Raw genomic sequence first — 57,671 nt, 5'->3', positions numbered from 1 at the left:
ATTGGAATTCGTCTCCAGCCGACACTTCCCGGATGAAGTTCAGGGAGACATGCTGATCGCCAATACCATTGGGTTTTTGGGAATGAAGCAGCACCAGGTTTTGGAAGAAGGGACTGGTTTTATCACCAAATTCAGACAGGATATTGTCAAAGGATCTGACCGTAATTTCCGTCCCGTGGACATGGAGTTCGCACCTGATGGGTCCCTCTATTTTATCGATTGGCACAATGTCCTGATCGGACACATGCAGCACAATGCCCGTGACCCACTCCGTGACCACGTGCATGGCAGGGTTTATAGGGTTACGTATCCATCGCGTCCTTTGGTCACTCCGGCGAAAGTCTATGGGGCTTCCATTCCGGAGTTGCTTGATAATCTGAAATTACCAGAGTTCAGGTCTCGATACCGCACCCGCCGTGAACTTAGAGGAAGGGACCCAAAAGAGGTGCTTCCTGCAGTGGAATATTGGGTTTCTAAACTCGACAAGAAAGATCCGAATTATGAACACTACCTTTTGGAAGGGCTTTGGGTTACTTGGGGACTGAATAAGGTTGATCAAAATTTACTTAAGAAATTGCTTCAGGCTAAAGATTTCCGGGCAAGGGCAGCTGCTGTTAGGGTACTTCGCTACTCCGGACATCAGGTAAATGAGCAGGCTAATTTGCTCATGCAGGCTGTAAAAGATGAAAATGGAAGGGTTCGTCTTGAGGCGATCGTGGCAGCATCTTGGTTGGCACGGGAAAAGGGTTTACCGATTTTGGCTGAAGCTGAAAAAATGCCTTTGGACAAATGGTCAGTTCATGCCCATGAAGCTGCCGTTGCCCATATTAATGATCTTTCGGTCCGGGAGAAAAAAGAAGAAACCATCAAGTCCAAGTTGACCGGAAGTGACCTTGAACTTTATAACATGGGCAAAGAAATCTATGCGAGAGATGGGTTTTGCAGTACCTGTCACCAAAATGATGGACGTGGACTTTCCGCTTCTTTGTTTCCGCCAATCGTAGGCACGCCTTGGGTTTTGGGAAGTGAGGAGCGCTTGATCAAGCTTGTGTTGAAAGGATTGATGGGTCCGATCACTGTATTGGGAAGAGAATATCCCGGACAGGTTCCGATGACTCCTTATGAAGGCATGCTCAATGACAATGAAATCGCCGCAGTATTGACCTATGTTAGAAACTCATTTGGCAATGAAGCTTCGCCGATTCGTCCGGAACAAGTGAAAGAAGTCAGGGCCAAGGTTGCTGACAAAAAGGGATTCTATTCTCCTGCCGAATTGCTTAAAGAGCATCCAATGGAGAAATGATGGATGTTAGGTGAGAAGTGAAAGGTAAGAGGAAAAGGAACCAAGTACGATGTACCAAGTACCAAGTTTCTTAGTGTGGAATTAGAGTAAAAGGCAAGAAGTCAGAAGCAAACTACTACGATTTAGAGGAACTATCCAAATTCAAAAAATGGTATGCTCCGGAATTCAGTTAACCAAATAACCAGTTAAGCCTTAAACCAAAGAATAGGGGATTTACTCGCAAAAAGGTTGGCTCTAAAATCAATTAACCAAATAACCCATTAACCCAAAAACCATTTAATAATCCAACTTCAATACTTTTCCATTTGGTTTTGATATAGAATATTATCAGCGGCACAAAATGAATAGACCCAAAATTTTCCTTCAATTCTTGATCCTTTCTCTATGCGTTGTTGGTTGCAAACAGGGAAAAGAGGATCAAAATACTGAATCTAATGTGAATCAGGGATTTGTTCTTTTGGAATCCGATCTTCCCGACTTTGAAAAGGACATTGACCATAAGGGGCTCCTAACCGCATTGGGTGACAGGCATGACGAATCCATAAGAACCGGGGAGCATATTTACAATAATACCTGTTTCAATTGCCATGGAAATCCGGAACAGGTAGGATCGATTCCTACGGCATTCAAATTTTGGGAAGATACCTTCAAAGTGGGGAAAGATCCCTATTCGATATATCAGACCCTTACCCGAGGATATGGGTCCATGCCTCCCCAAGTCAATTTGACTCCGGTAGAAAAGTATGATATCATCAATTACCTGAGAGAAACTTTTTTGCAAAAAGAAAACCCCGATCAATTCTTCGAAATCGATTCAGCATTTTTAGCCAGTTTGCCAACCGGGACCAACACAGGTCCTGCGCCTAAAGAATTCAAGCCTTGGGCAGAAATGGACTATGGGAATTTTTTGATCAATACCTATGAATTGGTCGGACGGAATGCCCCGGAAAGAGAACGGTCCTCAGGTCCATCACCTCTTCCGGATGAAAACCTTGTCAAAGCCAATTTTGCCTATAAAGGAATTGCCATAAGATTGGATCAGGGAAAAGGTGGAGTGGCAGCCGGCAATGCCTGGATGATGTTTGACCATGACCTGATGCGGGTTGCCGGGGCTTGGACTGGAGAAGGTTTCATAGATTGGCAGGCGATTCTACTTAATGGAAGTCACAATATCTCACCGCGAACGGTAGGCGACCTGCATTTTGAAAACCCCGTTTCTCCCGGTTGGGCTAATCCAAATACAGGAACTTTTGACGACCCAAGATTTACAGCGAGAGACAAAAGGAAGTTTGGACCATTGCCACGGGAGTGGACGCATTACAAAGGGCTTTATCAGTATCAAGATCGGGTGATTGTCTCTTACACCGTTGGCGAAGCAAAAGTTTTGGAAACATTTGGATTGGAAACATTGGAGGACCAACCTGTTTTCACCCGGACTTTAAATATTTCCCCATCTGAAAAACCTTTGAAAATGAGAATTGCCCCTAGCGGGACATCTGTTGCACTTGTGGGTGAAGGTGCTGTTTTGAAGAGTCAAGGGGGCTTTACTGTCATGGAACTAGCTCCTTCACAATCCGTGAAGGTTAAAATCCTGATCGGCAAATCCGGGATGAAAGGACTTCAGCAGTATTCAAAAACTTCGGCCCCACCGGAGGACTTAAATCCACTGATCAAAGGAGGTTCTGCCCGTTATCCCCAAAAATTGACCACAGAAATCCTCCAAGGAGAGCAGGAAGGTCCCTTTCAAGTGGACATTATGAATCCGCCTTTTGACAGTCTATGGAAGAATCAATTCAGGTTGAGCGGACTGGACTTTTTCAAAGACTCTAACAAAGGGGTGATTTGTTCTACCGACGGAGATGTTTGGCTAGTAGAGGGTTTTACCAAAAATTCCGGAAAACTTACCTGGCAGCGGATCGCTTCAGGCATGTTTCAGCCTTTGGGGATAAAAGTAATCAACGAGGAAATTTTCATTACCTGCAGGGATCAGATTGTCCGTCTGCATGATTTCAACGGAGACAGGGAAACCGACTTTTATGAAAGTTTCAACAATGACCATATGGTCACGGACCATTTCCATGAATTTGCCATGGGACTTCAGGCGGATAAAGTAGGGAACCTTTATTATGCAAAAAGTGCCCGGCATGCCAGGGAAGCCTTGGTGCCTCAGCACGGAACTTTGATCAAAGTAAGTGCAGACGGACTCCGGACCGAGATCATTGCTACCGGTTTTAGGGCGGCAAACGGAGTTTGTCTCAATCCTGACGGCAGCTTCATAGTGACTGACCAGGAAGGCCATTGGAATCCCATGAACCGGATCAATTGGGTGAAAAAAGGTGGGTTTTATGGAAATATGTTTGGCTTTAATCCACCTGCTGACAGCACTGAAAACGGAATGGAATTGCCATTGGTCTGGGTAGACAGAGAAAGGGACCAATCACCGTCCGAGCTTTTGTGGGTAAATAGCAAAAAGTGGGGAGCACTGAACGGGAAGCTGCTCAACTTCTCCTATGGCTATGGAAAAGTCTTTGTCGTCCCCTATGAAACATTGGGAGAGCAAGTTCAGGGAGGTATCTATGAACTGCCGATACCGAGGTTTTCTACGGGAGTAATGCGTGGGCGATTCAATCCGGGCGATGAGCAACTGTACCTCTGTGGCTTGTCGGCATGGGGTTCCACCCAACCGCAGTTGGGAGGGCTTTACCGCATCAGAAAAGTAGATCAGCCATTGGTAATTCCTGTTGGAATCAAAGCTACTACCAAAGGGATTGAGCTAAGCTTTACAGATGAATTGGATATCCGAAGTGTCGCCGATACCGCCCACTACACGGTGAAAACCTGGGATCTGTTGCGGTCCAGAAAATATGGATCAAAACACTACAATGAACAAACATTGTCAGTCACAAAAGCAGAATTGGGAAAAGATAAAAAATCCATCAAGCTTATCATACCCAAGATCAAGCCCACTTGGGGAATGGAGATTCAATATCGGATCAAGGATGACGATGGTAAAGACTTGGAAGGATTGATTCAGAATACAATCCACCAGTTGGGGGGAAATTAACATCAATTATAAAAATGCGTCAGTCTATCCTTGTTTTTTCAAAACTATTTCTTGATTGGAATTACCTGTTTTTTATTAACTGAAGCTCTAATTCCATTTTTTAATCAACGTATTGAGGCTTGAGCGCAAAAAAACTTTCTATAAAAATAGTAAGTCAATTGTAATTCATTTAAATTACCTTAAAAATAAGGAATCAGATATTGTTATTAACATATAGATTATGATCAAAGTAACTTTCATTTTTTCTCTCATCTTCATGTTATCCTTAAATCTTCAGGCTCAAGATAATGGCAGGGAGTTTTTGATAAAAGAATACTTAAAACAAAGTGAAAAGCAAAAAAAGACCGGAATTACATTTTTGCTAGTTGGATCAGGTATGATGGCGGTGGGGATTATTGCAACAGGTATTAGTATCAATTCTTCTGATTCAGGTGACGGAATTGGACCCTATCTAATATTTGTTGGGATTCCAATTACTCTTATTGGAGTTCCAATTATTATAAGCTCCGCCTCAAAAGCGAGAAAAGCTGCCCAATTGAGTTTGGGTTCCCAAACTGTCCGTGGTCTCACCCTTCCGCAAACACAAAAAGTATATCCTGCACTTACCTTTACTATTAACCTTAATTCTTCGAACTGATGAAAAGATATTTTCTGGCAGTAATTTTATTGGGAATATCTTTTTATTCTCCTGCCCAATCTAATTCCGTGCTGACAACACCCCAAGAACTATTGGAATTAAGCAATCAGCAATATAAGGCAGGTTTGATTTTAGTAGGAGGTGGTACAACTTTCGTAGTTACTTCTTTAATAATTCCAAGAAAATTTGACGATTCTGATGGATCAAGCAATGAGAGACTGAAATCATTCTTTTTGGTTACAGGATTATTATCAATAATGACAAGCGTACCATTATTTCTAAGTTCAGGCTCAAATGCCAGGATGGCAGCACAACTATCTCTACAAAATCAGACAGTTTATCAACCGATTTTCCTTCCTGGACAACCAAGAGAGATTCCGGCATTGACACTGAGAATACCATTATAAATATTCGATTGGAAAATCAGTTGGAGATTTACTTCCATTCTAAAGAAAAGATGATCAGCGATATCCTGATATACCAAAACCCGGACGGCAATATCAAAATAAATGGTCGCTTGGAGGAAGAAACCGTTTGGCTTAAATAAGCACTAACAGCATTGTTGTTTGGGAAAGCCTTAACTGCTATACAGAGCATTTTCAATATGTTTATAAAGAAGGTGATATGGATGAAAATTCAGGATGTCGGAATTAGAATGAAAGAACCATCGAGTTTTTCAAAATCGTACAAAAAGATATCTTAAGAAACTTTGATCACAAAAACCGGTATTAACTGATGGATAAAGAATATAAAGCATTTCTTTCCTTGGTAAAAGAGCAAATCAGTACTGCTCAAGTCCGCACGGCCATTGCTGCTAATAAGGAGATGCTCTTTCTTTATTGGAAGCTCGGACAGTTAATATTAGTACATCAATCCAATAAAGGTTGGGGAGCAAAAGTGATCGATCTGCTGAGTAGTGATTTGAAAAAAGAACTTCCACTGCAAAAAGGTTTTTCTGTCAGAAACCTTAAATATATGCGAAAATTTGCACTGGAATATTCAATTCCGGTGATTGAAAAGCTGAATGAGGCATCTGATAAATTAAGATCTCTTGAACATGCTCAGTCAAAGGTTCAAAGCATCATTTCTGATTTTGTGCAACAAGCGGTTGCACAAATAGAAAGTAATTATCCACGATTATTCTGATAACAAAAAAGGATTTATAATATGGAAATCTGTCTTAGAGGAGATAGCCTCTTAATATATCTTTCACCTCAACAATTCTTATAAAAATACTTCTGCGTCAATCTCGCCTCGATTTCCTTGGCTGTCTTGGTAATGGACAATCCTCCGAGATTGGTACATCTCAGGGTGTTTGGGATACTTTTTCCCACTTCATACATGGTCTCAATGACTTCATCCAAAGGGATTAAATGGTCATAATCTGCCAAGGCCATATTTGCACATGAAAGCGCATTGGAGGCCGCCATCACATTTCTGTTGAGGCAGGGAGCTTCTACCCTGTTCCCAATCGGGTCACAAATCATACCCAAAGAACTCTGTAAAGCCATCGAAGCAGCAGAAATGCTTTGATTGATATTGCCTCCGGCCAAATGGACAATCGCAGCAGCTGCCATCGTCGCACCGGAACCACATTCGGCCTGACAGCCTCCCACTTCCGCCGCAAAGGTGGAATGTGCCGCTATAAAAACCCCGATCAGACCTGCGATCATCAAGGCTTTGACTGTCTCCTCATCAGAAAGTCCCAATGAATCTGACACGCCCAATACCGCTCCTGGCATAGCCCCACATGATCCTGCGGTAGGGGCGGCCACGATTACTCCCATGGAGCTCTTGACCTCCATGATAGCGGACACATACATGATAATCCGGTTCAAAACATCCCCGCTGATCAGTTTTCTGTCTTCCATCATGGATTTGAATTTTACCGATTGGGGACCCAAGATTCTATCCTCAAAGGAAGTTCCTTTGAGTCCGGTTTCTACTGCATTTTTGAGAATGATCCGGATTTGCTCCATTTTGGCAAGCACTTCCACGGAGGTGATATTGCCTCGGATACTTTCATACCGCACAGCCAATTCCCATAAACTCAAATTCTTGTCCTGATTGTAGGCCAACATTTCATCACAGGTAATGAAAGGGACTGTTTGGTTGTTCCGGGTTAGGACAGGCAAAACAGGCTTTATCTGTTTGACTTGAGAAACTTCTTCAATGGTGTTTATTTCTTCAATCAGCGTTTCATCCAAAAATCTTTGGGATTTTAAGGCTAAAAAATCCCCTTCTTCCGTGTGAATTTCTACTTCTCCGAGGATGTCGGATTGCTGGAGGTAGCTTTTCAGCTTTTGTTTGTCTTTGGAATAGAACATGGTAACGAAGCAATCACCTGCCAAGGAAACTTTCACACCATCAATTTCGATGACTTCAATCATCCCTCCGCCAGTAGAAATGGCAATGACCTGATGGGTCTCCCAAGGATTGCTCAAGGTGATTTTATAGGTATTTGGATGCTCCGCTTGTATGTCTTTGATGTCTATTTTTACTTTGATCCCTGCAGCACCGATGTGTATTTCGGAATTGACCAACCGCTCGTCATAGGCTTCCCAACCCAAAAATCCTCCGAATAAGCCCATATCCGAACCTTGTTCTTTATGCGTGGTAGCCAAAGAACCGTTAGGGTCAAAATCAATCTGGATTTCTGAAATCCTGCCATCCATCAGGTCATGGCAAATCCTCCCGATTCTGAGGGAAGCAGCACAATGGGAACTAGATGGACCTCTCATCACCGGGCCGATGACATCATTAAATATGCTGGGATAGTTCATGTTACTTTCTGTTTTCTACTTAAATATAAAACTTAAACCTTTGAAAATTGTCTTTCCCCAAATTCTTTAACCAATTTATTGTATTTGGTAAAATTAAATTCCTTGAAATGAAAAACCTTTGGGTTTTAATCCGGTCGGGTGGCGGTTTTTTGACATTGCAGGTTTGTGGATCAAACCAAGGCGTTGATCTGAAGAAAAGATTGTCTGTTGACCATTCATGGAGTAGGTGGAGGGATTTTATCATTGGTTTTTGAATTGCTAAAATGTAATTTCTATCTTGGATGGGAACTGATTTTGGGTCAAAGAAATAAGTATGCAAACCACCTTTTCGAAAGAAACATATAAAGAAAGAAGAAACCTGTTAAAGAAAAAAATAGGCTCCGGAGTCCTCCTTTTTTTGGGAAATGAAGAAAGCAGTATCAACTTCAAAGACAACTGGTATCCTTTCAGACAGGACAGTACTTTCTTTTATTTTTTTGGATTGGAAATGCCGGGTCTCACTGCTGTCATTGATATCAATCAGGATATTGAAATCCTCTTTGGTGATAATTTGACTGTTGAAGAAACGGTTTGGCAAGGTTCCCATCCACCTTTGTCAGAGTTGGCAAGCGAAGTTGGAATGAGTTACACCAAATCAAAAAGTGAGATAGGTAGTTTTTTGACATCTGTCAGAAATCAGCGAATTCATTTCCTACCTCCTTATCGCCCCGAAAATTTTCAAAAACTTGCCGGATGGCTTGGTAAATCCCTTAAAGAGATTCATTCCCTTGTCTCAGTGGAGTTTATCAAATCGGTGGTCTCCCTGAGATCAATAAAGTCTGATGAGGAAATCCGGGAGTTGACCAAAGCGGTGAACATCAGCGTAAAAATGCACCAAAAATTAATGTCAGCTGCCAAACCCGGAATGAAGGAATATGAACTCCTGGGCTTGGTGACCGGTGAAGCGATTTACTCAGGGGGAAGTTTGTCTTTTCCTCCCATCATTACCATTGACGGACAGATTCTTCACAACCACAATTATTCCAATACCTTGACCAAGGGAAAAATGCTCTTGGGGGATTTCGGTGCAGAATCAGCTTCACATTATGCAGGCGACATTACGCGGACCATTCCTGTGGGATCAAGATTTTCTGATGGCCAAAGAGAAATCTATCAGATTGTTCTGAATGCCTATCATGCCGCTGTCGCTGCCTTAAAACCGGGCGTAAAGTTCAAGGAAATTCACCTTTTGGCCTGTAAAAAACTCGCGGAAGGGCTGAAAGAACTTGGGATCATGAAGGGAGATTTGGACGAAGCAGTGAGTATGGGAGCCCATGCCTTGTTTTTCCAATGTGGTTTGGGACATATGTTGGGTATGGATGTGCACGATATGGAGGACTTGGGTGAGGAATATGTGGGATATACAGATGAACTGAAAAAGAGCAGTCAATTTGGCCTGAGGTCTCTCCGCTTGGGCAAGGAACTGGAAAAGGGTTATTGTGTCACGATCGAACCCGGAATCTATTTTATCCCAAAACTGATCGATCAATGGCATGCAGAAAATCTGCACAGCAGTTTTATTGATTATGGAAAACTTGCACAATACAGGGATTTTGGCGGAATCAGAGTCGAAGATGGATTTGTGATTACAGATACCGGCGCAATGCTATTGGGCGAACCTTTACCACTAGAAATCATGGATGTTGAAAATATCAGAGGAAAAGCAATCCAATAACCCTCCCGAGCTATCGGGACCAATAACCAAATAGCCAATTTCCAAACCATGAAAAGAACTATCCTAACCTCCTTTGTCTTTTGCCTCTTAATATTATCATCAGTTGCCCAAACCCAAGATCATCAAAAACTTATCGACCTAGACCTTGGATGGGAAAAAGCCCTTTTGGAATCTGATGTTGATTTTTTGTCCAACCTGCTAGCAGTTGATTTTGTGTGGGTTCACAACCATGCGAGTCTGATTGATGGAAAAGAAGCGGTCGTGGCCAAGGCAAAGCGGATTCAAGCCGGTCAGCCGAACGATACAAGAGGAAGGGTTTCACGTGACCAAAAGGTGGTGATTTTGGGAAATACCGCTGTGGTGAGTGGCTACACAGTGGTGGATAGGGGAAAAAGTCCGGTTACCTACCACTTTATGCGGACCTATGTCAAAGAAAAGGGAAAGTATAAGCTTTTGGCCAACCATACCATGGCAATTCCTGATGAGGAATTGAAGGGAAAGTGATGATTTAAGGTTTATAATTAGATTAAAAGATTGCCTATGACTTTGGTGACGCTTACATATAAATTAGTATAGTTTTAACGGTTAGGTCAAAAAGATTATGATTGTCTGCCAGTTAAAAAAAATGAAAAATTCGATTTGGGGAAAATTTAAAGCAATCTTATAATGAATTTCAATTATTTAGTTACCACCATTGAGCAAACCCATTCCCACTTTCAGCAGCAAGCTACCAAAGCAGTTAATGTGTCGTTAACTTTTAGAAATTGGCTGATTGGATATTATATTGTAGAGTTCGAGCAAAAGGGAGAAGAAAGAGCTAAATACGGTAAAAAATTATTGGCTAATCTTGCGAAAAGTTGTTCTTCGATAAAAGGATTAGACGAACGTACTTTTAGGAACTTTAGGTTATTTTATCTCTACTATCCCCAAATAGAACCTCTAGTTGCAAGTCAAATACAAAACTCTCCCATTCGGATGTCACTGACCTCCGAATTGGAGAAAAATGAAAATCTTGATTCACAATTGAGAATTTTGGGGTCACTGACCTCCGAATTTCAATTAACTGAATTTCAATTAAAAGGGTCAATCATTGTACAGTCATTATCCTATACACATATTGAACAACTGATTACTATAGAAAATAACATCAAACGTTCATTCTACGAACTCGAATGCATCAAAGGCACTTGGAGCGTCCGAGAACTCAAACACCAAATTAACAGCCTGTATTACGAACGAAGTGGAATGAGCATCAAGCCTGAAATGCTCAGCGAAATCACCCAACAAAAGGCAGAAATCGCCAACCCTTCTGATATCGTGAAATCTGTCTATGCATTTGAATTTTTGGGATTGAAGGCGAAAGATGCGGTAGAGGAAAATGATTTGGAATCAGCCTTGCTTGACCATTTACAGGATTTTATGATGGAAATGGGACATGGTTTTTGCCTCGAAGCCAGACAAAAGAAAATCCTGATCGGAGATGAGTATTTTTTTATTGACTTGGTATTTTACCACCGGATCCTCAAATGCCATGTTCTGGTAGAGCTAAAAGTAGAAGACTTTAACCATCACAATATTGGACAACTCAATACTTATGTAAACTATTACAAAGCCAACATGATGCAAAGTGATGATAACCCCACGATTGGGATACTATTGGTAACCCACAAAAACACAGCGTTGGTAGAATTCGCTACCACTGGAATGGACAACAAATTATTCGTTTCCAAATACCTTCTCGAATTGCCCAAAAAGGAAATACTTGAAGCATTTATTACCAATGAATTACAAAAATGGAACAGTTAGGCGCTTTATAATCATCAAAACCTCAAAAACAAAACCATGCAAAAACTACCATTCAAATTCGGTGCTGAGGTCTATACCTGGTATATGAACAACAACGGGGAAACCTACAAAGACCAGTTGGGACATATGATCGAGATCATTGCCAAAGCCGGTTTTACCGGGATCCAACCTATTTTTTCCTGGATGGGCAAATTGTCTGATCCGGTTTTGTTGGAAGAAAAACTCAAGGAACAGGGTATTGAACTGGCTGCGGTAGCTTTGGCTTTGGACTGGAACGGTAAAGAAGAAACTGAGGAAGAGCGGAAGGTCGCAGACAATGCGATCGATTTGCTGCAGCGGTTTCCAGGCTCGGTCCTTTGTACAGTTCAGATTCCTACCGGTAGGCATGACATCGTGCAGCGCAGAAAAAGCCTGACAGATATCGTGAACACTGTTTCCCGAAGGGCCAAAGAAAAAGGGGTAGAAAGCAGTTTCCACCCAAATTCCCCCCATACATCCATCACAAGGACAGAAGACGATTACAAAGTGATCTTGGAAGGACTTGACCTGTCTGCCACAGGTTGGTGTCCCGACGTCGGCCACATCATCAACGGCGGCATGGATCCCCTTGCCAAAATGAAAGAATACCAATCCATGATCAACCATGTGCATTACAAAGATTGGGATGGAAATCCGGAATTTGCCCTGATGGGAAAAGGAAAAGTCGACCTGATCGGAATCACCCAATGGCTCAAGGAAATAGGCTATGCAGGCTGGATCATCTGTGAAGACGAGGGAAAAGAAGCCTTGGAAGATCCCGATTTTGTCACTTTGCACGACGGAAAATGGATCCAGGAAACGCTTGCTCCGGGTTTGTGAGTTGAAGCGAGAAGCGAGAAACGAGAAACGAGAAGCGAGACTGGGAAAATGTCGGATGACCGATGACCGATGTTGGCGAAGACATAAGAGGGGGTTAAGGTACGTAGGAGAGCGAGAGTCAGGAGGCAAGAAACACCCACAAGAAGAGATAAGACAAAAGACATAAGATTCAGGACGGTAGGCCACATTCTGAAAATTACAGCAATCTGAAAACATCGACAAAAGCTAAAACAATTACACCTGTCTGATATTGCGGAACCATTAGAACAACTAGAACAATTACAACCATTAACAAATAACAAATAACCAATAACCCTTTTATAAAAAATGCCAACCATCACCACCAACGGAACCAACATCTACTTTGAAGAAAAAGGTGCTGGAGAACCGCTGCTCCTGATCATGGGAATCACTGCCCCGGGAAGCGTCTGGGAAAAACACGTCGCCCATTGGGCCAAATCCTTCCGCTGTATCCTCGTGGACAACAGGGGAGTCGGCAAATCCTACAAGCCTGCAGGTCCTTATACTTCCCTTCAGATGGCGCAGGACTGCATCGGCGTGTTGGATCACTTGGGTTTGGGTGCGGTCAAAGTAGCCGGCGTGTCCATGGGAAGCATCATCGCCCAACGGATGGCGATCCATTTTCCCACAAGGGTCAAAGCCATGGTGCTGATGTGTCCCTGGGCACGCTGTGACAATGCTGCCAAGGCGATTTTCCAACATATGAAGGACTGCAAAGCAAGATTGAAACCTGAGGAGTTCAGTGTTTATATCCAGTTATTGATTTTTTCCAAGCAATCCTGGGACAATGAGGAATTTCACGCGGGTCTTTTGGAAGACCGGAAAAATGCCGCTTTGGATCCCAATCCCCAACCGCTGATCGGATTGGAAGGACAGGCTGCGGCTTGTGTGACGCATGATGTGCTGGAGGATTTGGCAAAAGTGAATTGCCCGGTATTTGTATTGGGAGGCGAAGAGGATATTTTTACGCCTGTTTGGATGACCAAGGAAGTGGCGGCCGGAATTCCCGGATCAGTATTGCATATCTATAAAAAAAGTGGGCATGCTTTCCATTGGGAAAATATGGAGGATTTTAATGAAAGGGTTGGGGATTGGTTAAAGGATCAGGGTTGATTGTCTCTGATTAAAAATTTTTCATTCTACTCTTTAGGTTAAAAACTGATAATTTTATTTTTTAAAATTTATTATAGAAATTTTAGATAAATCCATTTGAAAATAGTGGCTAATGATCCCTAAAATCTCCTCAACCTTATAAGGTTTGGGAATATAGTCATCCATACCTGAGTTCATAAATTTATTGATCTCTGAATGAACAATATTTGCAGTTATCGCAATTATAGGAGTTCTTTTCCCGGGTTTGTCCAGGGATTCCAAGTCCCTCATTTTTTTTGCTGCGGCGATGCCACCCATTCCAGGCATGTGGATATCCATCAACACCAGATCAACATCACTCTTTTCAAAATGCTGCAAAGCCTCCTCACCGCTTTTAGCCACGATAATGGAAACCTCAGGAATAAAAAAGGTAAGATCATCCTGTACCACCATCATATTGAACACATCATCATCTACCAGTAAGATGCGGATTCCTTTGAGTTTTTCTCCTAAACTTCTAAGGTCCAACTGAGGAATGATTTTGGCATCAGAAAGATTTATTTGCTCACTATGGATAGGAAGTTCGAAAATAAACCTGCTTCCTTTTCCCTGTTCACTTTCCACCCAAATTCTCCCTCCCTGAAGTTCAATAAGCTTTTTTGAAATACTCAGTCCTAATCCTGTTCCCTCATATTTTCTTGACTGTTCTTTCCCAAGTTGCTCAAAGCTATTGAAAATCAATTGGAGCTTTTCCTCAGGAATCCCAATTCCGGTATCCTGAACTACGAACCGGGCATATTCTCCAACTTTAGACATGATGAGCCTTATATTCCCCTGATCGGTAAATTTGATAGCATTGCCCAATAGATTGATCAAAATCTGAGATAGGTGGGAAGAATCGGCAACCATCTTCTCAGGAAAATCCTCAGCTACATCCACTGCAAGTTCCAAACCTTTTTCCGATGCCTTGAATTTGAGCAAATGAATCACTCCCATGGCCACTTGTACCGGCTTGAATTGCTCAAGGATAAGCTGCATCTTACCGGATTCAATTTTAGCCAAATCCAAAATATCGTTTAGTAAGATTAGGAGATTGTCTGAGCTGATGCGCATGGCTTCCAGGTATTCGTCCTTAAAGTTTGATTCAGGATTTCGCAACAAGGCATTGACCATTCCGGAAATTGCATGCATAGGTGTTCGTATTTCGTGGCTAAGACTGATAAGAAACTGTTCCACATACTGTTCGGATTGTTCTGCTCTGATTTTCTCTTCCTCAATTCTTTTTTTCTGTTGATTGGTCAGCATGATTTTTTTGTACAACAGGAAGAGAATTATCCCCAAAATGAGCGTGAAAAACACAAATATCCAGAGTAATACCCGTTGATTGATGAGTTTTTCTTCTGCAAGAGATTCCTGAAGCATCAGCTTTTCCTCAAGGGTTTTTTGGTTGATGGTCATCAGTTTCATACCGGATTGGAAAGCCATAGCATCGTTTTGAAGCATATGGTATACCTTAAAATTTTCCAGCGCTTTTTCGAAATCCCCCAATTGGGAATAAATACTCACAAGCAAAATGAGTGCATTGGACTCCTGTGTATAAAATACGTTTTCCTTGGCCAGTTGCAATCCTTGATTGGTATAGAATAGTGCACTGTCCAATTCCCCCATCTGTGCATAGCAATTTCCCACAGTGGTCAATCGATGGGATAGATTTTGGGTATCGGATGTATTCAAACTCTCATGGGCATATGCCAATGCTTTTTTAGGGTCACTTTCTACCCATACCGTGTAAAAGCGATAATTGATCTCGGCCTTCAAATTGTCATTTCCAAGGGCCAGAACCTCCTGCATAAGATTATCCAGTTGATGAAGTGCCTTTTCTTTATCCCCGAGCAAAAACTTGGTGAAAGCTATAGCTCCTAAATCCTTGTATTTTGCCTCTACGTTTCCCTCCTGATCGGCGATAGCAACCGATATTTGGTAATATTCGATGCTGGTTTCATATTCACTAAAAGTATTGAAAAGCCAACCCATCCGAGAAAAATATGGCTGCTTTATCTTTTTGACGATTTCCAGGTCCTCGTGGTGATCTATCAAGTCCTCAAGTTCCAATCCCCAAACATAGGATTGGTTGTGGTTAAGTGTTATGGTGTTCAGTTGAAACCTTTCATACAGTAACTCGATTTCCTTTTCTAAATCTCCTGATTTTCTAGCCTGATTGATTGCTGAGGTTAGGGATTCGATTTTTTTGAAAAAATCTTCATCCTCCTTTGCCGAAACAGAGAAAGTTAAAAAGATAAAAAAAACAAATATCGCTCTCTTCATGGTAACATTTTTTCAGAAAACCAATCTAGAAAAGGCTGTTTTTGTCTTCTGGAAATTGGAAGGGTAATACCCGAAGATAGCATTAAGGAAAAATTATTGACAAGAGCCTGCACATGGTATCTATTTACTAAGTAGGATTTATGGCATCTAAAGAAATAATGTCCATCTAGGATTGTGGCCAAATCTGAAAGGGTTTTAGAGACGACCTCTTTTTTTTTGTTGGCTAGGTGAATCTGACTGTAGTTTCTGTCTCCTTGGATATGAAGGATATCTTTGATGGCAATTTTCAATTGTCCATCATGAATATTAAGGGTAAGGACATGTTCTTTTACATCTAGCGTGGAAAAATTCACCAAAGCCTGATGGATGGGATCTGCAAGAGAAGATTGCATGTCTTGCTTTTTAAATCGGGATATGGCATTTTTCAACTCCTCAAGATCAATAGGCTTCAGTAAATAATCCAAGGCATTGAACCTGATGGCTTTAATCGCATAATGTCTGTAAGAGGTGATAAAAATCGTCTTAAAATAGATTTCCGGCAGCTGTAAAAGCATTTCAAAGCCGGTCATGTCGTTCATTTCCACATCCAAAAAGACCACTTTGGGTCTCAATTTCATTAATTTCTCAATTCCTTCATGCCCGTTTTTTGCAACAGCTATCACCTGGATTTCGGGAAAGTGTTGGGTAAGCTTATCCATCAGGAGATCAGAGATAAAAGGATCATCATCAATGATCGCACAAGTGATGTGGGCAGGTATGTTTGAATCCTTATTCAAAATGATGCTTTAAGATAGTAGAAACTTCGGCTATGGCATCCTCCAATTTAGCAATTATTCGCAATACCAATTCATGTAATTCCTCTTTAGGCATGCTGATATATTCCAATTCCAGTCTTTTGATGGGATTACTGATTTCTCTAACTCCAAAAAACTGCAACTGTGGGGCCATTTTATGAGCAATTTGACGAATCTGAACCCTATCTTCTTCCAAAAGAGCTTTTTTTAATAATTCCAGTCTTTCAGGAATCAATTCATAAAACTGCCGGATATACTTCTCCATTCGTTGGGAATCCCCCCTTGAAATAGTCCTCACATTTGATAGGTCAATATAGGAAGTGCTGAAATCCATCCAATTATTTTTTTGGCAGTATTTTATTTAAACAGCACTGAAAATCTGATGCTGATTACTTGAAATCACGGATAGGATTAGTTCATATTTCTGAAAAAATTTTTTGACCCCCTCAATCCGGTTTTTTTACACAAACTAAAGATAATTGAAATCATAGTAAAATGCTAAGTGAATAATCCAACGGTAAAATCTGCTACATAACGCCACTTGATCAACCGATCGGTCAATAATAAGTCATTGGATAAGTAGCTCTGGTATTAGCTGAAATTTATTGGTAAAATCATACCAATAAAACGGGTATACAATTCCTCTGATACTTCACGATTTACCATATTTTGAAATAAATACAATAGACTTTTCCTTAGCTTTTTTTTCATTTTCTTAAAAAAAGATACCAATAAAGTCTGACGCTTCTACATACCACAACATCCTGATTACTTGAATTATCAATTATATTTTATCGATTACCTTTTATTTTAATTTAAACAAATTCTAACCCAAAAAACAAAAAAAAATGAAGAGAAATTTAGTAATTCTTAGTCTCGTTGCAGCAATGGGACTAATGCTGACCAGTCAGGCAATCGCTCAATCAAGTCAGGGAAGAATCCCTTTTGGAGGCACATTTGACTTTTGTGGAGAACTGATTGATTTGGAGGGAGAAATTCATGTGGTTGCCAATTTTGTTGAGTCCAAAAGTGGGAACGTGATGTCAAAATTCCATTACAATTTGAAAGCAACTGGTGTGGGACAAACATCAGGAGCAGCTTATCAGGCAAATGAGACCGTCAATCAAACTATCAACGGTTCGAAGGGATTTAATGAAACTGTCACTATTTCCACCTTGCTTATAGGGCAGGGGAAAGCCCCGAACTATAAATATAAAGTAACCTTCCATATAACTGTAAATGCCAACGGGGAGTTGACGGCTGAAGTGCTTAATGAGAGTGTAGAATGTAAATAGGAATTTTTAGAAAATACCAAAGGCCTAAGTCTTTTAGCTTAGGCCTTTTTTTATTTTGTTTTTCAAAGCTTGAAAAATCAGACCACGGTAGTATCCTTGGATTTTCCGAAAATCCAAGGTTTAACCCTGACTGTTTGATTTGAAGAATTTAATCTTGGGAGTTGTTTTGCCGGAGAAAAAAATCGGTAAATTTTTTCCAATATTATTTCCAAGCTTTTATTTGGCTTTCTTTATTTTCAAATTTTCTCCTCATTTCCGACAATCGCTCTTGGAATGCAGGATTCAAGGCAAGGTTATTCTTTTCCAAAGGATCTGATGTCAAATCATATAATTCCTCATGCCGAGGATCATTGATGTAGCGGAAATATTTCCAGTCTTCGGTCCTAAGGCCTTCACTTGGCGGTATAATATCCACCTGTCAAAGATGTTCGCATATAAAATCTTCCCGCTCGAAATCAGGACTGTTTTCTTCTAAAAATCCGGCTAAACTTAGACCTTGCCAAGATTTTGGAATATCAAGACCGGCAAAGTCAAAAATGGTCGGTGCTATATCAATATTCAAAACCATGTCTTTTACTTTTCGGCCTTGGACGGATCGGGGATCGTAAATGATCATCGGAACCCGGAGGGAATTATCATACATCAACCACTTTCCGGCCAGTTGGCGCTCTCCCAAAAAATAACCGTTGTCGCTCATGAAAATGATAACTGTATTTTTATCTTTTTCCTGTTTTGATAACTCTTCCCTTATCAACCCGATTTCATGATCAATTTCAGAAATCATCCTAAAGTATCCCTTCATACTCCTTTGGTATTTTTCCTTTGTGTCAAATCTCCAATGCCAACGTTTACGGTTTTCACCTTCCCGAACATAGGTAGGTTGCGCCTCAAAATATTCCGGATCACTTAAAGGAGACTCGGGAAAATATTGTGTTGCATATAATGAATCAAATTCCTTCTCCCAAAAATATTGCTCCTCTGCCGGATCGTGGGCATGCGGGGCACTGAAACTTAAAGAAAGTATAAATGGCTTTTCTTGGGAAGTTTGGCGGATAAACTCAATGGCTTTTTGGCCCGTATAGCGGGTCAAATGAACCGTATCCACACCGAGGGTTTTATAAAAATAGCCCCTTCTATCTTTGTAGCGATCCAACCTGTCGTAATTCTCTCCAAGATCAAAAAGCCCCTCAAAACCGGAATAATTGACACCAAATTTCCCGAAAAAGCCGGTTTGATAACCGCTATTTCTCATCATTGCAGGATAGGATTGATCAATAAATGGCTGTTTGATTTCCCCTTGCCCAAAAGTATAACCATGTGTCCTCTCGTAAGTTCCTGTCAAAATACTGGCCCTACTCGCCGCGCAGATGGGGGTGGTTACAAATGCATTTTCAAAAAATATCCCTTCTGCGGCAAGTCGGTCCATTTCAGGGGTGTGGATTAAATCGTTCCCTGCAAATCCTAAAGCATCCCACCTTTGATCATCTGTGAGGATGAAAATGATATTGGGCCGGTCATCTTGAGAAAAACCAAGGAGATCTAAGCTTAGAATAAAAGCGATGGTTAAAATCGGAATTCTTCCCATATTTTTTTGGGTAATTGTGAAATTACCAAAGTCTAGTCATTGCATAACAAATACCTACAGCCCATGCTTTTCTCCCATTTCCCTAATAAATCGATAACCGCTTTCCGCCATTTCCCAAGGTTCTGAAAACTGCCTCCATACCCCAATTGCATTGGCAAAATCAGGATCATTTCTCGTGAATCCTTCGATGGTCAGCCATCCTTTGTACTTGATCGCAGCCAAAGCAGCAAAAGTCTCGTCCCAAGGCACATGTCCGGAACCCGGCGTGCCACGGTCGTTTTCACTGATGTGGAAATGGGCAAGGTAAGGTGAGATGCGGTGTATGGCTTCTCCAAGTTTTTTCTCCTCCATATTGGCATGATGGGTGTCAAACATCGCTTTGACATTGGGATGGTTGACTATCTTCAGCAGGTGTGAAAGCTGCTCCATGGTATTGCAGAGGTAGCATTCAAACCTATTGAGCGCCTCAGGTGTCAGCAGGATTCCTGCCTGTGCGGCATAATCTCCCGCCTGATGGAGGATTTCTGCACTGCGCGCATACTCGATATCCTGAGGGGCGGCTTTGGTAAAAGTAGCAAAAGCAGAATGGAAAGGGCCACAAAGCACCTGCGAACCCAAGTCATGCGATCGGTCGATGGTCCACTTGATTTTTTCGAGGCCTTTTTGGCGGACATCGTTATCCGGACTGACGAGGTTTTCTTCCGGGCTTAAGACAAAAACCGTAGTAACCTCCAAACCAATATTTTTGCAATGCTCCCCGATCCTTTTGTAGGCAGGAATATCGTCAGAGCCTACAAAAAACTCAGCACCATCATAGCCGATTTTTTTCAGCCTGTCCAAAATTGGTTTGAGGTCATCAGACATTGCTGCCGACCAAGCCAAAACATTAAATCCGATTTTATTCATGGGTTAATAGGGTTTTGCTAAAAATAAGAAATTCAAATTACTTCTTTGTGAAAAAAATCAACTAAAAAGCCTATATTTAATTTCAGTTCCCAAAATAAACCCAAATAAAAATGCTTCGGTTTTTGATTATTTCAATTGGTCTTTTACAATTTGCTTTTGCACTCAAAGCCCAAGAATCTGACAGCCTCAGGATGGAGCAAAAACCATTCAATCAGGGCTTGATTCTTTCTTTGCCGCAGGCCATACAGAGTCAGATTCCGGGACTCTTGGTCTCAAGACCGGGATCAAATCCAAACGGCAACTTTGATATGATTTACCGTGGGTACCATACTTTCAAGAACAGAATGCAGCCGATGCTGATGTTGGACGGAATGCCCGGTTTGGCTTGGCATATGGTAGATCCTTTTCTGATAGATTCGATGAGTGTTCGCAGAGGGAGTCAATTGGCACAAATGGGTTTGCAAGCTGCCGCCGGAGTTTTTGATGCTACCATTTCCAATAATGGGAGGGAAGGGCTTTCGGTAACCTTTCTTCAAAATGTCAGCATGGAAAACTACCAAAGACCGTATGACAACCTGAATGCACAGGAATATAGGAATCAGGCACCGCCGGGGACATTTTTTGGAAACAGCGATACGGATTGGTTGGAAGCGTTGACACAAACAGCTTGGTCAACCAATACCGGCCTGAAACTCGGATACCGGACGGGGAATTTGAATTCCAAAGTAATCCTCAGTCACCGCAATGTGGAAGGCATCCAAAAGGAGACCGGCTTCCAACAATTAAGTGTTTATGGGGCCCTTGATTATTCTTTTTTGAAAAACAAAGTCAAAGTAGGAGTTTCGACATTGGTTGTGGACAGAGATTCTGAAATTGGCAATACCGATTTTTTTCAGGCAGCGGTGGGAATGAATCCGACATTGGCATTGGATCAGCAAGTCAATACTTACACAGGGTTTAGAGGAAATCCCTGGTTGAGAATGAATGCGGATCAAAACACATTGGATTCCAAAATGGAAATGTTTCAGGCAAATATTACTGCCAATCCTTTTCCACAATGGACAATCAGTGGAAGGATAGGCAAAGTAGGGACAATAAAAGACCAATTCTACTTTGACGGAATCATAGGTTTGAGCAATGATGCGGGAACCTTTCAGAGGAATAAAACAAGAAAGGATGACCGAACTTACATGGAGTTTTCATCCGATTATTTAATTCAAATTGACGACTTTACTTTCAATCCGGGTGTTCGTTTTACCTCCCAAAAGATTTCTTATGACCAATCCGGCACCAATCTAATCCGGCCATTTGAACCAGAGAATACTGTCGTGGAGCAAACACTAAATCCCCAAATCGGTAAATATACGTTGAATGCCTTGGGTTTTTTCGTGCAGTCCAATTGGAAGGAAAGATTATACTTTGACTTCCTCTACCAACCTGAAAGTTCATCTAATTTGGGTGAAAATGCAGGTTGGGGACAATTTTTCGGGATGGATCTGAAATACAGTCTCAGTTCAAAATTCCTGGTTTTTACTTCTTATTCCCATACCGGTTTGATTCCGGATCGGACCGGACTGAGCAAAACAATATTACAAATTGAGCCTTATGTTAATTTCACCCACTTCGCCAATCCAGATATGAAATGGGAAGATACCCATCAATGGGAAATAGGTGGAAGAGGTTCCCTTCTTGACAATAAATTATTTGCTGAACTGAGGTTGTTCACGAGCCGTTCCTCGGATTTTATCAACCTCATGCGTGCATATGACTGGGATTATTCAGCTGGAAATTCCTACTATCCCAATACTTACCAGAATTTTGGGGAGATAAGGAATAGAGGTTCTGAGTGGGTTATCGGGTTAAATGCAGTAAAAATCGGTAATGTATTTTACCAAAGCAGTATCAATGCCACCTTTTTCAAATCGGAGTGGAAAGATTTGGATGCTGAATTCACGAGTCTCGAAGGATATGACATTGGGGAGACAAGAGTTGCAGGATTTGGTCCGCTTTCCCAATACAATACCCTTAGGACTAGCGAGCCAATAGGGACAGGCCGGGCGCTTGAGTATTTGGGTATAGACCGCAACACTGGACAATGGATCTTGAAACAGGACAATAACCAACAGGATTGGAGGACTGATTATGTGCCCCAAGGGCAAACCGTTCCGAGATGGTGGATGGGTTGGAACCATCAGGTGCAATGGAAAAAATGGCATTTGGATGCGTTTTTCAAGGGAGTGTTTGGGCATATCAATGCCAATGAAACCAACCTGAGGTATGGAGGCGTAAATTTTTTCAATCAAAATGCACTTACCTCTCATCAAATCCTAAAAGATAACGGGCTGACTGATTTTAACAGGTTCAGCAGTTACTTTATCGAAGAATCCGGATTTATTTCACTGCATTACTTGTCAGTTTCGAGGGATTTGGATTTTTTGGTCAAAAATAAAAAAGTGTCAAGCAGAATTTCCCTGATAGCAAATAACCTGTTTTTCATCACTTCGTATTCCGCCGCAGATCCTGAAGCAAGGCTAAGCACAAGGCCTATTTGGCAATTTGATGAGCATATTGAATACTATGACAATTATTATTCATCAGGGATTGATGCAGTATCCACCTGGTTACCGTCAAGGGCATTTACACTTTCCTATCAGGTGAATTTTTAGAAAAGATCTCTCCTTCGTCGAGATGACTAGGATAAGTCTAATCCAAAGCTTGATGTTTCTTGCAGTTTAATTGGGCTGAGAGCTTCAACTTGTCATTTCGCGAATTCAACATTATCAAAATGTTCAGAAAGGGAAATGACATTAATGGGAACAAATTGGCCTCGTCCACGATAGCGATCGGGATCGGCCACCGAGGTTGTTTTTGGGAGAAGGGTTAGGAGGAAAAAGCGGCGCAGCCGCTTTTTCCTCCTAACCCTATAAACACCGAATCTCCGGTCCCTGAGCTTGTCGAAGGGTAAATTGCTATTACGTCATTGGTAAGGAGGTACTGCCTGTCCCGTTTTCTTCGGGAACTGAAGGATTTCATTTATTAGAGACCCTTCAGTTCACTACCAATGACATCACCGGAGCTTGGGGTATCTTGATTCTAATTTCAATAAAACTTATTTTTTCGATTAAATTTCCTCCTGCTTTAGCTGGAGGGGAAATAAAAGCACCGATCTCCACGGCTTTAGCCAAATCCTATCAACCTTCATAAATCCAATCTCATTGTTTTGGCTAAAGCCGATTTTTACTCGGCATTTATTTATGAATGGGCTTATTCCTATTGAACCTCAATATTCCAAAATGTCATTCCCCATTCTGAACATTTGCAAATTATTAAAAACTCAGGGTGACGCCCACCAAAATCTGTCATTGATACGGTAATGAGAAATCAGTAGAATGCTCCTAAAAGATCTCTCCTTCGTCGAGATGACAAGGATCAGTCTATTCCAAAGCTTGATGTTTAATTGAGCAGACGTCTTAGTTAATAGAGATGCTTCACTACGTTCAGCATGACGGAATTCTCCGCCATCCTGAGGTACGAAGGATCTCAATGACAAATTATTTAAAATCTTCCACTTTCATTCCTTTTCTGAATGTCCCAAACCCAAACATGGTGGGTTCGTATTTGCCGACGATGGATACGTTCAGCTCAGGCGTGATTTGGTCCGACATATCCAATCCCCAAAAAACAGCATTCACAATCAGTCTCCTCAAGTCATCACTTTGCAAATCCACAGAAGCCCCCATCGTGGTAGCGAATGCTTTTCCTTTTTTGCCTCCCTCTACCTGATAATCTTTGGTCCAAGCCATAGGCATCACAGATTTTTCCCAGATCAAAGGCGTATCGGGAGTCATGCCTTTGGTAGGTTGGCCATAGACAAGCACTTGCGCATCTTGGGTCAGGTTCTTGACAGTATACACATCCGACGCCGCCCAAATATCATTGACTCCACGAAGGATAGGATGGTCTGCGAGTTGGGCAGGACCATCGATCAATGCACGGGCACCCTCTTTGGCATGCTCACCATGATGGGCAACCCAAGTTTCGCCGAGAATTTTTTGTCCAAATCCACCTTCCCAGCCTGTGCTTTTATTCCTCCAATCATACTTGGCATAGGGACTGTTTTTGTTTTTTTCGTAGTGGAAGGCATGTGTTGCAGTCCGCATTCCGATGATCGGTTTGCCTGCCATGATGAAGTCGTGGAAATATTTAGTCTGCTCATCTGGCAATTCTCGGAATCTGGTAAGCAAAATCATCAGATCGGCTTTTGCCAAATGTTCCAATCCGGGAATGTTGTTTTGGTAAGAAGGGACGATATTGCCAGTCTCGGGTTCGATCGGGAACAATACCGTGCAGGTAAACCCATAATGTTCTGCCAATAACTTGCCCAACATGGGCATCCCTTCCTCTGAGCGGTATTCATCATCGCCGCTGACAAGGACGATATGTTTTCCCTTGCCAGGACCGGATTTTCCTTCAAACTGTAACCAGGTTTTGCCTTGCTGTGCCTGACAACTGATGGAGAAAATCAGGAAAAAGGTTAGGCTTAAGAATAAATAGCTTGAAAAATACTTTGGGGAAACCACAATTTGAGTTGACATAGGTTTATTTGGTTTTATGGAAATTTCAGGATCTTTTCACTTTCCAAAAGATACTTTGAAAGTAGGTTTGAAAAAAGAAAAATTTGATGGGAATTATAAATGATTTTAGAAATTCATAGCTTCATTCATCAGAGAATGTTCATGTAAGATTTAATTTGATTCAATAATATTCCTAAATTTAAACATGGAAATCGAAAGAAGAGACAATGAAATCGTAATTAGGATTGATGGGGGAACAGACCTTACTGGTATACAGCGGCTTTTAGATTTTATCAAATTCCGTGAGATAACCTCAAAAAGTAAAGCGACTCAGCAACAAATCGATGATTTGGCTAAACAGTCAAAATCCTCTTGGTGGGAAGAAAATAAAAGCCGATATATTAAGTGATAGTTGTAGTTGATACAAATATCGTCTTCAGCGGCATCTTGAGCCCAAATGGAGCTATTAGTGATTTACTTTTAAACTCTTCTGACCAATTTGATTTTTTTGCCCCAACAATAATTATGGATGAATTAGACCGGCACCATAGTAAATTAGTTGGGTTATCTGGATATGATGAAGATGAAATAGATTTTTTGAAATTAATGATTTTAAAGAAGATCGAATTATTCGATCTTGATCTCGTTTCAAAAGAATCATGGCTTAAAGCGGTTGAATTGACAAAAAACATCGATGTCTTTGATACTCCGTTTATTGCCTTATGTTTAGAACTCAAATCCCCACTTTGGACTGGTGATCAAAAACTCAAAAGGGGATTGGAAAAAATGAATATTGATTGGATCCTTGGAACCGAACAGATTAAAATGATTAGAGATAAATAGAAGTTATTGCATTGGCACCCTCAAACTCGAAATCCTCATTGGTAAGAATTTTTCTATGATAATGCCCTACTCAATCAATAGATAACCTCGTTTTTTGGCTACAAACAATTGCTGACAGGAATCCGGTGAACCGATCATAAACCCGCGACCCGGAACCTGACCAAAGATTTCATATTCCCCCGGATTGATTTTGAACGATTCCCATACATCCACATTTTCTCTGAGGCGGTATATGGTGACAGTTTCATTTGTTCCATTGAAAAAAAGGAAAAAAGACAATCCCGAAAAACGGCCTTCCCATTCTCTGTTCAGTTCGGAGCAGGCCAACTCGGGAAAGGGATTCATGCCTAGAGACTTAAAAAATTCATCCAATTGCGCATTGGTGATTCCTTCGTTGAGCCGCTTAATCTCTCCCATAATGGCCGCGCGGATGGCTCCCATTGAGGTGATATGAGAAATCTGGTTACCAAATTTTTTTCGAAAAAGGCTCAGCCTGTTTTTGTAAAAAGGGTCTTGGAGGAAGTATTGAACCTTTTTGTCTCGGTCTTCTCTTGTAGAGCTTGCGTACCATGCAAAATTATCCGCCATGAATTTTTCATTCCAATTGGAAAGTTCATTCAATTCCTCGGCGGATTTTTCCAAGTCATCGAGTCTTGATTTGTATGATTTTATCAGCTTGATGAGTTGGTTATAGGAAGGCTCAAAATCCCTTTCTTTTTGAAGGATGGTAATGATATTCTCATCTTGAAGCCAGGCATATTGGGTACTGTTACCCATCAGATCATTCAGAATTCTGTTGCGTCTAAAGTTTTCCTCCGTCAGTTCCCCATCTATCAGCAACCCCATCATGGAATCTTGCGCATCAAACCGCCCTGTAAATCTATCAAGCAAAAACTGATTGGTTTTCAATCCTTTTTCAAGATCAGCAATCAGCCTGTCTGTCTCCGCTTTGGTTTTTTTATCATTGTTTTGGTTATTGAAATTAACAGCGATCATGATCCCTACCACTACCAAAAAAATCTCTCCCACCGCATAAATCAGGTATCGGGTAAATCTGTTTTCAACCAAAAGTTTCTGTCGGATATTGTTAAAGAATCTTGCCATGTTGACTCAATATAGAGTTTTTCCAAAATGCTTTTATTAAATTTTGTCAAAAAAAGCCCTTTTCAGTTAAGTTTTTTATGAATTGGGGTTGTCTATTGATTTTCAAGTACCCTGAAAGTAAAAGATAGTGGGTATTGACGATTTTTTGTATATTTTGATCTGAACCAAAATCTTGAAAAATGCACTCCAAACTCTATATAACCTTAATTCTTTTATTTTTGATGAGAATAACTGTTGCCCAAACACCCCTGACTTTCGAAGAACCTATCAAGCAGCGGGTTTTTATCTTGACTGACATCACCAATGAACCTGACGACCAACAATCGTTGGTACGGTTGCTGGTATATGCTAATGAATATGACATTGAGGGAATTGTTGCCACGACTTCTACACACCTACGCAGCAATATCCGAAAAGATAAAATCGAAGAGTTGGTGCGGAACTATGGAAAAGTACAATCAAATCTCGACAAACATGCCCAAGGATTTCCAACGATGGAATATCTGCTCAGCGTTACGACTCAGCATCTACCATTGTATAGCATGGATGGGGTTGGAGAAGGCAAAGATTCTCCCGGTTCGGAAATGCTGATCAAAGCCGTGGACAGGGTAGATGACAGGCCACTTTGGGTATCTGTTTGGGGTGGGGCCAATTGTTTGGCACAGGCACTTTGGAAAGTGCAGCATACAAGGTCTGAAACTGAGCTTGCAAAATTTCTTGCCAAACTCAGGGTTTATGCCATCTCAGATCAGGACTTTGCAGGTCCTTGGGTCAGGCATAATTTTCCGGGGATTTTTTATATCGTGGATGCTAGTGCAGGAGACAATACGAGGGAATATTACAAAGCCACTTGGACGGGGATTTCAGGAGACCGCTGGTACAAGAATGCCCAAATGGTAGATTTTGAGTTGGTCGACAACCCATGGTTGAATGCAAATATTAAGGAAAACCACGGTCCTTTGGGCGCCAATTACCTCGATGTGATATATATTATGGAAGGGGATACGCCTTCTTTTTTTGGTTTGATCAATAACGGTTTGGGTTGGTACAAAAGCCCTACCTATGGCGGCTGGGCCGGGAGATATGAATGGTACCAGTCTTACGGAGAAAAGGCCAAAATATGGACATCCTCCATCAATACCCAAGATGAAATCATTTTAGCTGATGGCCGGAAGGAAGCTTCCAATCAGGTTACGATCTGGAGATGGAGAAAAGCCTATCAGCATGATTTTGCGGCAAGGATGGACTGGAATATCACCCATGATTTCAAAAAAGCAAACCACAATCCTGTCGTTGTACTGAATGGAAACCAAGGAAAAGCTTTGGCTTTTGGTAAAGTTGAAAAGGGAAAAACTGTCAAACTTTCTGCAAAGGGAAGCATGGATCCCGACGGAGACCAAATCAGGTATAAGTGGTGGATATATAAGGAAGCTGGCGGATATACCCGAGACCTGGAATTATTCGATCCGCACGCTATGGACATTGAATTCGTCATGCCTGAATTGGGTGAGGGCCAAACCTTGCACATTATCCTCGAAGTAGAGGATTCAGGAAGTCCGTCTTTGGTATCTTATAGGAGGGTGGTGTTGGAAAGGTGAAAAATGATGATATCAAAATAATTTTAGAGGAATGAAATCAGTTTCTATTCATAACTAAATCAAAATGATGAAGTCCTTTCAAGAGTCTGAAATGCTTATCAAACGTAAACAAGGTTATCCTTTGATCGATAATTTGTTGAAAAATTAATAAATCAGGAATCCCGACTTTATTTATCCCGTTTTTGATGTTCATTAATTGATATTGTCTAATTATTACCCAATCAATTTCCAGTTGAATATTTTCAACTGTTAAAAGACTTTCCACGATATCTTTTCTTTTTTGCAAGAGTAAAGAAGGGATCAATTCTGTAAGGATAACATCATTTGTACAGATAAGATCCTCTTTGATAAGGTGTTCAAGATAAGGTATATCACGGGTTCTAAAATAGTCAATCCAAACAGAACTATCCACCAGTACTTTATATCTTGACATTACTTTCTATCTCTAAGTACATCAAGATCTATGTCCAGGTCAATTTTACCCTTAAAAGTCAAAAGCCGTTGCCTCTTTATTTTTTCAATTTTTTCTTTTAAAGCATCCGTAATCAATTGGCTTTTTGTTTTTGCCCCAGTAAGCTTCATTGCCTCTTCTATAAGATCTTCAGGAATTTCTAATGTGGTTCTCATATATTTTGATGCGGATTAGCATAATTAATTATGCTAATGTAATGAAACTCATTTTCTTTACATAAAATCGAAAAGAGAAAATCAAAATTTTACCCAAAAAAATTATTCTATGAAAGACGGGATCAAAAAACTAACTATGATAAATTCTTTCCTTTTATAACATGTAAAATTGAGATTTTAAAAATTCCAAGTAAATTGAAAGCTTTCAAAATATCCCAAATCATGAAATACCTTTTTCTTTTTTGCTTCTGTCTCATGTCATCTTTGCTTTTCTCCCAAACCGAAATGCCTTTATATGAGGGACCGATTCCCAATTCCAAGGACGTGCCCAATGTAGAAACTTCTGAGGTAAGAGAGGATGGGATTTTGATCATAAGCAAAGTCACGGTTCCCACACTGACTGCTTACCTGCCAACCAAAGAGTCGGCCACAGGCAAAGCCATCATCATTTGTCCCGGAGGCGGATATTGGTTGTTGGCGGCGGGGCATGAAGGCCATGATGTGGCAAAGGAATTTGCCAAAAGGGGAGTGGCTGTTTTTGTATTGAAATACAGGTTGCCAAATGGATTGGCCATGGAAGACAAAAGCATAGGGCCGCTTCAGGATGCACAGCGCGCTATCCAAATGGTACGGGAAAATGCAGCCAAATGGAATGTGAATCCTAAAATGATCGGGATTATGGGCTTCTCAGCAGGTGGACATTTGGCTTCCACAGCAGGCACGCATTTCAAAAGAGAAGTAATTGAAAATCCAAAAAACACCAGCCTGAGACCTGATTTTATGGTCTTGGTGTATCCTGTGATTACCTTTGATAAAGAAGTAGGGCACAGTGGTTCTTCCAAAAACCTGATCGGTGAAAAACCGCCTCAAGGTATGATCGACCTTTATTCCAATGACAAGCAAGTCACCACCGAAACGCCTCCAACTTACCTTGTCCATGCGAAAGATGATCCTGTCAGGATCGAGAACTCTTACCTTTTTGAAGCCGCATTGAAGCAAAATAATGTTCCCGTGGCCCATACCTACTTCGAAAAAGGCGGTCACGGATACGGTATGATCAATCCCACCTCGGAAATCCGGTGGATGGATGACGTAGAAAAATGGATGAAGGCCCTCTGAGGTTTTTATTTTTTCTACCCCAGAATTTCCCTATTTCATAACAAGGTTTGGAAAAAAGCCGGGTTTAATTTCTAACTTATGGAAATTACCAAAACCCAAACCACTATGAAAAACATTTTCACATTACTCTTTTTTATCTGTACAGTTTTGCCATCCTTCGCCCAGATCAATGCGAAGTTGATGCGCTACATGGATGTCTCCGATACGCAGATTGCCTTTGTATTTGGAGGAGATATCTGGACCGTTCCCAAAGCGGGAGGCATGGCCACCCAATTGACGAGTTCGCCCGGTGAAGAATCATGGCCGAGATTTTCCCCTGATGGAAAGTCCATCGCATTTTCAGCTAGCTATAATGGAAACCTCGACGTTTTCATGATGCCTGTGAGTGGTGGTATTCCGACACGCGTCACGTACAAGTCTTTTCCTGATCGCATGATCGATTGGCATCCGGACGGCAAACAATTACTAATCGCATCCACCGGGGAATTGGGCGGACGCAGACTGCTGAACCAGTTTTTCCTGGTCAACAAAGAAGGTGGTTTTCCTGAGAAGTTGCCTTTGCCTTATGGAGAATTGGCAAGTTTTTCACCTGATGGAAAGCAGTTGGCCTACATCACCAAAATCACTGAAAATTATCCTTTCAAAAGAATCCGCAGCGGTAACAACTCCGATATCCTTATCTATGATATGGATTCCAAAAAGGTCGAAAATGTCACCAACAGGATAGCTATTGACGGCAAACCGGCTTGGTCGGGCAATACGGTTTATTTCCTTTCGGATGATAATCCTGACATGCGGTTGAATATTTGGGCTTATGATACCAAAACCAAAGCCCTTTCCCAGCTAACTAATTTCAAGGATTTTGATATTTCTTACCTATCAGCAAGTGAAAAGGAATTGGTTTTTGAAATGGGCGGAGACCTGTACCTGATGGACCTTGCTACCAAAAACTACAAAAAAGTAGATGTCCATGTAGTCAGTGACCTTTCTGTAGAAATGGCCCAACAGAAAGATGTGAGCAAAAACATCGCCAATATGACTGTTTCTCCGGATGCCAAAAGGGTTGTTTTTCAGGCGAGAGGCGAGCTGTTCAATGTCCCTTCGAAGGAAGGTTTCACCCTCAACATGACCCAATCAAGCGGTGCTTTGGACCACAGCCCTGCCTGGTCACCTGACGGCAAATCAGTTGCCTATTGGAGCGACCGATCAGGGGAAAATGAAATATACCTTCAAAGTACCCAAGGAAATCAGGAAGCCAAAAAACTTACGGACCGAAAAGGTGGATTTGGATACACCTTGCATTGGTCTCCTGATAGCAAAAAATTAGCTTTCATAGATGAAAAGCACGATATCTCCATAGTAGATGCGGTGTCGGGTCAGATCAAAAAAGGAGGCAATACCCATTGGGTCATCGGACATGGTGGAGCACCCGGTTTTCCGATCTCTTGGTCTCCGGATTCTAAATATGTTACTTTCCCGATTGGTCTTGAAAATGCCAATACCGCCATTTTCATCTACGATGTAGAAGGAAACAAATTGACTCAGGCGACTTCAGGGTATTATTCAGATGATTCTCCGACATTCAGTAAAGACGGAAAATACCTCTTTTTCCAGACCAACCGGAATATGGATCCTGTTTACTCAGCTTTGGGTGACGGCACATGGGTATATCCCAACGCGACCCAAATCGGGGCAATCAGCTTAAGCAAATCTGTGGCTTCTCTTTTGGCTCCAAAAAATGACACCATTACAGTAACTGCAGATAAGAAGCCTGACGAAAAGAAACCGGAAGAAAAGAAGGCCAATGGCGTACAGGTATCCATCGATTTTGATGGATTGGAGTCTAGGGTGGTTATTCTTCCTGTCAAGCCGGGGAATTTTGGAAAGATGACAGCCATCGACGACAAATTGGTTTTCATGCGGTACCCTAGAACCGGATCGGGAGACAATGGCTCAACTTTGATGTATTATGATATCAAGGAGAGGGAGGAAAAAACCATTTTGGATAAGGTGAACAACTATGTTGTGTCTGCTGACGGCAAATCCATTTTGATTTCTAGCAATGGTCAGTTTGGAATCATTGCAGCAAATGCAGCACAAAAAATGGAAAAGCCGATCCCTACCAATGGGCTTGTGATGAACTGGGTGGCTAGGGAAGAATGGAATCAGATTTTCAATGATACCTGGAGACGGTACAGGGATTTCTTCTACGATCCCAATATGCAGGGTGTGGATTGGGACGATATGAGGAAGCGTTATGGAGCTTTGATAAAGGATGCCAGAACCCGTTGGGACATCACCAATATCCAATCCAACATGCAGGCAGAACTTGCCGCAGGACATACCTATACCAATGGCGGTGATGTGGAATCAGTCACCCCATTGATGACAGGATTTCTTGGAATCGAGTGGGCAAAAGACGGAGACCGATATAAAATAAAGAGGATTGTAAAACCTGCTGCCTGGAATACCGAAGTAAGGTCGCCTTTTGACAGGTCAGGCGTGGAGGTGAAGGAAGGTGATTTCATCCTTGCTGTCAATGGCATCAAGCTCGATCCCAAAAAAGATCCTTATGCGGCATTTGAAGGTTTGAGCGGAAAGACTGTTTCCTTGACAGTGGGTCAGAAAAATGGCAATTCCGAATCTAGCAAAGACGTGGTTATCACCTGTCTAACTCCGGGCGAAGAGTCAAACCTTAGGTATCTCGAGTGGCTGGAGAATAATAGAAAACTTGTCGAAAAGCTTTCCGACGGACAGCTTGGCTATGTCTACATGTCCAATACAGCAGGTGACGGTCAGCGGGAATTGGTCAGCATGTATTATGGCCAACTGGACAAAAAAGGTTTTATCATCGATGAGAGATTCAACGGCGGAGGGCAATTGGCAGACAGATTTTTGGAATTGCTCCAAAGACCGGTAGTCTATAACCTGCATTGGAGACATGGCCGTGACCATACCAACCCGATCAAAGCCAATACCGGGCCGATGGGCATGTTGATTAACGGTTGGGCAGGATCGGGCGGCGATGGGCTTCCTTGGGCTTTCAAAGTGTTGAAGGCAGGACCGATTGTAGGTGAAAATACTTTGGGAATTTTGGTTGGACCGGCTACAGGACATCAGTTGATAGACGGTGGTGGAATCACCGTTCCGGATGCCAGACTCTATGACAATGCCGGACATTGGTTTTGGGAAGGAGAAGGTGTAAGCCCGGATATCGTCGTGTGGGATGATCCCAACCTGATGATGCAGGGAAGAGATCCTCAGATGGAAAGGGTAGTGCAGGAAGTTTTAAAACTCATTCCTACCAATCCATCTACCATGACTCCTGCTCCGGCCTATGAAGACAGGACGGCGAAAGGAATGAAGAAGAAGTAATATTAAAGTACCCCTCAATTGGGATTTCAATTGAGGGGTGCTGCTTGTGAAGACACAAGCAGGGGCTAGAAAGTAATATTAAAATTCCCATCCCAATTCCGGCAAGATCTCTTCTTGCCAGAATTGGGATTTTTTTTTACACCGGGGTTTTCTGTCCTGATTGGTAAGGATTTTTGGATTATTGGCAAATAATCATTTAACCCTAATTTTTTTTCCAATAAATTCAAATCAATAATCCAAAAATTGATTTTAATATGCTGTCAGAAAAGGAAATAGAACGCATCAGGTTGAGGGAAACTTGCCGGTTTGAAGTCAGGGAAAAACTTCAAAATGAAGCTGATAAAAAGATAGGATGGGGGAAAGTGATTTATTTTTTCAACAGCAAACTCGGACTTTGGATATTGTCTGCTGTTTTCCTCTCCGGTGGGGTGGTGGCCTATGATGATTATAAAGAGAAAAAAGAAGACCTAAAATCCCGAACCGAATTGGTGGAAAAACTGGATTTGGAAATCAGCTACAAGTTCAATCGGGTGATATATTTTATCGATGAACTCAGTGATAAAAAAGGTGAAGATGCCCAGATTCTAGTCACGGCGAGTATAGATGATGTCCGGGAAATCGCCTTAGGTTTGGATAAGACTTTAGGCAAAGGTGGCGATTACCTCAATGGAGATTTTGAGAACTGGAGCCTTTTGGCTCTGATGGTCGAGCTCAGGAGGCAACTGTTGAAATCGGGAATTAAAAATCCAGAATTGGATCAGGTGATTACCCACATGACTGATCTTCCCGCGTTTTTCGAAGGCAAGAATATTGACTATGCCAATATTTCTGCGATCAAAAAACTGATCAGGGAAAATCTGATTTTAACAAGATGGGAAAATCAGGGTTTTGCTTTATAGTGGTCAAAAAACGCCTAGACGTAGTTTAGCGATTGATGATGGACTGGGTGGCTGCCGATAGCTATCGGCACGTAATTCCACCCTTATATTTTTTCCGTCAACCAGCCATCGGGATACAATTGGACTATTAACCCAAACGATCTAAGGAAAGATATTTCCAGATAAATGGAATTACAAATTCTATTAAATAAAAAGGTGTAGATTCAATCTACACCCATCATCGACGCCATTCTATCCCCAGAAGGGGTTTCGGTCCCATAACCCCCAAATGCCAATGTTATACAGGATATTTTTTCGTAAATTAGCTTTGTGAAATACAAGTCAAGTAAAGGTCTCAGTTTTGTAATCGACAAATTAACCAACTCTATTGAGAATGTAATAACGGGCGACAGCTTTCCCACCGATATATCGGTCTTGACAAATCAAGACATGAAAACTGTCAGCAAAAAAAAAGGCTGGCTTTTCGAATGGAAAAAAGAATTTAAAAACCCCAAACGAGAGACTTACAAACTAACAATTGTCCACAACCCGGAAATTATCCAAGGACTTATTAGTGTGGAGGTAAAGAGCGACCACGTTTACATGCACTTGGTAGAGAATGCTCCGTTCAACAAAGGAAAATCAAAAGTGTATGCCGGTGTCGCAGGAAATTTGGTAGCTTTTGCTTGCCGGCTTTCGTTTCAAAGAGGATATGAAGGCAACGTTTCGTTCATCTCCAAGACCCAACTTATCTACCACTATGAAAAGACACTTGGCGCATTCCACTTTGGAGGAAGAGTGATGATTATCGAAACAAAATCCGCATTGAAACTTATCGACAAGTACTTTAAAAATTGATCATTATGAAGACCCGAAAAGAAGCATTGGATGTTGATTATATTGGTGGGCAAGACGATTCCTTGACGCATGAAGAGGAAATAGCGCTTCATGATTTTTTTGCTAAAAAGAAACAGGCAGCTACCAACGCGAACGAAAAGAAAAGAAAAAGTGCAGCGAAGCGGTCAAAATCATTAACATAGCGATCAGGGCAAAAAAATCCCCACTTGGGAGGTTTTTAACGATTAATGATGAATTGGGAGGATGCCTAATCGCTATCGGCAAGTAACTCCCTATTATCCTTCTAATTTGATTGGGAATCTGGCTATATCAAAACAATTTTAAGTTATTATTGAAAAGGTAGAATTACAAATTCAAAATCATAAAAAGGCGTAGTTACAAACTACGCCTAGAGGGAAAATCAAGGCTTCTCTTTATAATGGTCAAACCAGCTCAATATTGCCGCAACTTTGCTCATCAGCATACTTGGCTTGTCCACCAATCCATGCGAAGCATTTGGGATTCTGACCATGGCTGTTTCGACTTCTTCTAGCTTCAATGCCGCATAATATTGCTCAGATTCTCCGATGGGTGTTCTGAAATCTGATTCTCCTGTCAGCAGCATGGTAGGGGTTTTGACATTGCCGACCAAGGAGATCGGGGAGCGCTTCATATAATTTTCAGTTTCTTCCCAAGGTTTTCCCGGGAACCAATACTTGGTAAAGAACGCCGGATTATCAGCATAGAGGGAATGGCTATACCAATTGATGACAGGCTTGGCAACTACGGCAGCTTTGAATCGGTCTGTTTTTCCAATAATCCAAGCGGTCAAAACACCCCCACCGCTTCCTCCGGTAACAAACAGGTTTTTGGTATCAATATATCCTTTTGCAATCACCGCATCTACGCCCGACATCAAGTCATCATAGTCGTTGCTCGGGTAATTGTGGTGGATCAGGTTCCCAAATTCTTCTCCATATCCGGTGCTTCCTCTAGGATTGGTATAGAGCACGACATAGCCGGCGGCAGCCATTGATTGCAATTCATAAGTGAATGATTTGCCGTACATCGTGAATGGACCACCATGGATTTCGAGGATCATCGGGTATTTTTTGTTTGGGTCAAAATCAGGCGGCGTGATGATCCATCCCTGTACTTTCCTTTTGTCAAAAGACGATTCCCACCAGATTTCTTCTACACTGCCAATTTTTCTTGAATTGAATAAATCCTCATTGACTCTTGTAAGCCTGTTGGTATTTCCATCTCCCCAAGTACCCAAATCCGCCGGATGTTCTGTTCCGCCCAAGGTATAAGAAAATCTGTTGTTGGCAGATACTGTAAATTGGCCCACAACATATGGTCTTCCTAAATCCAAGCCACCAAGTCCATTGGTGATGGTCCGGACTTTTCCTGTCAAGGCAACATGGCCTATTTTGATATCTCCGTGTTCACCATATTGGAAATAAATTCCTCTGCCGTTTCCTTCCCAAATGATATTTTCAATGTCTCGGTCAAGGTCACCTCCAAGAATTTTGGAGTCTGTTCCGTCGGCGTTCATCACATAGAGTTTGGTCACCTGATATCCCTGAAACCTGTCGTCAAATCCCAAATAGGCGATTTTGCTGCCATCAGGAGACAATACAGGATTGGAGTCAGGCCCAAATCTTTTGGTCAAAGGAGTGATTTTTCCGTCAGCAATGGTGAGTTGGTAAACTTCAGAATTCAAGGGTTCGAGTTCATGCTTTTCGTGGAGGTTTGCAGAAAAGATGAGCGACTTTCCGTCTTTGGACCAAATTGGATTTCCATGGTTCAATTCTGAGAAAGTGAGTTGGGTAGGTTTTCCGCCGTCGATTCCCAAAGTAAAAATCTGTGTGTTCCCGCTTTTTAAGTAGCCCGCACCATCGCTCCTGTAAATCATCTGATCGATGTAAATCGGCGCATCGTTCCATTTTGCTCCCTCAGGTTTGGTGGGGATTTTAAGCAATGTTGACTTGTTTTCTTTTGGGACAAACATGGAAAACGCAAGCTGTTTGTCATCCGCTGACCACGATACTTCTCCAGGCGCAATTGCCGAATTGGTCAAAGCCACAGTCTCTTTCGTGTCAAGCCACATCAAGAAAAGTTTCATTTTTTCATCCTGCATATTGGATTTGAATACAATCTTACTCCCGTCATGTGACCATCTCGGCATAAAATCCCGCTGATTGCCTTGGGTCAGCGGCCTGTTTTGACTTCCGTCAAAATTTACCATCCAGAGATTGGAGAGATCACTGTCGGTCATGATATCCTTGAAATTGCGGACATAGATGATCTTGCTGCCGTCCGGTGATATCTGCGGATCGGAGACATATTCCAGATCAAAAAGATCCAAAAGTGTCAGGTTAGATTTTGTCTGTCCAAAAGTCTCAAAGGAAAAAAGGAGTAATAAAATGGGTAAGTAGCTTACTATGCGTTTCATGAGGGAGAGTTTGGCTGGTGGATGATAGTGTTATTATGGAAATTAAATATAAGGTAAGGCATTCCTTTTTAATAGCCTAAAATGAAATATCACAACAAGTGTTGAAAAAAAGAATTATAAGGTTCCTTTCAAATTCTTTGAGATAATTAAAAGAAGTACAAAATAAGCTTTATCAGGGACAGTAAATGTTAAAGAAAAAATTGAGAGCTGGAGCAATATCAAAAAATATCTCAATATCAATGAGTATCTAATTGCCTTATTATTGACAAAGGTTAAGAATTGCAAGCAACCATATTTCAAAGTATATTACTTCGACAAACCAAAATGACCATGTATCAAAAATCAACTTTCAAACCAAACCTGCATTTCCATTTTGGGATGCTGCTTCTGCTTTGCTTTAGCATTTCTTTTGAATCTTTTTCCCAGATCCCAAGGCAGTTTCTCGAAATCTCTGTCGTCCCAGACAGAGAAGATTGGACCTATAAGACAGGTCAAAATGTTGAATTCTCAGTGTCCGTCACTCAATCAGGTCGACCGGTAGCAGTAGAAAATGTCCGCTATGTGGTCAAAGAAGAAAAAATGGAACCGATCAAAGAAGGCTCCTTGAAACTGAAAGATGGAAAGGCAACTATCGAAAAATTCACCATGAAAAATCCGGGATTCCTCAGGTGCGAGGTTTTTGCGACCATTGATGGAAAAGAATACAGAGGAATAGGAACCGCAGGATTTGAACCTGAAAAAATCAAACCAACGGTCAAGATGCCCAAGGATTTTGAGGAGTTTTGGAATACAGGAAAAGCTGAGCTTGCTAAAATTCCGATGGATGCCAAGATGATTCATCAGCCCGAAAAAAGCACCGATAAGGTAGATGTCTACCATGTGAATTTTCAAAATGTGCGCAACAGCAGGATTTATGGCGTCCTTACAGTTCCAAAAGGAGGCGAAAAATCTCCTGCAATTTTGTTGGTTCCTGGTGCAGGTATCCGGCCCTATTTCGGTGATGTCAATAAGGCTGTCCGTGGCGCGATTACCTTGCAGATCGGTATCCACGGGATACCAATTGACATGAATCAGGAAGTATATAATAACCTAAGTTCCGGTGCGCTGAATGGTTATCCGATGTTCAATATCTGGGACAAGGACCTTTATTATTACAAAAGGGTCTATTTGGGTTGTATCCGCGCGGTTGACTTTTTGGTTTCACTACCGGAATATGACGGCAAAAATCTAGGTATCCAAGGCGGAAGTCAGGGAGGCGCGTTGTCGATCATTACAGCGGCGTTGGATCCCAGGATCAAATTCCTTACTGCCATGTATCCTGCCATGAGTGACATGACGGGCTATCTCGAGGGTAGGGCAGGTGGTTGGCCTCATGTCTTTGGAGGCAACAACCTCCAATATTTCAACAAGCCCGAAGTCATCGAAACCATCGGTTATTATGATGTGGTCAATTTTGCGAGAATCCTGAAAACACCGGGATTTTATACTTGGGGTTACAATGACGATACCTGTCCGCCCACTTCCTACTATTCCGCTTTCAATGAAATCAAAGCTTCCAAAGATGTTTTTGTGGTTCCTGAAACAGGCCATTGGACATTTCCCGAACAAGGTAAAAAAGCCGACGACTGGATTTTTGGAAAGTTAGGGAAATAGAGAAATATGGAAAATTCAACAAACAGGAGGGATTTTCTCATAAAAGCTGGAATTGGAATTGCCGGCTTGGGACTTATGCCTGACCAATTATCAGCATCCTCAAACACTTATCATACTAGCGTCAAAAAAGTAGAGCTCGCCATTGCCACCATCACTATGGATGGATTTGGGGATCAGAACTTCGAAGAGGCATTTCAAATCCTCCCTCAGCTACCATTCAAAAATGTAGAGTTCAATTGCTGGTATGGGCAGACTTTGACTCCAAATGGAATCAGGAATATCAAAGAAAGGTGCACTCAGTTTGGTCTAACCCCGGTTTGCGTTCAGGGAAGTTCATTTGGTGCAGATGGAAATATTGTCAAAGATGTGTCACATAAGTTGTGGAACATGCAGGCCGCAAAAGAGCTAGGCTGCCGGAGAGTTAAATTTACCGGAGCAACACGGGGAAAGGAAGGCGGTTTGGATGCTGTCATTTCCTGTTTGAAAGAAATTGCTCCTGCAGCCGAGGAGATGGATGTACTGATTTTGGTAGAAAATCATGCGAATAATAACATTGAAACGCTCGATGATTATCATAGGATATTTGAAGCAGTAGATTCCTCCCATGTTGGGATGTGCATGGACAATGCCCATTTTGATGGATCCAATATCAATTTGTTGGAAGTAGTAGAAACTTTCCACTCCAAAATCCTACACATTGACCTCAAGGATACCGAAAAATTTGGTATCCATAAAGTGGTCAATTTTGGTGAAGGGGTTACCCAAAATGATGCGGTAGTCCAAAAAATGCTTGAATATAATTATGAGGGTTATCTACTGATCGAAATGGCACCTCCCAGAAATGAACTAACCCTCATTCAGGACTTGAACAGGGCTTATGATCTATTTCAAAAATACGAGAGGTAGGTCCTCAGGAATATTACACAAAGAAATAGAACCTTCAGTACTTCCGAAGTGCAATTAATCATTGAAGTAATAATACTTTCAATGACTTGTAGAACCCAATACCCTTTTAATAATGACTTTCAGTTTCAAAACCCACGACATCCAATTCTCCTCATTCCTTTTTCTATTTTTAATCTTCTGCTATTCCTGCAGTCAGGATAGTAGTATCCAGTCTAATCTTCCTGCAGGAGTTAAGGTACTCGATGACAGGCTTAAATTGGAAGTTGTTGTAGAAGATCCTGAAATTGTAACACCTATTGGGATTGCCATTGATGACAAGGACAGGGTTTTTGTTTTGGAATCACATACCCATACTCCTCCAAAAGATTATGCGGGTCCAAAGGGAGACGTTATCAAAGTTTTTGAAGATAGCAACGGCGATGGGAAATTGGATAAAATGACTGTTTTTGCTGAAGGGATTCAGGAGGGAATGAACCTGACTTTTTCACCGGAAGGTCACCTTCATTTAATTACTTCTAGAGAGGTTTGGGTTTTTTATGACAAAGATGGAGATGGTGTCTCTGAAGAAAGTAAAAAGCTCATGGGTCTTTCCAAGCCAGAAAGCGTATATCCACATGCAGCTTTGCTGAGTATCACTTTTTCGCCGGATGGTTGGATGTACATTGGCAGGGGGAATACGGGAGGGGGACATTGGATTTTTGAAGGAAGTGACGGCAGCAATGTCTCCGGCTATGGAGATGGAGGAAACATCATCAGGACAAAGTGGGATGGGTCTGAAGTAGAGGTTTTCAGCACCGGATATTGGAATCCATTTGACCTGAAGTTTGACAACTATGGTAGATTAATGGTGGCAGACAATGACCCCGATAGCAGAGGGCCAAACCGTCTAGTTCATGCAGTGCAAGGTTCAAATTTTGGATACCAATCTCTTTTTGGTGGCAGTGGCATGCATCCTTATTTGGCTTGGAATGGAGAATTGCCCGGAACCCTGCCTATTGCAGTGCCATTGGGGGAAGCACCTTCTGGACTGTTGAATGCAAATCATGCTGCCCTTCCCAAGGATTACCATGACCAAATGCTCTGTACTATTTGGGAAGAAAGTACAATTGTCAGGATTCGAATGAAGGAAAAAGGACTATCCGTCATAGGTAATTCCGAAGTGATTGTGGAAGGGGGAAATGAATTCAGACCTGTAGCTTTTGCAACCGATAGTAAAGGAAATGTTTATTTTACGGATTGGGTCATAAGGGAATATCCCAATCATGGAAGGGGTAAAATCTGGAGGCTTTCCACCAAAGAGAACATAGGGTTGCTGCAAAGACAGGAGATTTATAAAGAAGCTATTTCCTTTGAATGGGGAGAAAAAACAAAAAAAATTCTGCAGTCATCTTTTGAAGAATTGAAAAATTCCCTGCAATCTGATGATCCATATGAAAAACATGTTGCTGTGATGGCATTGAGCCAAATGAAAAAGGAAATTGAAATTGCGTCTAAAAATTTGGATGCTGATATCCGCTTGGGAGCTTTGTTGGCAGCCAAAAATTCAGGTGAAAAGGGATTGGAATTTCTTGCTGGTGGTTTTTTGTCCGATCCTGATCCAAAGATTAGAAAAATGGCCTTGATATGGATAGGGAGCGCTCAGATGACAGAAATGAAAGACAAGCTTGAAAAGGTACTTACACTGGGTGAGGTCTCTAACACCCTTATTGAAACCTACTTGGAGACAGTTAAGCTGGTTCAACCGGATTTTGTCCAAGCTTATCGTAACCAATCGAGCCCAAGTAGTAAAACACTGATTAGAGAGTTGCCCAAAAATTTTGTTTCTGATATTGTCAGAGATGAAAAAAGACCAAAAAATATTAGAGTCTTCGCCTTAAGATACCTAGAAGATCTCCCGGCCTTCAAAGAGTTATTGCTATCATTTTTGGGAAAAGAAATAGAGTCTGAAATTAGGATACAAACAATCTTGGCATTACAAAATCTACCTGATGGGAGTGTTGCAACAAAACTATTGGAAATCAGCTTAGACTCAACCAATCATGAGTCAATTCGATCTGAGGCTTTATCTGTGCTTTCGCGACAACCACTGGAAGATTGGGAGTCAATTATCAAATTGTTAGATGACAGGGAGGAGAATGTTCGGATTGAGGCTGCCCGCTACCTGAGGTCAAAAATCTCTCAACCTATTGTTAGGGAGGCTTTCGAACAAAAGATCAATAAATCGGCTTCTACTGATGCATTCCAGCAACAGTTGATATTGGGCCTGGAACAGAAAATTCCCTATAGGTCAGCTATCAATGAGTCTGAGAAATGGCAGAATTTGTTGTCAGGCAATGGAAATCTTGAAAGAGGAAGACGGGTTTTTTATTCTAATACATCATTGTGCTCGACTTGCCATGCCATGGAAGGCTTTGGAGGAGATTTGGGACCTGACCTCAGTAATGTGGGTCAATCCAAAGACCGAAATCAATTGGTGTCTTCGATCTTGTATCCTTCTGTAGAAATGAGTCCGGAATGGCAAGGTTGGTTTATCAAAATGGCAGACGGCACCCACCACCAGGGCAGACAGATTGATGTAGGTAATATAGATATCAAGCTTTATACCCAATCCAAGGGATTTATTACCGTAAAAAAACAGGAAGTTGAGGATTATGGGATGATCAGAAATTCCTTAATGCCGGAAGGTCTTGAGCAATTTTTAAGTGATCAGGATATCAGGGATTTAATTGCTTTTTTGAGTAAAAACTAAGTTTATGCTATATGTCCTAATAGGGAGAATTAATATTCTCCAAAATTAATTCTATACCATAATCCAATAAATGTTGTAAATTGATTACGTATTTCACTCCTGTATTTACTTTTTATGAAGCCTCAATTTACTCCCTTAGATCAAATCGAATCTTTCATTGAATCAGAAGCCGGCAAGAAGGCGATCAACGGATTGTCGAAATATATCCCGGAAATGGAGAAGGAGTTTCAGCGGATCAAAAAGGCCATACCTTTTGAACTTACTGAAGAGGCTTTACTCAAGTATGTGGACTTTGACAGCTTGAGACCAAAAATGCAGATTGAAATAAATACCTCAGGACTATTGGTGAATTTTGATTGGACAAATTGGATGGAAGGGATTGAAGTACTTGATGGCATCCGAAAGCCCAAGCGAATCAATCCCATCAAGGTATGTAAACTCATGACGATCATCGTCAAAAGAGATGCATCGCAAAGTGGCTATTTTGAAAAGGAAATGAAAAAAGGAACCTTTGTCCTGCTATTAAATAACCTTTGCCAAAAGTGAGAACTTTGCTTTCAGTCTAGCTGAATACCATTCGATAAGTATCAATGCAGTTTTTTGATTTCCTCCGGAGCAATGATGTTAAGTTCAGTTTTCAATTCACTTTCTTCAATTGCTTTTCCCAATTCCATCCCTCCTCTAAACAAAAGAAATCCTCCGGCAACTCCCAAAGGGAAATTTTTTTGTTGAATACTTTGGGTCAAAAGGTAGGTTCCTGAAAATAACATGAGGGCAGGCTCAATGGTTTTGAGGCTTTTTTTGACGATGATTCCTATTGAATTTAATAATTGTGACATGGTTTCCTGATTTGTGCAGTGTTTTTTTCAAAACCTGCGGTTAAACTTCCACTAATTTAAGAACAATTTAATTGCGATACATGCAATCAATTTCATGTAAAAGAGATATGACAATAATAAATGGAGTGATGTTTAAACGAAAACTTTTCCTTTATCTTGTCCATTAACCTGGTTTACAAAAACCATGCATTTATTGAAAATCCGGTAGAATAATGGTTTTTTTAATCGCTACCCTACAAGTATTTCTCCAACATACCTTGATGTGTATTTGCCCTGGTTAATGAAATTGTGGAGGTGCTTGCGGCTGAACCTTTCCATGACGGAAGGGCTGAAGTATGCTATATTAGACATGACAAATGTCCATGATGCCAAGATTGGATAAGTCCAAACTTTTTGCTAAGCTTATTGGTAAAAAATAGAGTGTTCAATTATTCGAAATAGTAGAGTTTTATTCTGGAAAGCATTTGGGAATAAATTGTATTTTTAGCGTTTCAATTTTGAAAACAATCTGAATGGGCAAATCCGATTATAGTAACCTTTCTAAAGATCAACTTCTGGAAATGATCCACCACTTGGACAGGAGCAGAAAATATGGTTTGGTATGGGAAGAAGAAAAGGATCAGGAGAAAGTTGTCGCCCAATGTGTAGCAAAAACACCCATTTTGGAAGAAATCCAAGACAGGGAGATTATTAATGACAAAAATCAACCCACTCATTTCTTGATCGAGGGGGATAATTTTCACTCACTAACGGTTTTGCATCAGACCCACCAAGGAAAAATTGACCTCATCTACATTGATCCTCCTTATAATACCGGGAAGGAAAACGAATTCCTTTACAATGACCGCTATGTGGATATCAGTGATGGGTATCGTCATAGCAAGTGGTTATCCTTTATGTGGAAGCGACTGGATCTCGCCAAAGGCCTTTTGAAAAGCACGGGAGCAATTTTCATTTCCATCGATGACAATGAGATTGCCCAACTGAAATTGCTCTGTCAGGAGATATTTGGGGAAGAGAATTTTGTAGCCCAATTTGTCAGGAAAAACAAGGCCGGTTCAGGACACGACAGCGGTCAGGTGGCTGTGGAGTTTGACTACATGCTTTGCTTTGCAAAAAATAAAGCCGAACTGAAATTTGCCAAAGAAAAGCTCGATGTTGAAAGTGACAAAAAGTATAGGCTTTCGGACTCCCAAGTGGATCATCGAGGAAAGTATTACCTCCGGGATTTGGATTACCGCGGTTCCTACAGCGAAAGCATGGATTATGTGGTTACCGCTCCTGACGGGACAGAGATGCTTTCTGGAGGAAGATTCGGAAAACCCAATACTTGGAGATGGAATCAGGACAAGCTGAAATGGGGAATTGAAAATGACTTCATCGTCTTCAAGAAAACCAACAAGCAATGGAAAGTCTATATCAAGCAGTACCAGTTTGTCGATAACCTCAACAGAAGACGTGAACGTCAGCTTCCTTATCGTGCATTGATCCAGTTTTTGAATTCGGAAGGCAGTCAGGAACTGAATGAAGTGGTGTCACAGAGTATTTTCAAATTTCCTAAACCCATTGGCCTGATCAGATTTTGTATCGATTTGTTTCAATCAAAAGATATCACTGTGTTGGACTTTTTTGCAGGTTCAGGTACGACCGGCCATGCGGTATTGAAAGCCAATGAGGCAGATCATGGCAAAAGGCAATTTATCCTCTGTACCAACAATGAAAACAATATCTGCGAGGAAGTGACATATACACGTGTTTCCAAAGTAATCAAAGGCTATCAGGGACCAAAAAAACTTCATCCACCGATAGCCCAAAACCTCAAATATTTCAAGACGGCATTTGAGGAAAAGAACCCAAAGTCCGAAAATAAAGACAATCTCATTTTTTCATCAAAATGATATCCAATGGTCAGTTTCGAGCATATCCTTCATCTTCCCCTGACCGAATCCGAAATCCTCGAATCGATCCAAAAAGCGCTGGAAAATTCCAATATTTCAGAACTGGACAACCTCAGATCCCGCCATCCAAATATTCAGTTTGATTGTATGCTTCGTGGGTTTTTGGGGGAGTTTGCCATTCAAAAATGGCTGAAAGAAAATGGCATTGAGGTGGAAAAAACCAACCTGATTTTGGAGGACGATCAGGTGGATATTGATTTTGTGTATAGAGGAAAGAACATAGAACTCAAAACTTCCTTGGTTCCCGATGCTGACCAAACCATTCAGAATGCCATTTTGAATCGTGACATCAAGCTCATCAAAAGAGAAGATAAAATCGAAAATCTTAGAGGCGATATTCACTTGCAGGTATTTTTCAACCAAAAGAGAAAAGCCAAGGACGATTGGTTAAAAACTTTGGTGGTCGATTTTACCAAAAAAGATCCGCAGCGTATTTATGATGCCATTTCTGCTTGGCGATATAGAGAGGATATGTTTTTTGTTGGATGGATTGATAAAGGTTCTTTGATAGAAAGAATAAACGGTCTTCTCCCAAAAGACAGAACATGGACATTCCCAAAATCCAGTCGGGATTTTTGGAATTGCAAGATTTTGAATTCAAACAAACCAACAGAACTGATTGATTTTTTGAAATCTATTTGAATGCTAACACCGTTACTTCTTTGTAAACCCACTTAATTTTCCCCAACTTTAAGCAAAATCATTGATCATGAATAGATTCATTTTCGGCTTTATTGCAGCGCTTTTGGTACTTGGAAGTATCTGGTATTTTGTAGGTAAAAGGGAAAATAAGGATGAAATTCGGGCCAACTCAGCCATGATCCAAATCCAAAATGTGGGAAAGTTGATCGTGACCGAAGGGTACTATTCACAGGTTTTCACCTTCAAAAATTCCCGGAATCTATTTTTGGATTTTTTCCCTTCAGACAAAAAAGCCTTGGTTGTAGCCAACGCCAAAGCGACAGTGGAATATGACCTGAGGCAGTTGGAAACGAGGATTGACGAAGAAAACAAAACGGTGGTAATCACCAAAATCCCTGAACCTGTCATCAACATCTATCCTGAAATTGAATATTACGACGTAACACAAGATTACTTCAATAAATTTGAAGCCAAAGATTACAATAAAATCAAGAGTAGTGTGACCGCTCAATTCCGTAAAAAAATAGAATCTTCCAGTCTCAAAGACAATGCGCAGGAGAGATTGATGAGCGAGCTCGTGAATATTTATATCCTCACCAAATCCATGGGATGGACACTAAAGTACAATGAGGTCATCATTGAAAGTCCTGAGCAGATGAAAAATTTGAAGCGGTAGTCTCTTTTGGTAGGACTAATTATTAAAGGACAATGAAATTCAAAATATGAAGTCAAACTTATACCTGGCAATTTTCTCTTTAATTTTTAGCCTTATTTCCTGTAGTCCAGTTAAGGAAAAATCAATCGCTGAAACGGAATCCACGAAACCTAACATCATTTTTATACTCGCCGATGACCTTGGCTATGGAGACTTGGGAGTAACGGGTCAAACTAAAATCGAAACCCCAAGTATCGATAAGCTGGCAGGCGAGGGAATGCTGTTTATCAATCACTATTCCGGAGCAACTGTTTGCGCACCATCGCGGTCCGCTTTGATGACAGGCTTGCATACCGGACATACTCCGATCAGGGGGAATTTTGAAGTACAACCTGAAGGGCAATATCCGATGCCAGATAGCATTATGACCATTCCCAAAATGATGAAAAAGGCTGGCTATGCCACCGGGGCTTTTGGCAAGTGGGGATTGGGTTTTATCGGAACCACGGGCGATCCCAACAATCAGGGTTTTGACAGGTTTTTTGGGTACAATTGTCAACGCTATGCCCACCGCTACTATCCTGAATACCTTTGGGACAATAAACAAAAGATGATGCTTGAAGGCAATGACTGGACCAAAAAATCCACCTATGCGCCTGATGTGATTCATGTAGAATCTTTGAAATTTATTGAAAACCATAAAGACAAGCCATTCTTCATGTTTGTGCCCATGGTGATACCCCATGCCGAGTTGGCGACTTCCGACACTATTTTATTGAAAAAGTATAGAGAAAAATTTGGGGATGAAAAACCATATCTCGCGCCCAAAGGACATGACTACGGTGCGGATATCATTATCCCTGGTTATCAATCAGTGGAATATCCCCGAGCCGTATATGCTTCCATGGTGGAGCAATTGGACAGGCAGGTCGGAGAGATTATCCAAAAACTCGAAGAATTCGGACTGACCGAAAATACCCTTATCATTTTTGCTTCTGACAACGGACCACATCAAGAAGGCGGCAACGACCCGGATTTTTTCCAAAGCAATGCAGGGAGAAGAGGGTACAAAAGGGATTTATATGAAGGAGGAATCCGGACTTCACTGATTGTGAAGTGGCCGGGTAAAACAAAACCTGGAACACGGACTGAACACGTTTCGGCCTTTTGGGATTTCTTACCCACCTTAGCTGAGATAGTAGGTGAAAAAATTGAAAGTAACATTGACGGGATTTCATTTGTCTCCACTTTAAAAGGTGAGTCAGCTCAAAAACAGCATGATTACCTTTATTGGGAATTTGTCGAATTAGGAGGCAGGCAGGCAATCCGAAAAGGAGACTGGAAAGCGTTAAGGCTCAACGTCAAAAAAGACAAGAATGCTCTCATTGAATTGTACAATCTAAAAGATGATCCTTCGGAATCCCGAAACGTGGCCGATTCGAATCCTGAACTGATCAAAGAAATGGCCAAGCTTTTTGAGGCAGCACACGTTCCCAATCCTGTTTTTAAATTGTTCGAATAAAAAAACCTTCGGCTTTTGACCGAAGGTTCTCATTATTTAATAACCAATTAACCATCCTGCTATCGGGACCTATTAACCAATAGTAACTCTTTTGAAAGCGGAAACTGTTAATCCTTTGCTTACACCATCAAGGTATTGGGCTATGGTTTTTGCATTGTCTTTTACGAAAACCTGGCTTAGCAAGGTGCTTTCTTTGTAGAACTTCTGCAATTTACCCAAAGCGATTTTTTCCAACATTTCTTCAGGCTTGCCTTCTTGTCTTGCTTGATCTTTACCGATTTCAATTTCTCTTTCGACAGTTGAAGCGTCTACGCCGTCTTTGTCCACTGCTACAGGATTCATGGCTGCGATTTGCATCGCTACGTCTTTTCCAGCTTCTTCTACGTCAGTACCTTTGGTGTTTACCAAAGAAACTAATACGCCCAATTTACCATTGGAGTGGATATAAGGAACAACAGTTTCACCTTTGATAACTTCATAATGAGAGATTTCGATCTTCTCACCGATTTTTCCGGTCATTTCGATGATCTTGTCCTGAACAGTGATTGATTCATATGGAAGGGCAAGAATTTCTTCTGTTGAGGCAGAATGGTTGCTCGTTGCGATAGTCAACAATTCATTTGCGAAGTTTACGAATCCTTCGTTTTTGGCAACAAAGTCAGTTTCGCAAGTCAATGAAAGCAATGTACCGACAGTTCCGTCAGCACTTACGTGAGTGACGATGGTACCTTCTTTGGTTTCTCTGTCAGCTCTTGAAGCTGAAACTTTCTGACCTTTTTTTCTAAGGATGTCAATCGCTTTCTCGAAATCACCTTCAGCTTCGGTAAGGGCTTTTTTACAGTCCATCATACCGGCACCTGTCATTTGTCTCAGTTTGTTTACTTCTTGTGCAGTAATAGCCATTGTTATTGTCTTTTATTTATTTAAGAATTTCATATTAAACAAAAAATTGAACACAGGGCGAGACCTTGTGTTCAATTTTTGTAATCAGTATATCAAAGTGGATTACTCTTGTGTCTCTGCGTCGACAGCTTTCTTTGCTTCTTCCTCTTCGGTAAGTTTAGCATCTTCTTTGTCTCTTTTCCTCTCGGAAAGGCCTTCTTCGATAGCTGTACCGAACGCTTTGATCAACAAAGAGATGGATTTGTATGCATCGTCATTGGCAGGGATTGGAAACTCCACCTCATTTGGGTTAGAGTTGGTATCTACCAAAGCGAATACAGGGATACCAAGCTTTTGTGCTTCTGCGATCGCAATGTGTTCTCTTTTGATGTCTACGATAAAAAGAGCAGCAGGAAGTCTAGTCAGGTCAGCGATACCGCCCAACACACTTTCCATTTTCTCTCTTTGTCTTGTGATCATCAAACGCTCTTTTTTCGCAAGGTTAGTATAAGCGTCTTCTTTCATCATTTTGTCGATGGTAGACATTTTTTTCAACGATTTGCGGATAGTAGCGAAGTTGGTTAGCATTCCACCCAGCCATCTTTCAGTTACGAAAGGCATGTTGAGTCTTCTTGCTTCATCAGCCACTAAGTCTTTCGCCTGCTTTTTAGTAGCGACGAACATTACTTTTTTTCCTGAGCGTACGATCTGCTTGATTGCGTTGGATGCTTCTTCGAGGCAAACAAGCGTTTTGTTTAGGTCAATGATATGGATACCGTTCTTCTCCATGAAGATATACGGGGCCATTCTTGGATCCCACTTTCTCGTCAAGTGTCCAAAGTGAACACCAGCATCCAGTAAGTCTTTATATTCTATTTGTGCCATTAATAAATATAGTTACGATATAAAATTCAAAGAATTCCTGATTAACGTTTGGAGAACTGGAATTTCCTCCTTGCTTTTCTACGTCCCGGCTTCTTACGCTCGACCATTCTTGGATCTCTTGTAAGGAAACCTTCTTTTTTCAAAGCTGATCGGTGTTCGGCATCGAACTCACAAAGCGCTCTGGATATTGCCATCCTTGCTGCTTCAGCTTGTCCTGTGATACCACCACCGTCTAAATTGATTTTGATGTCATAAGTCCCTTCAACACCTACGAGTGCCAATGGTTGCTTGACGATGATCTGGTGTAGTTCAAAAGGGAAATAAGTTTCGATCGTTCTGTTATTTACAGAGATCTCTCCTTTTCCTGGTTGCATGTAGATTCTGGCGACTGATGTCTTCCTTCTACCTATTGTATTGATGATTTCCATGTATCCTAGGATTAGAATTTGAGTTCTTTTGGTTGCTGTGCAGCATGAGGATGCTCAGGACCATTGTAAACGAACAGATTTCTGTACAGTTGGCTTCCAAGTCTGGTCTTTGGAAGCATACCTCTGACAGCTTTTTCCACCAATATTGAAGGCGATTTCGCTTTCAACAATTTTGGTGTAGAAATACGCTGCCCGCCTGGGTAGCCTGTGTGGCGAACATAGATTTTTTCGTCCATCTTTCTGCCGGTCAGCCTTACCTTCTCTGCATTGATGACAATCACGTTGTCTCCGCAGTCAACATGAGGGGTGTAGTAAGGCTTGTGCTTACCCCTCAAGATTTTTGCAACCTCACTCGCAAATCTACCTAATACTGCAGCCTGGGCATCCACTACCACCCAGTTCTTCTCTACAGTAGCAGCATTCGCTGATTTGGTCTTGTAGCTTAATGTATCCACTGTGTAAATGTTTAATTATTAGCTTGTTAAATATACTTCACCCTCAAAAAGGGACACAAAGATAGAAGTAATTTCTTTTTATTGCAAAAGAAACAAATTTATTGCCCACATTTTCTTTGAGTTAGGCGTTTTTCTCCAATTGTTTGACCAAAACGTCAAAGTCTTTTGGGTAAGGAGCGACCACCTCTATTCTCTCTTCTTTGGTTCCTTTAAATCCAATTGAATAGGCATGGAGCGACACCCGCTGCATAATGGGCAATTCGTCAGTCCCTTTTTTGAGATTGAATCGTCGCTTAAGTGCGGATAGATACACCGGTTTGCCCCCATAAGTTTCATCGCCACAAATCGGGGATCTCAGATAGGCAAGGTGAATCCTGATTTGATGAAGTCTTCCGGTTATCGGTTTGCACTCGATCAGAGAGTGGGCGTAATAGGTTTTGACTGTATTGAAAATGGTCTGGGCCGGTTTGCCATCCTTGGTCAATTTGGCGATACCTTTATTATTTGCGTGGATTTTCTTGTCCACCATTACCTCTTTGTATTCGTGAATGCCTTCCACGACTGCATGGTAGATTTTATTTACTTTCCTGTCTTCAAACTGGATGGCGATGTTTCGGTAAGCTTCAGGATTTTTGGCGATGACGAGACAACCTGAGGTTTCCTTGTCGAGTCTGTGGCAAACTTGGGCATCCGGGATATACTGTTTGGCGAGGTCCAAGATATTCTGCGCCTCGTGTCTGTCGTCCAAAGTCGATAGATGCGGAAGCTTATTGATGACAAGGTAATCCTCGCTTTCAAACAGAATAAGGTCCTTAAAATCAATTTTTTTCATGCTCTTTTTCTCCCAAATAGGGATGCAAAATTAGATAATTAATATGAGTGCAAAAAATTATGCCAGAAGATTGTTTTGGAGAGCACCTGAATTGATTTCTATTTTTCTTTATTTAAATATTCTCACTTGACTGATTTTCTACCTGTTCTAATAACTTTACAAGCTGAAATCTTCCTAATGAAATTATCATGGATAAAATTTTTCAAAATTACCTTCTCCGAATTGTCAACGTGATGCGCTATGTGATGCCTTTGCGTGAAGGGGGTTCATTGCCGGCATTGGCAGAAGCGGATGATGGGTTTGATTATGTGCTCAAGTTCCGTGGTGCTGGACAGCGGGAAAAGGCACTGATATCCGAATTGTTAGGTGGGGAAATCGCAAGGATGCTTGGGCTGAAAGTTCCGGAATTGGTGTTTGCTTACCTCGATGAGGCATTTGGCAGGTCCGAAGGTGATGAGGAAATCCAGGATTTGCTGAAGGGCAGTCAAGGACTCAATCTGGGTTTGCACTTTTTATCCAAAGCACTGACTTTCGACCCCGGAGCTTCCAAAGTAGATGGATTGCTAGCTTCCAAGATTGTGTGGCTTGATGCTTTGATTACCAATGTAGACCGGACTTTCCGCAATACCAATATGCTGATCTGGAAGCGTGAACTTTGGTTGATTGACCATGGGGCGGCATTTTTGTTTCACCATTCTTGGGACAATTGGGAGAGACACGCCACCGGACCGTTTCCTTCCATCAAGGATCACGTGCTTTTGCCGTATGCGGATAAGTTGGAGGAAGTTAATCAGGAATTCAAAGAAAAATTAAAAATGGATCAGGTCAATACTTTGATTGAAGCTATTCCTGATGAATGGCTTTTGGCTTCTCGGGACGTGGAAACAGCTGAAGAAGCAAGGACAGTGTATAAACAATTCCTTTCACTCAGAATGGAACATTCAGATGTATTTGTAAAAGAAGCGCAAGATGCAAGGCAAACACTTATATGAGTATGCGGTCATCCGTGTAGTTCCGCGGGTGGAGCGTGAGGAATTTGTCAATGTTGGCGTGATTCTATGTTCTAAAAAAGAGAATTTTTTAGAAAGCAGGATTTATTTAGAAGAGGGTAAGTTATTGGCTTTGGATCCTGAGGTTGATTTGGCATTGCTCTGTGATTATTTGGACTCATTTACCAAAATATGTGAGGGGACAAAATCTGGAAGTCCCATAGCAGAGATGGACCCCGCTTCAAGATTCAGGTGGCTGACAGCGCAGCGCAGTTCTATGATACAGACTTCAAGGCCGCATGGAGGATTGACAGATGATTTGAATAAAACCTTGGATGACCTTTATGGACAATTTGTAGTATGACCGACAGTTCTGGTTTCAGACAAACAATGAATTCAGACTTTTTAGGACAGTCTGAACGGGAGCTTTTTCAAGTGGCAATTCAAAACTAAATATAGAACCTTTGCCCAAAGTGCTGCTGACGGAGATTTTGCTTTTATGACCTTCTAGGATATGTTTGACGATGGAAAGTCCAAGCCCTGTTCCACCCCTTTCACGTGACCTGCTTTTTTCCACCCTGTAAAACCTTTCAAAAATACGTTTCAGGTCATCAGGTGCGATTCCTTTTCCATTGTCTTTTACCTCGACTGTGACTTGGCTTTTGTGGGTTTTGAGGTGGACTTCTACCTCCCCGCCGTCATTGTTATATTTGATGGCATTTGAAATCAGGTTTTGGCAAACCCGAAAAATTTTATCTTTATCGGCAACGGTTTTGAAAGTTTTTTCTTTGTCATAAAAAAATCGGATCAGCATGTCCCGCTTTGCAGCTTTGTGTTCTAAGTCTTCAATGACTTCATGGATCACATCTTTTAAGTCAAAGGTTTCAAAATGAAATTTGACGACTCCGCTTTCCATCTGATTGAGTGTAAGAAGGTCCTGGACCAGCTTATCTAAAGCATTTAGGCTTTTTGCTGCACGTTTTAAGAATTTTAATCTGACAGATTTGTCATCCACTGCTCCGTCAAGCAAAGTATGGATATAGCCTTGGGCAGCAAAAATCGGCGTTTTCAATTCATGGGAAATATCGGCGATGAATTCCCTTCTGAAAACGGCATTTTTTTGCAGAGCTTCTATTTCCTTATTCTTTGTCTGTGCATAGATATTGATCGAAGTATTGATTCTTCTCAAAGGAGAAATTGACAGCTTGTCAGACTTTTCAGGAATGTTGGAATAGTCTTTTTTCTGGATCTTTTCCAGGACACTGTAGATATTACTGATCTCTTTGAAAACCAAAAACTCAAGCGTGATATTGGTCAAAATATAAGCAACAGAAAAAGAAATACCACCAGCGACGATCAGCACAGTAGGGGTGGCTTCATCCAATAACAATAGAAAGGCCAATGTCAGGGCGGAGATAGCCAATGCCAAAATCAATGAAATACCCCTTGATGTGGTAAGCATATTTTTAATTCAATTCGAATTTATAACCTACTCCCTTTACAGTAGTGATATAGTCCTCTCCGATTTTTTCACGTACTTTTCTGATATGAACATCGACAGTCCTTGCCAATACAAAAACATCTGTACCCCAGATATTCTGCAATAAATCATCTCTACTGAAAACTATATTCGGGTTTTTGGCAAGAAAATACAACAATTCAAATTCTTTTTTTGGAAGGGTGATGGTCTTACCGCTTTTGTCAATGGTATAACTCGTCCTGTCAATGATGAGGTCTTTGATTTTGATTTGAGCAACTTCATTTTCTTTTTTGGACTCACGTCTAAAAAGTGCGGCAATTCTGCTCATCAAGGCTCTTGGCTTAATAGGCTTGGTGATGTAATCATCAGCTCCGACATCGAAGGCAGCCACTTCAGAATACTCTTCCGCTCTTGCAGTCAAAAAAATGATGAAGGTTCCTTTAAGTTCTGGATTTTCTCTGATTTGCCGACAGGTTTCGACGCCGTCTTGATTAGGCATCATGATGTCAAGCAAGATGACGTCGGGATGGAATTTTGCTGCAATTTTTACAGCCTTTATTCCGTCTTCTGCTGATTCGACTTCATATCCTTCTTTTTTCAGGTTATATGTCAGAATATCAATGATATCTGGTTCGTCATCAACTACTAGGATTTTGATTTTTTGTTTCTCACTCATGAGTAAATAGCGGGTTAATTTTTCGCTAATGTGGTGCTAATTTATAAAAAGGCACCACAAAAAAATGTTTTAATAATGTCAAAGGCCTCAAATACAACATAAAATTTTTCTGAAGGCCTTGAATGTTAATCCAATGTTAACTGACTGTAAATTAATTATTACGTAAATTTTTTGCTTCCATGATTTCCATGTCTAATGAACCGATCATCAGTTTTGCTTTTATTCTTAGGGGGATTTTGTTTTGGTCATCAGACACCCATACTGTCACAGGATGGTCTCCCCGGAATAGTTTATTTTTGGGTACGATAGGCACCAAAACATAAGATTCAAATTTCCCAAGGCTTGTTTCGATCTTTTCCTTACGCTTGAATATTAATTTTACGTTATATATCTCTTTATCAAAAAATCCAACGAGGTGGATCGTATCACCGGGTTTGTATTTTTTAAAATCGAGGGTCCTTAAAAAATAAAATCCACTCACAATGTCCTGGACCTGAGAAGGGATCGGATAATCTTTTGAATCAATTATATTTTGGTTGTCCCGGTCATATAATTTCACATGGGCATTTTTCTTTTTGTGGTCAAAAGTTACCCGTTCATGTTTGCGGTACCTGCCCTCCTCGATATGTCTATATGAATTGTAGGGGATCATTTTGGCGGTATCGATATAGCTTCCCCAATTGTCTTTCACATAAAAAAGCTTGAAAACGCCAAGTGTTTGTCCATATACATCGATTTTGTAAGTTGGGATATCATTAATGGTTGAAATTTCCTTGTTGACAACCATTTTGGCTTCAGCAGCATCAAAAAAACCGTAACTTACTTTAAAAAGCAGTTCTTCTCCATTCTGAAATGCAGTGTTTTTTTGCGAAAAACCAGAATGCCAAATGGAGAGAAAAAATATTGTGACAATTACTGACTTTATGAACCTATTTTTCATTTATTTTTTTCTTCTACCAAAAGGTTTTCAATTCTTATTTCAATATTAGCGATATATTTAATAATACGGATTTTTGGTGCCGGAAAGTATAAATACGTATTCCTTTTTGGAAGTGTTCGGGCTCCAATAATCAATCAATAATTTAACAAATTCAAATCAAAGTATTGAAAATATTCAATTATGAGCGTAAACACTGAGAAATTAAAAGCACTTCAGCTGACGATTGATAAGCTGGAAAAAACCTACGGCAAGGGAACTGTCATGAAATTGAGTGACAACAAAGTTCAGGACATCCCGGCTATTTCCACAGGATCTTTGGGATTAGACATGGCTTTGGGTATCGGAGGAATTCCTAGAGGAAGAGTGACAGAGATTTACGGACCAGAATCTTCAGGTAAAACCACTCTGACTTTACACTGCATTGCAGAGGCTCAGAAGGCAGGAGGTCTTGCCGCTTTTATTGATGCTGAGCATGCTTTTGATAAAAGTTATGCAGAGAAGTTGGGCATTGATACTGAAAATTTGCTGATTTCCCAACCTGACAACGGTGAACAGGCATTGGAGATCGCCGAGCACCTGATCCGTTCAGGAGCTATCGATATCATCGTGATTGACTCGGTGGCTGCCTTGGTACCAAAGGGAGAACTTGAAGGAGAAATGGGTGACAGCAAAATGGGTCTTCAGGCAAGATTGATGTCTCAGGCTCTGAGAAAATTGACCGGAGCAATCAATAAAACAGGTTGTGCCTGTGTTTTTATCAACCAATTGAGAGATAAAATCGGGGTGATGTTTGGTAATCCTGAAACTACTACAGGTGGTAACGCATTAAAATTCTATGCATCCGTAAGACTTGATATTAGAAGGATCGGACAGATCAAAGAAGGTGCAGACAACATTTTGGGAAATAGAACAAAGGTGAAAGTTGTAAAAAACAAAGTAGCACCACCGTTCAAAGTGGTAGAATTTGACATCATGTATGGTCAGGGTATTTCCAAAGTCGGCGAAATCATTGATATCGGTGTTGAGTTTGAAATCATCAAGAAAGCAGGTTCTTGGTTCTCTTACGAAGGAAACAAATTGGGACAGGGAAGAGATTCGGTAAAAGCGATTTTGCTTGACAATCCAGAACTGATGGAAGAACTTGAAAAGAAAATTAAAGAAAAAGCCGGATTGGGAGTTGTCGCTCTGAAACAGGAAAAAGGGGAAGAATAGGCAAAGGAGGTTTTAATCCTCTGGGTTTAATACATAAGAAAGCCCCTACAAAGTTTAGACTTTATGGGGGCTTTTGATTTTTCTAACTCTAAATTTTAAGCTGCCCTGATGGCTTCCACCGGATCGAGCCTTGCTGCAAGTGTTGCCGGCACAATTCCCGATACTACCCCGATAATCGAAGAAATTCCCAACCCGAGGACTATATTTTTGAATGACAATACCAACTCCAATGAGCCCAATTGAATAAATGTCAAACCGTAAACGATTATTATTCCTGCAAATCCTCCTATCAAACTCAAGAAAATGGCCTCAAATAGGAACTGGAAAAGAATGAAATAATTTTTTGCACCAAGGGATTTTTGGATGCCAATG

Annotated in this window: 51 protein-coding genes and 1 pseudogene (2 of these 52 cut by a window edge); 31 read left to right on the top strand and 21 right to left on the bottom strand. The window is 41.2% G+C overall.

Annotated elements, in window-relative coordinates; all coding sequences use genetic code 11:
- The 5 genes from M3O96_RS10800 to M3O96_RS10780 form a co-directional block, all read left to right on the top strand.
- On the top strand, window positions 1-1,303 hold the 3' portion of the coding sequence (locus M3O96_RS10800) for a PVC-type heme-binding CxxCH protein (RefSeq protein ID WP_249720556.1). The gene continues 1,865 nt to the left of window position 1, outside the view; the window shows 1,303 of its 3,168 coding nt (coding positions 1,866-3,168); the start codon falls outside the window, past its left edge; its stop codon occupies window positions 1,301-1,303.
- A gap of 340 nt (window positions 1,304-1,643) precedes the next feature.
- On the top strand, window positions 1,644-4,367 hold the full coding sequence (locus M3O96_RS10795; RefSeq protein WP_249720554.1) for a DUF6797 domain-containing protein: 2,724 nt from the start codon (window positions 1,644-1,646) through the stop codon (window positions 4,365-4,367).
- A 220-nt stretch (window positions 4,368-4,587) separates the two neighbouring features.
- Window positions 4,588-5,004, top strand: coding sequence for a hypothetical protein (locus M3O96_RS10790; RefSeq protein WP_249720552.1), 417 nt, complete (start codon window positions 4,588-4,590; stop codon window positions 5,002-5,004).
- Complete coding sequence (locus M3O96_RS10785) at window positions 5,004-5,411, top strand: hypothetical protein (RefSeq protein ID WP_249720551.1); 408 nt, start codon at window positions 5,004-5,006, stop codon at window positions 5,409-5,411. Before M3O96_RS10790 ends, M3O96_RS10785 begins: the two co-directional genes overlap by 1 nt.
- 328 nt (window positions 5,412-5,739) lie before the next feature.
- Entirely contained in the window at window positions 5,740-6,150 is a 411-nt protein-coding gene (locus M3O96_RS10780; protein ID WP_249720549.1) for a DUF1016 N-terminal domain-containing protein, read from the top strand.
- Window positions 6,151-6,218: 68 nt separating this feature from the next.
- Here the strand turns inward: M3O96_RS10780 and M3O96_RS10775 are convergent, their stop codons facing one another.
- Window positions 6,219-7,787 (bottom strand): L-serine ammonia-lyase, iron-sulfur-dependent, subunit alpha, encoded by a 1,569-nt coding sequence (locus M3O96_RS10775; RefSeq protein WP_249720547.1) that lies wholly within the window; start codon window positions 7,785-7,787, stop codon window positions 6,219-6,221.
- 313 nt (window positions 7,788-8,100) lie between these two features.
- On the opposite strand from M3O96_RS10775, the gene M3O96_RS10770 reads away from it, so the two are divergent.
- From M3O96_RS10770 to M3O96_RS10750, 5 genes are all read left to right on the top strand, one after another.
- Complete coding sequence (locus M3O96_RS10770; protein WP_249720545.1) at window positions 8,101-9,501, top strand: aminopeptidase P family protein; 1,401 nt, start codon at window positions 8,101-8,103, stop codon at window positions 9,499-9,501.
- A gap of 48 nt (window positions 9,502-9,549) precedes the next feature.
- Window positions 9,550-10,005 carry a nuclear transport factor 2 family protein gene (locus M3O96_RS10765; protein WP_249720543.1) on the top strand — a complete coding sequence of 152 codons (456 nt, stop codon included), beginning with the start codon at window positions 9,550-9,552 and terminating at the stop codon, window positions 10,003-10,005.
- A gap of 162 nt (window positions 10,006-10,167) precedes the next feature.
- The gene (locus tag M3O96_RS10760) at window positions 10,168-11,307 is read left to right on the top strand and encodes a PDDEXK nuclease domain-containing protein (protein WP_249720542.1); all 1,140 of its coding nucleotides are present in this window, start codon (window positions 10,168-10,170) and stop codon (window positions 11,305-11,307) included.
- Between the two features lie 36 nt (window positions 11,308-11,343).
- On the top strand, window positions 11,344-12,165 hold the full coding sequence (locus M3O96_RS10755; protein ID WP_249720540.1) for a sugar phosphate isomerase/epimerase family protein: 822 nt from the start codon (window positions 11,344-11,346) through the stop codon (window positions 12,163-12,165).
- 327 nt (window positions 12,166-12,492) lie between these two features.
- On the top strand, window positions 12,493-13,299 hold the full coding sequence (locus tag M3O96_RS10750) for an alpha/beta fold hydrolase (RefSeq protein ID WP_249720538.1): 807 nt from the start codon (window positions 12,493-12,495) through the stop codon (window positions 13,297-13,299).
- A 54-nt stretch (window positions 13,300-13,353) separates the two neighbouring features.
- Here M3O96_RS10750 and M3O96_RS10745 read toward each other — a convergent pair whose 3' ends face one another.
- From M3O96_RS10745 to M3O96_RS10735, 3 genes are read right to left on the bottom strand one after another with little or no spacing between them, the layout of a single operon-like run.
- Entirely contained in the window at window positions 13,354-15,603 is a 2,250-nt protein-coding gene (locus M3O96_RS10745; RefSeq protein WP_249720537.1) for a tetratricopeptide repeat-containing hybrid sensor histidine kinase/response regulator, read from the bottom strand.
- Complete coding sequence (locus tag M3O96_RS10740) at window positions 15,600-16,379, bottom strand: LytR/AlgR family response regulator transcription factor (RefSeq protein WP_249720535.1); 780 nt, start codon at window positions 16,377-16,379, stop codon at window positions 15,600-15,602. The genes M3O96_RS10745 and M3O96_RS10740 overlap by 4 nt, the downstream gene beginning before the upstream one ends.
- Window positions 16,372-16,731 (bottom strand): Hpt domain-containing protein, encoded by a 360-nt coding sequence (locus M3O96_RS10735; protein ID WP_249720533.1) that lies wholly within the window; start codon window positions 16,729-16,731, stop codon window positions 16,372-16,374. The genes M3O96_RS10740 and M3O96_RS10735 overlap by 8 nt, the downstream gene beginning before the upstream one ends.
- A 514-nt stretch (window positions 16,732-17,245) precedes the next feature.
- Between M3O96_RS10735 and M3O96_RS10730 the strand changes: the two genes are divergently transcribed.
- The gene (locus M3O96_RS10730; protein WP_249720531.1) at window positions 17,246-17,692 is read left to right on the top strand and encodes a hypothetical protein; all 447 of its coding nucleotides are present in this window, start codon (window positions 17,246-17,248) and stop codon (window positions 17,690-17,692) included.
- A gap of 202 nt (window positions 17,693-17,894) precedes the next feature.
- On the opposite strand, the pseudogene M3O96_RS10720 reads toward M3O96_RS10730, so the two are convergent.
- Window positions 17,895-19,277 (bottom strand): annotated as a pseudogene (locus tag M3O96_RS10720) (sulfatase family protein).
- Between the two features lie 54 nt (window positions 19,278-19,331).
- Window positions 19,332-20,183 carry a sugar phosphate isomerase/epimerase family protein gene (locus M3O96_RS10715; RefSeq protein ID WP_249720526.1) on the bottom strand — a complete coding sequence of 284 codons (852 nt, stop codon included), beginning with the start codon at window positions 20,181-20,183 and terminating at the stop codon, window positions 19,332-19,334.
- A gap of 110 nt (window positions 20,184-20,293) precedes the next feature.
- Here M3O96_RS10715 and M3O96_RS10710 point away from each other — a divergent pair, with 110 nt between their 5' ends.
- Window positions 20,294-22,849 (top strand): TonB-dependent receptor plug domain-containing protein, encoded by a 2,556-nt coding sequence (locus M3O96_RS10710; RefSeq protein ID WP_249720524.1) that lies wholly within the window; start codon window positions 20,294-20,296, stop codon window positions 22,847-22,849.
- Between the two features lie 885 nt (window positions 22,850-23,734).
- Here the strand turns inward: M3O96_RS10710 and M3O96_RS10705 are convergent.
- Window positions 23,735-24,778: a ThuA domain-containing protein gene (locus M3O96_RS10705; protein WP_249720522.1), complete on the bottom strand. Its 1,044-nt coding sequence runs from the start codon at window positions 24,776-24,778 to the stop codon at window positions 23,735-23,737.
- Between the two features lie 184 nt (window positions 24,779-24,962).
- Between M3O96_RS10705 and M3O96_RS10700 the strand changes: the two genes are divergently transcribed.
- Together M3O96_RS10700 and M3O96_RS10695 are read left to right on the top strand one after the other, a co-directional pair.
- Window positions 24,963-25,166, top strand: coding sequence for a hypothetical protein (locus M3O96_RS10700; RefSeq protein WP_249720520.1), 204 nt, complete (start codon window positions 24,963-24,965; stop codon window positions 25,164-25,166).
- Window positions 25,163-25,600, top strand: coding sequence for a PIN domain-containing protein (locus tag M3O96_RS10695; RefSeq protein WP_249720519.1), 438 nt, complete (start codon window positions 25,163-25,165; stop codon window positions 25,598-25,600). Before M3O96_RS10700 ends, M3O96_RS10695 begins: the two co-directional genes overlap by 4 nt.
- 66 nt (window positions 25,601-25,666) lie before the next feature.
- Here M3O96_RS10695 and M3O96_RS10690 read toward each other — a convergent pair whose 3' ends face one another.
- Entirely contained in the window at window positions 25,667-26,704 is a 1,038-nt protein-coding gene (locus M3O96_RS10690; RefSeq protein ID WP_249720517.1) for a hypothetical protein, read from the bottom strand.
- A 179-nt stretch (window positions 26,705-26,883) separates the two neighbouring features.
- Between M3O96_RS10690 and M3O96_RS10685 the strand changes: the two genes are divergently transcribed.
- Complete coding sequence (locus tag M3O96_RS10685; protein WP_249720515.1) at window positions 26,884-28,302, top strand: DUF1593 domain-containing protein; 1,419 nt, start codon at window positions 26,884-26,886, stop codon at window positions 28,300-28,302.
- Window positions 28,303-28,339: 37 nt separating this feature from the next.
- Here M3O96_RS10685 and M3O96_RS10680 read toward each other — a convergent pair whose 3' ends face one another.
- Window positions 28,340-28,735 (bottom strand): PIN domain-containing protein, encoded by a 396-nt coding sequence (locus M3O96_RS10680; RefSeq protein WP_249720513.1) that lies wholly within the window; start codon window positions 28,733-28,735, stop codon window positions 28,340-28,342.
- A complete protein-coding gene (locus M3O96_RS10675; RefSeq protein ID WP_249720511.1) occupies window positions 28,735-28,929 on the bottom strand; it encodes a type II toxin-antitoxin system VapB family antitoxin in 195 nt (64 codons plus the stop codon). Before M3O96_RS10675 ends, M3O96_RS10680 begins: the two co-directional genes overlap by 1 nt.
- A 222-nt stretch (window positions 28,930-29,151) precedes the next feature.
- Between M3O96_RS10675 and M3O96_RS10670 the strand changes: the two genes are divergently transcribed.
- The 5 genes from M3O96_RS10670 to M3O96_RS10650 all read left to right on the top strand — a co-directional run bounded on the left by M3O96_RS10670 (window position 29,152) and on the right by M3O96_RS10650 (window position 35,341).
- Window positions 29,152-30,048: an alpha/beta hydrolase gene (locus tag M3O96_RS10670; RefSeq protein ID WP_249720509.1), complete on the top strand. Its 897-nt coding sequence runs from the start codon at window positions 29,152-29,154 to the stop codon at window positions 30,046-30,048.
- Between the two features lie 105 nt (window positions 30,049-30,153).
- The gene (locus M3O96_RS10665) at window positions 30,154-33,423 is read left to right on the top strand and encodes a S41 family peptidase (RefSeq protein WP_249720507.1); all 3,270 of its coding nucleotides are present in this window, start codon (window positions 30,154-30,156) and stop codon (window positions 33,421-33,423) included.
- Window positions 33,424-33,677: 254 nt separating this feature from the next.
- Window positions 33,678-34,322: a hypothetical protein gene (locus M3O96_RS10660; protein ID WP_249720505.1), complete on the top strand. Its 645-nt coding sequence runs from the start codon at window positions 33,678-33,680 to the stop codon at window positions 34,320-34,322.
- Between the two features lie 309 nt (window positions 34,323-34,631).
- Complete coding sequence (locus M3O96_RS10655) at window positions 34,632-35,159, top strand: hypothetical protein (RefSeq protein ID WP_249720504.1); 528 nt, start codon at window positions 34,632-34,634, stop codon at window positions 35,157-35,159.
- Window positions 35,160-35,164: 5 nt separating this feature from the next.
- Entirely contained in the window at window positions 35,165-35,341 is a 177-nt protein-coding gene (locus M3O96_RS10650) for a hypothetical protein (RefSeq protein ID WP_249720503.1), read from the top strand.
- A 218-nt stretch (window positions 35,342-35,559) separates the two neighbouring features.
- Here the strand turns inward: M3O96_RS10650 and M3O96_RS10645 are convergent, their stop codons facing one another.
- Entirely contained in the window at window positions 35,560-37,596 is a 2,037-nt protein-coding gene (locus M3O96_RS10645) for a S9 family peptidase (protein WP_249720501.1), read from the bottom strand.
- Between the two features lie 330 nt (window positions 37,597-37,926).
- On the opposite strand from M3O96_RS10645, the gene M3O96_RS10640 reads away from it, so the two are divergent.
- The 4 genes from M3O96_RS10640 (at window position 37,927) to M3O96_RS10625 (ending at window position 43,450) form a co-directional block, all read left to right on the top strand.
- On the top strand, window positions 37,927-39,249 hold the full coding sequence (locus M3O96_RS10640; RefSeq protein ID WP_249720499.1) for an acetylxylan esterase: 1,323 nt from the start codon (window positions 37,927-37,929) through the stop codon (window positions 39,247-39,249).
- A gap of 6 nt (window positions 39,250-39,255) precedes the next feature.
- Window positions 39,256-40,155, top strand: coding sequence for a sugar phosphate isomerase/epimerase family protein (locus M3O96_RS10635; RefSeq protein WP_249720497.1), 900 nt, complete (start codon window positions 39,256-39,258; stop codon window positions 40,153-40,155).
- A gap of 112 nt (window positions 40,156-40,267) precedes the next feature.
- Window positions 40,268-42,904 carry a PVC-type heme-binding CxxCH protein gene (locus M3O96_RS10630; RefSeq protein ID WP_249720495.1) on the top strand — a complete coding sequence of 879 codons (2,637 nt, stop codon included), beginning with the start codon at window positions 40,268-40,270 and terminating at the stop codon, window positions 42,902-42,904.
- 114 nt (window positions 42,905-43,018) lie between these two features.
- Window positions 43,019-43,450: a DUF6508 domain-containing protein gene (locus M3O96_RS10625; RefSeq protein ID WP_249720494.1), complete on the top strand. Its 432-nt coding sequence runs from the start codon at window positions 43,019-43,021 to the stop codon at window positions 43,448-43,450.
- Window positions 43,451-43,491: 41 nt separating this feature from the next.
- On the opposite strand, the gene M3O96_RS10620 is transcribed toward M3O96_RS10625, so the two are convergent.
- A complete protein-coding gene (locus M3O96_RS10620; RefSeq protein ID WP_249720493.1) occupies window positions 43,492-43,743 on the bottom strand; it encodes a hypothetical protein in 252 nt (83 codons plus the stop codon).
- A 512-nt stretch (window positions 43,744-44,255) separates the two neighbouring features.
- Between M3O96_RS10620 and M3O96_RS10615 the strand changes: the two genes are divergently transcribed.
- The 4 genes from M3O96_RS10615 (at window position 44,256) to M3O96_RS10600 (ending at window position 48,520) form a co-directional block, all read left to right on the top strand.
- Window positions 44,256-45,641: a site-specific DNA-methyltransferase gene (locus M3O96_RS10615; RefSeq protein WP_249720491.1), complete on the top strand. Its 1,386-nt coding sequence runs from the start codon at window positions 44,256-44,258 to the stop codon at window positions 45,639-45,641.
- A gap of 6 nt (window positions 45,642-45,647) precedes the next feature.
- Window positions 45,648-46,343, top strand: a complete 696-nt coding sequence (locus M3O96_RS10610) for a hypothetical protein (RefSeq protein ID WP_249720489.1) — start codon at window positions 45,648-45,650, stop codon at window positions 46,341-46,343.
- A gap of 67 nt (window positions 46,344-46,410) precedes the next feature.
- Window positions 46,411-47,019 (top strand): DUF4230 domain-containing protein, encoded by a 609-nt coding sequence (locus tag M3O96_RS10605; protein WP_249720488.1) that lies wholly within the window; start codon window positions 46,411-46,413, stop codon window positions 47,017-47,019.
- A 46-nt stretch (window positions 47,020-47,065) separates the two neighbouring features.
- Window positions 47,066-48,520 (top strand): arylsulfatase, encoded by a 1,455-nt coding sequence (locus M3O96_RS10600; protein ID WP_249720486.1) that lies wholly within the window; start codon window positions 47,066-47,068, stop codon window positions 48,518-48,520.
- A gap of 72 nt (window positions 48,521-48,592) precedes the next feature.
- Here the strand turns inward: M3O96_RS10600 and tsf are convergent, their stop codons facing one another.
- From tsf to M3O96_RS10575, 5 genes are all read right to left on the bottom strand, one after another.
- Window positions 48,593-49,423, bottom strand: coding sequence for a translation elongation factor Ts (tsf, locus tag M3O96_RS10595; protein ID WP_249720485.1), 831 nt, complete (start codon window positions 49,421-49,423; stop codon window positions 48,593-48,595).
- A 102-nt stretch (window positions 49,424-49,525) separates the two neighbouring features.
- Entirely contained in the window at window positions 49,526-50,287 is a 762-nt protein-coding gene (gene rpsB / locus M3O96_RS10590; RefSeq protein WP_249720483.1) for a 30S ribosomal protein S2, read from the bottom strand.
- A 41-nt stretch (window positions 50,288-50,328) separates the two neighbouring features.
- A complete protein-coding gene (gene rpsI / locus M3O96_RS10585) occupies window positions 50,329-50,715 on the bottom strand; it encodes a 30S ribosomal protein S9 (RefSeq protein WP_249720480.1) in 387 nt (128 codons plus the stop codon).
- An 11-nt stretch (window positions 50,716-50,726) separates the two neighbouring features.
- Window positions 50,727-51,170, bottom strand: coding sequence for a 50S ribosomal protein L13 (gene rplM / locus M3O96_RS10580; RefSeq protein WP_249720478.1), 444 nt, complete (start codon window positions 51,168-51,170; stop codon window positions 50,727-50,729).
- Window positions 51,171-51,291: 121 nt separating this feature from the next.
- The gene (locus tag M3O96_RS10575) at window positions 51,292-52,002 is read right to left on the bottom strand and encodes an RluA family pseudouridine synthase (RefSeq protein WP_249720477.1); all 711 of its coding nucleotides are present in this window, start codon (window positions 52,000-52,002) and stop codon (window positions 51,292-51,294) included.
- Between the two features lie 188 nt (window positions 52,003-52,190).
- Between M3O96_RS10575 and M3O96_RS10570 the strand changes: the two genes are divergently transcribed.
- The gene (locus tag M3O96_RS10570) at window positions 52,191-52,994 is read left to right on the top strand and encodes a HipA family kinase (protein ID WP_249720476.1); all 804 of its coding nucleotides are present in this window, start codon (window positions 52,191-52,193) and stop codon (window positions 52,992-52,994) included.
- The gene (locus tag M3O96_RS10565) at window positions 52,972-53,355 is read left to right on the top strand and encodes a DUF3037 domain-containing protein (protein WP_249720474.1); all 384 of its coding nucleotides are present in this window, start codon (window positions 52,972-52,974) and stop codon (window positions 53,353-53,355) included. The genes M3O96_RS10570 and M3O96_RS10565 overlap by 23 nt, the downstream gene beginning before the upstream one ends.
- 15 nt (window positions 53,356-53,370) lie before the next feature.
- On the opposite strand, the gene M3O96_RS10560 is transcribed toward M3O96_RS10565, so the two are convergent.
- From M3O96_RS10560 to M3O96_RS10550, 3 genes are all read right to left on the bottom strand, one after another.
- Window positions 53,371-54,453 (bottom strand): sensor histidine kinase, encoded by a 1,083-nt coding sequence (locus M3O96_RS10560; RefSeq protein ID WP_249720472.1) that lies wholly within the window; start codon window positions 54,451-54,453, stop codon window positions 53,371-53,373.
- Between the two features lie 4 nt (window positions 54,454-54,457).
- The gene (locus tag M3O96_RS10555; protein WP_249720470.1) at window positions 54,458-55,147 is read right to left on the bottom strand and encodes a response regulator transcription factor; all 690 of its coding nucleotides are present in this window, start codon (window positions 55,145-55,147) and stop codon (window positions 54,458-54,460) included.
- 151 nt (window positions 55,148-55,298) lie between these two features.
- Window positions 55,299-56,087, bottom strand: a complete 789-nt coding sequence (locus M3O96_RS10550) for a DUF3108 domain-containing protein (protein WP_249720469.1) — start codon at window positions 56,085-56,087, stop codon at window positions 55,299-55,301.
- A 180-nt stretch (window positions 56,088-56,267) separates the two neighbouring features.
- On the opposite strand from M3O96_RS10550, the gene recA reads away from it, so the two are divergent.
- Window positions 56,268-57,299 carry a recombinase RecA gene (gene recA, locus M3O96_RS10545; RefSeq protein ID WP_249720467.1) on the top strand — a complete coding sequence of 344 codons (1,032 nt, stop codon included), beginning with the start codon at window positions 56,268-56,270 and terminating at the stop codon, window positions 57,297-57,299.
- Between the two features lie 95 nt (window positions 57,300-57,394).
- Here the strand turns inward: recA and M3O96_RS10540 are convergent, their stop codons facing one another.
- Window positions 57,395-57,671, bottom strand: the 3' portion of a protein-coding gene (locus tag M3O96_RS10540; RefSeq protein WP_249720465.1) for an ABC transporter permease. The gene runs 968 nt beyond the window's last position; 277 of the gene's 1,245 nt are visible here — the last part of the coding sequence; its start codon lies off the right edge, out of view; the stop codon is at window positions 57,395-57,397.

The sequence above is a fragment of the Aquiflexum sp. TKW24L genome (assembly GCF_023502205.1).
GTDB lineage: Bacteria > Bacteroidota > Bacteroidia > Cytophagales > Cyclobacteriaceae > Cognataquiflexum.
The sequence above is the reverse complement of the archived record's forward strand: the minus strand, read 5'-3'. Positions and strand labels throughout refer to the sequence as shown.

Coding starts and splice junctions, on each gene's coding strand:
- M3O96_RS10765 (WP_249720543.1), top strand. CDS start 9,550: ATGAAAAGAACTATCCTAACCTCCTTTGTCTTTTGCCTCTTAATATTA.
- M3O96_RS10775 (WP_249720547.1), bottom strand. CDS start 7,787: ATGAACTATCCCAGCATATTTAATGATGTCATCGGCCCGGTGATGAGA.
- M3O96_RS10685 (WP_249720515.1), top strand. CDS start 26,884: ATGCACTCCAAACTCTATATAACCTTAATTCTTTTATTTTTGATGAGA.
- M3O96_RS10560 (WP_249720472.1), bottom strand. CDS start 54,453: ATGCTTACCACATCAAGGGGTATTTCATTGATTTTGGCATTGGCTATC.
- M3O96_RS10730 (WP_249720531.1), top strand. CDS start 17,246: ATGAAGAGAAATTTAGTAATTCTTAGTCTCGTTGCAGCAATGGGACTA.
- M3O96_RS10770 (WP_249720545.1), top strand. CDS start 8,101: ATGCAAACCACCTTTTCGAAAGAAACATATAAAGAAAGAAGAAACCTG.
- M3O96_RS10660 (WP_249720505.1), top strand. CDS start 33,678: ATGCTGTCAGAAAAGGAAATAGAACGCATCAGGTTGAGGGAAACTTGC.
- M3O96_RS10610 (WP_249720489.1), top strand. CDS start 45,648: ATGGTCAGTTTCGAGCATATCCTTCATCTTCCCCTGACCGAATCCGAA.
- M3O96_RS10680 (WP_249720513.1), bottom strand. CDS start 28,735: ATGTCAAGATATAAAGTACTGGTGGATAGTTCTGTTTGGATTGACTAT.
- M3O96_RS10600 (WP_249720486.1), top strand. CDS start 47,066: ATGAAGTCAAACTTATACCTGGCAATTTTCTCTTTAATTTTTAGCCTT.
- M3O96_RS10565 (WP_249720474.1), top strand. CDS start 52,972: ATGCAAGGCAAACACTTATATGAGTATGCGGTCATCCGTGTAGTTCCG.
- M3O96_RS10785 (WP_249720551.1), top strand. CDS start 5,004: ATGAAAAGATATTTTCTGGCAGTAATTTTATTGGGAATATCTTTTTAT.
- M3O96_RS10650 (WP_249720503.1), top strand. CDS start 35,165: ATGAAGACCCGAAAAGAAGCATTGGATGTTGATTATATTGGTGGGCAA.
- M3O96_RS10710 (WP_249720524.1), top strand. CDS start 20,294: ATGCTTCGGTTTTTGATTATTTCAATTGGTCTTTTACAATTTGCTTTT.
- M3O96_RS10640 (WP_249720499.1), top strand. CDS start 37,927: ATGTATCAAAAATCAACTTTCAAACCAAACCTGCATTTCCATTTTGGG.
- M3O96_RS10555 (WP_249720470.1), bottom strand. CDS start 55,147: ATGAGTGAGAAACAAAAAATCAAAATCCTAGTAGTTGATGACGAACCA.
- tsf (WP_249720485.1), bottom strand. CDS start 49,423: ATGGCTATTACTGCACAAGAAGTAAACAAACTGAGACAAATGACAGGT.
- M3O96_RS10745 (WP_249720537.1), bottom strand. CDS start 15,603: ATGAAGAGAGCGATATTTGTTTTTTTTATCTTTTTAACTTTCTCTGTT.
- M3O96_RS10630 (WP_249720495.1), top strand. CDS start 40,268: ATGACTTTCAGTTTCAAAACCCACGACATCCAATTCTCCTCATTCCTT.
- M3O96_RS10620 (WP_249720493.1), bottom strand. CDS start 43,743: ATGTCACAATTATTAAATTCAATAGGAATCATCGTCAAAAAAAGCCTC.
- M3O96_RS10575 (WP_249720477.1), bottom strand. CDS start 52,002: ATGAAAAAAATTGATTTTAAGGACCTTATTCTGTTTGAAAGCGAGGAT.
- M3O96_RS10780 (WP_249720549.1), top strand. CDS start 5,740: ATGGATAAAGAATATAAAGCATTTCTTTCCTTGGTAAAAGAGCAAATC.
- rpsI (WP_249720480.1), bottom strand. CDS start 50,715: ATGGAAATCATCAATACAATAGGTAGAAGGAAGACATCAGTCGCCAGA.
- M3O96_RS10715 (WP_249720526.1), bottom strand. CDS start 20,183: ATGAATAAAATCGGATTTAATGTTTTGGCTTGGTCGGCAGCAATGTCT.
- rpsB (WP_249720483.1), bottom strand. CDS start 50,287: ATGGCACAAATAGAATATAAAGACTTACTGGATGCTGGTGTTCACTTT.
- M3O96_RS10665 (WP_249720507.1), top strand. CDS start 30,154: ATGAAAAACATTTTCACATTACTCTTTTTTATCTGTACAGTTTTGCCA.
- M3O96_RS10675 (WP_249720511.1), bottom strand. CDS start 28,929: ATGAGAACCACATTAGAAATTCCTGAAGATCTTATAGAAGAGGCAATG.
- M3O96_RS10645 (WP_249720501.1), bottom strand. CDS start 37,596: ATGAAACGCATAGTAAGCTACTTACCCATTTTATTACTCCTTTTTTCC.
- M3O96_RS10550 (WP_249720469.1), bottom strand. CDS start 56,087: ATGAAAAATAGGTTCATAAAGTCAGTAATTGTCACAATATTTTTTCTC.
- M3O96_RS10635 (WP_249720497.1), top strand. CDS start 39,256: ATGGAAAATTCAACAAACAGGAGGGATTTTCTCATAAAAGCTGGAATT.
- M3O96_RS10625 (WP_249720494.1), top strand. CDS start 43,019: ATGAAGCCTCAATTTACTCCCTTAGATCAAATCGAATCTTTCATTGAA.
- recA (WP_249720467.1), top strand. CDS start 56,268: ATGAGCGTAAACACTGAGAAATTAAAAGCACTTCAGCTGACGATTGAT.
- M3O96_RS10735 (WP_249720533.1), bottom strand. CDS start 16,731: ATGGATTTCAGCACTTCCTATATTGACCTATCAAATGTGAGGACTATT.
- M3O96_RS10755 (WP_249720540.1), top strand. CDS start 11,344: ATGCAAAAACTACCATTCAAATTCGGTGCTGAGGTCTATACCTGGTAT.
- M3O96_RS10760 (WP_249720542.1), top strand. CDS start 10,168: ATGAATTTCAATTATTTAGTTACCACCATTGAGCAAACCCATTCCCAC.
- M3O96_RS10690 (WP_249720517.1), bottom strand. CDS start 26,704: ATGGCAAGATTCTTTAACAATATCCGACAGAAACTTTTGGTTGAAAAC.
- M3O96_RS10605 (WP_249720488.1), top strand. CDS start 46,411: ATGAATAGATTCATTTTCGGCTTTATTGCAGCGCTTTTGGTACTTGGA.
- M3O96_RS10670 (WP_249720509.1), top strand. CDS start 29,152: ATGAAATACCTTTTTCTTTTTTGCTTCTGTCTCATGTCATCTTTGCTT.
- M3O96_RS10705 (WP_249720522.1), bottom strand. CDS start 24,778: ATGTCAACTCAAATTGTGGTTTCCCCAAAGTATTTTTCAAGCTATTTA.
- M3O96_RS10570 (WP_249720476.1), top strand. CDS start 52,191: ATGGATAAAATTTTTCAAAATTACCTTCTCCGAATTGTCAACGTGATG.
- M3O96_RS10750 (WP_249720538.1), top strand. CDS start 12,493: ATGCCAACCATCACCACCAACGGAACCAACATCTACTTTGAAGAAAAA.
- M3O96_RS10790 (WP_249720552.1), top strand. CDS start 4,588: ATGATCAAAGTAACTTTCATTTTTTCTCTCATCTTCATGTTATCCTTA.
- M3O96_RS10700 (WP_249720520.1), top strand. CDS start 24,963: ATGGAAATCGAAAGAAGAGACAATGAAATCGTAATTAGGATTGATGGG.
- M3O96_RS10795 (WP_249720554.1), top strand. CDS start 1,644: ATGAATAGACCCAAAATTTTCCTTCAATTCTTGATCCTTTCTCTATGC.
- M3O96_RS10615 (WP_249720491.1), top strand. CDS start 44,256: ATGGGCAAATCCGATTATAGTAACCTTTCTAAAGATCAACTTCTGGAA.